Genomic DNA, 57,201 nt, shown 5'->3' on the forward strand with positions numbered 1-57,201 from the left:
GCTGGCCAAGGCCATCGGCCCGAACGCGGCCGCCGGCGTGGCCGGGATCTACCACTACATGGCGGAGGGTGCGGACGAGCGGCTGATGGACGGCGACCCCCGGGAGGCCGAGCAGGCGCTGGGGATCAAGCTCACCTCCATCGCCGACTGGGTGGCGTCGCAGCCCTGGCAGACCTGGTCCAGCCGCCCGCTCTGACCGTCCTCCGGCATATTCACCGACCAGCCGTCCGGCCCCTCCCGTCCTGCGGGGCCGGACGGCTTCTCCAACTCCCCGCAAAGTACGCACCGGTACCCCTTCCCGGGAGCTTTTGACTGCCATCCAATGGGAAGGCTCCCGGCAATGCGGAGTCACTCCATCCCCCTCATGACTCCGCCATTCGCCCGACCCTCCAACCGAGTGAACGCGGACAGGAGCGGCCATGCACGCGAGAACACGTCCACAGGAGCAGATACAAAGAGCGGGAGCACGCAAGGAAGCCGCCCGCCGCGCCGCCGCCCGCCGGCGCAAGCAGCCTCCGGAGCATCCCCCTCCTGTCCACTCCCCAGCGCTCCCAGGTGAGGCAATGATCGGTCGCATCCCCGTCCTCGACGTCCGCCCGCTCGTGGACTGCGGCCGCCGGCCCGCCAAAGCGGTCGCCGGCGAGACCTTCCAGGTCACCGCCACGGTCTTCCGTGAAGGCCATGACGCGGTCGCCGCCAATGTCGTACTGCGCGACCCCAACGGCCGCTCGGGACCCTGGACCCCCATGCGGGAGCTGGCCCCCGGCACCGACCGGTGGGGCGCGGACGTCACCCCGCCGGCGGAAGGCCGCTGGACGTACACGGTGGAGGCCTGGAGCGATCCGGTCACCACCTGGCGGCATGTCGCCGGCATCAAGATCCCGGCCGGGATCGACACCGCCCTGGTCCTCGCCGAGGGCGCCCGGCTGCACGAGCTGGCCGCCGCCGGGGTGCCCAAGAACGACGGCCGGGCCGCCGTGCTGGCCGCCGTCGACGTGCTGCTCGACGAGAACAGGACCGCGGCGGAGCGGCACACCGCGGCCGTGGCCCCCGCGGTCACCGCCGTCCTCGACCGCTTCCCGCTGCGGGAGCTGGTCACCGCCTCCCGTCCGATGCCGCTGCAGGTCGAGCGCCGGCGGGCGCTGTTCGGGTCCTGGTACGAGCTGTTCCCGCGCTCCGAGGGCGCGGTCGTCGAGGCGGGCCGGCCGCCGCGGTCCGGCACCTTCCGCACCGCCGCGGAACGGCTGCCGGCCGTCGCCGCGATGGGCTTCGACGTCCTGTACCTGCCGCCGATCCACCCGATCGGCACCGCCTTCCGCAAGGGCCCGGACAACAGCCTCGTCGCGGGCCCGGACGATGTCGGCTGCCCCTGGGCGATCGGCTCGCCGGAGGGCGGGCACGACGCGATCCACCCCGATCTGGGCACCATCGAGGACTTCGACTTCTTCGTGGCGCAGGCCCGCGAGCTGCGGCTGGAGATCGCCCTCGACTTCGCCCTGCAGTGCTCCCCCGACCACCCCTGGGTCGACAAGCACCCGGAGTGGTTCGCCCACCGGCCGGACGGCAGCATCGCCTACGCCGAGAACCCGCCGAAGAAGTACCAGGACATCTACCCCATCGCCTTCGACGCCGACATGCCCGGCATCGTGCGCGAGACGCTGCGCGTCCTGCGGTACTGGATGGAGCACGGCGTACGGATCTTCCGGGTCGACAACCCGCACACCAAGCCGGTGGTCTTCTGGGAGAAGGTCATCGCCGACATCAACCGCACCGACCCCGACGTGCTCTTCCTGGCCGAGGCGTTCACCCGGCCGGCGATGATGCACACCCTGGCGAAGATCGGCTTCCAGCAGTCGTACACGTACTTCACCTGGCGCACCGCCAAGGAGGAGCTGACCGACTACCTGACGGAGCTGTCCGGGGACGCGGCGAGTTACATGCGGCCGAATTTCTTTGTCAACACGCCGGACATCCTGCACGCGTACCTTCAGCACGGTGGCCGCCCCGCGTTCGAGGTGCGCGCCGTGCTGGCCGCGACGATGTCACCCACCTGGGGGGTCTACGCGGGCTTCGAGCTGTACGAGGGCGACGCCGTACGACACGGCGGCGAGGAATACCTGCACTCCGAGAAGTACGAGCTGCGTCCCCGCGACTGGGCCGCGGCCGAGGCGGAAGGACGCTCGCTGGCCCCGTTCATCACCCGGCTCAACCGGCTGCGGCGCCGCCATCCGGCCCTGCAGCAGCTGCGTGAACTGGCTTTCCACCCCACGGACAACGACGCGGTGCTCGCGTACTCCAAGCGCAGCGGCGAGGACGTCGTACTGGTGGTCGTCAACCTCGACGCCCACCACACCCAGGAGGCCACCGTCTCGTTGAACATGCCGGAACTCGGCCTGACCTGGCACGAGTCCGTCCCGGTGCGCGACGAGCTCACCGGCGAGACCTACCACTGGGGCAGGGAAAACTATGTGCGCCTCGAACCGGGCCGTACGCCCGCGCACATCGTTCATCTGCGACCGTCTCCTTCGATCGGAGGGTCACTCAGTTGATCGTCAACGAACCCGTTCCCGACACCTTCGAGGACACACCGGCAAAGGACCGAGATCCCGACTGGTTCAAACGGGCGGTGTTCTACGAAGTCCTCGTGCGGTCCTTCCAGGACAGCAACGGCGATGGTGTCGGTGACCTGAAGGGCATCACCGCCAAGCTCGACTACCTGCAATGGCTCGGGGTGGACTGCCTGTGGCTGCCGCCCTTCTTCGCCTCTCCGCTGCGCGACGGGGGCTACGACGTCTCCGACTACACCGCGGTGCTCCCGGAATTCGGCGACCTCGCCGACTTCGTGGAGTTCGTGGACGCGGCGCACCAGCGCGGCATGCGCGTGATCATCGACTTCGTCATGAACCACACGAGTGACCAGCACGACTGGTTCCAGCAGTCCCGTTCCGACCCGGACGGCCCGTACGGCGACTACTACACCTGGGCGGACGACGACAAGGAGTTCCAGGACGCGCGGATCATCTTCGTCGACACCGAGACGTCGAACTGGACCTTCGACCCGGTGCGCAAGCAGTACTACTGGCACCGGTTCTTCTCCCACCAGCCGGATCTCAACTATGAGAACCCGCAGGTCCAGGAGGAGATCCTGGCCGCGCTGCGGTTCTGGCTCGATCTGGGGATCGACGGCTTCCGGCTCGACGCGGTGCCCTACCTCTACCAGCAGGAGGGCACCAACTGCGAGAACCTGCCGCAGACCCACCAGTTCCTGAAGCGGGTCCGCGCCGACATCGAACTGCACTACCCGGACACCGTGCTGCTCGCCGAGGCCAACCAGTGGCCCGAGGACGTCGTCGACTACTTCGGCGACTTCCAGAAGGGCGGCGACGAGTGCCACATGGCGTTCCACTTCCCGGTGATGCCGCGCATCTTCATGGCGGTGCGCCGCGAGTCGCGCTACCCCGTCTCGGAAATCCTGGCCAAGACCCCGGCCATCCCGCAGACCTGCCAGTGGGGCATCTTCCTGCGCAACCATGACGAGCTGACCCTCGAAATGGTCACCGACGAAGAGCGCGACTACATGTACGCGGAGTACGCCAAGGACCCGCGGATGCGGGCCAACATCGGCATCCGCCGCCGGCTCGCACCGCTGCTGGACAACGACCGCAACCAGATCGAACTGTTCACGGCACTGCTGCTGTCGCTGCCCGGCTCGCCGATCCTGTACTACGGCGACGAGATCGGCATGGGCGACAACATCTGGCTCGGCGACCGGGACGCGGTCCGCACCCCCATGCAGTGGACGCCCGACCGCAACGCGGGCTTCTCCTCGTGCGACCCCGGCCGACTGTATCTGCCGACCATCATGGATCCGGTCTACGGCTACCAGGTCACCAACGTCGAAGCGGCGATGAGCAGCCCGTCCTCGTTGCTGCACTGGACCCGGCGCATGATCGAGATCCGTAAGCAGAACCCGGCCTTCGGCCTCGGCTCCTACACGGAACTGCCCTCCAGCAACCCCGCTGTGCTGGCGTTCCTGCGGGAATACGGCGACGACCTCGTCCTCTGTGTGCACAACTTCTCCCGCTTCCCCCAGCCCACCGAGCTGGATCTGCGGACGTTCAGCGGCCGGCACCCGGTCGAGCTCATCGGCGGAGTGCGGTTCCCCGCCATCGGCGAACTGCCCTATCTGCTGACCCTCGCCGGTCACGGCTTCTACTGGTTCCGGCTGCGCCGCGACCCGGTGTAACTCCCCCAGCTGACGCTGGGAGGTGCCCCCACGGCTACCGCTGGGGGGTGCCCCAAGCCCTCAGGCCCCCAGGCCCCCGGCCGGGCGGGCCCGCGGGCCCGCCCGGAACACCCTCCGGGCGGGCCCGTACGGCGGTTTCCTGTCACCCGGCCGGGGCAGGCTCCCCGTGTCGCCGGACAGCCACCGCCCGTCATCCGGGAGGCTTACGCGCACTCCCCGCCGCACGCTTCCGGGCAGGGTGCGCGATTCCCCGGGGAAAGGACGTCATGTCGGACAGCTCCTGGACCCGCACCTCTCCTACCACCGGCCGTTCACCGGCCACAGCCCCCGGGCTGCTGCACTCGCTCAGCCCACTGCTGCTGGAATGGCTACCGCAGCAGCGCTGGTTCGCCGGCAAGGGCCGGCCGATCACCGGCTTCGACCTGGTGTCGGCGACCGAACTGCTGCCCATGGGCGGCCGGCTCGGCACCCCGGGCCTGCTCCATCTGCTGCTCGACGTCGAGCAGACCGGCCGCCGCGCCGACTGCTATCAACTGCTGCTCGGCACCCGCACCCTGCTGCCGCCCGCACTCGCGCCCGCCGCCGTCGGCCAGGCCACCGGCGGGCCGCTCGACGGTCTGACGATCTACGAGGGGCTGTACGACCCGCGGCTCACCGCGGTGCTGCTGGAACGTCTCCGCGCCCCCGGCCGCACCGGACGGCTGCGCTTCCTGACCGAGCCCTCGGCCACCGTCCCGGCCGGGCTGGCGCCGCGGCTGTCGACCGCCGAGCAGTCGAACACCTCGGTCATCTACGGCGACGAGTACATCCTCAAGGTGTTCCGCCGGGTCTCCCCCGGCGCCAACCCGGACCTCGAACTCTCCCTCGCCCTGGCCCGTGACGGCTCCCGGCGGGTCGCGGCACCGGCCGCGTGGTTCGAGGCGCTGGAACTGCCGGAGCCGGCCGGCACCCCGGACGGCATCGGCGCGGAACCGGCGACGCTCGGCGTGCTGCAGCGCTATCTGCCCGGTTCGGCCGACGGCTGGGAGCTGGCCCTGCGGGCCATGGACGACGGTACGGAGTTCACCGCCGACGCCCGCGCCCTGGGCGCCGCCACCGCCGAGGTCCATGCCGCGCTGGCCCGCGCGCTGCCCACCGGTTCGCTGGACCGCCGCAGGATCCAGCTGATCGCCGCCACCATGGCGCAGCGGCTGGACACCGCCGCGGCCGAGGTCCCGGAGCTGCGCCCGTACCGCACCCGGCTGCGGGCGGCCTTCCACGACCTGTCGGAACTCGGCGGCACCGGGGCGCGGGTGGCCGCCCAGCGCATCCACGGCGATCTGCACCTCGGCCAAGCGCTGCGCACCGCGGATCACGACTGGCTGCTGATCGACTTCGAGGGCGAGCCCTCGCGCCCGCTGTCGGAGCGCCGGCTGCCCGCGCCACCGGTCCAGGACGTCGCGGGCATGCTGCGCTCCTTCGACTACGCCGCCCGGCACCGCGACCCGGCCGCGCCGACGGCCGGCGCGTGGGCGGAACGGCACCGGGACGCGTTCTGCGCGGGCTACGCCGCGACGTCGGGCACCGACCCGCGCGACCAGCCCGTACTGATACGCGCCTACGAGACCGACAAGGCCGTCTACGAAGTCCTGTACGAGGCCCGGCACCGCCCCGCCTGGCTCCCCATCCCGATGTCAGCCATCGACCGCCTCGCCTCCAACCCCCTCCGAGGAGGATCACACCGTGACCGAGCGCCAGCCGTCTCCCCTCACGCCGGGCGCGCCCGCCGCCGTGCCCACCACCGCCGTACCCCAGGCGGACAAGGCACCGGGCGAGCCGCTCGGCCGGCCGCCGGCTCCCGTGACGCCCGCCGCGCCGGCGCCCGCGCCCACACCCGCGGTGCCTCCGGCGCCCACTCCGGCGCCCGCTCCTGCTCCGACTCCGGCTCCGGCGGTGTCGGAGGCCGCCGCACGGGGATACGAGTCCGGGGTGACCCGACCGCCCGCCTCGGGGAGCGCCCCCCGGCCGACGACGGACGCCGTTCCGCCGTCCCGGGGCGAGACCCGTGACCCCGGCGCCGTCACCACCCCCCGGCCCGGCCCCCCGGCCGCCGCGCCCTCTCCCGTGGCTCCCGCAGCCCCTGTCGTGCCCGCCACACCGGTCCCGCCGCCCGTCGCCCCGGCCCGGGACGCCGCCCCGGCGCGGGTCGCGGTCCGCGGCGTCCGGCCCGCCGATCCGCTGGACGACGCGGACCGCGGCAGGCTGCTGGAGGGGGCGCACCACGATCCGCACGGGCTGCTCGGTGCCCATCCGGTGACCGGCGGCGTGCTGTTCCGGGTGCTGCGGCCGTACGCGCTGGGAGTGGCGGTCACCGCGAAGGGGCTGCGCGCGGAGCTGCTGGACGAGGGCGACGGGCTGTTCGCCGGGGTGCTGCCGCTGCGGGAGATCCCGGAGTACGAACTGCTGGTGCGGTACGCGGACGGCGAGCACCCCGTGCAGGACCCGTACCGGTTCCTGCCCTCGCTCGGCGAGCTGGACCTGCACCTGATCGGTGAGGGCCGCCACGAGCAGCTCTGGGAGGCGCTCGGCGCCCGGCCGATGACCCATCAGGGCGTCACCGGCACCCGGTTCGCCGTCTGGGCGCCCAACGCCCGCGGGGTGCGGGTCGCGGGCGGCTTCAACTTCTGGGACGGCACCGGCTTCCCGATGCGCTCGCTCGGCTCCACCGGTGTGTGGGAGCTGTTCGTGCCGGGTGTCGGCGACGGGACGGCGTACAAGTTCGACATCGCCCGCCCGGACGGCGGCCGCACGCTGAAGGCCGACCCGATGGCCCGCAGCACCGAACTGCCGCCCGCGACGGCGTCGATCGTCACGTCCTCGCACCACACCTGGAACGACGGCGAGTGGATGGCCCGGCGGGCCGCGGTCCCCGTCCACCAGGCGCCGTTCTCGGTCTACGAGGTGCATCTGACGTCCTGGCGGCCGGGCCTGACCTACCGCGAGCTGGCGGAGCAGCTGCCCACGTACGTCGCCGACCTGGGGTTCACCCATGTCGAGCTGATGCCGGTTGCCGAGCACCCGTTCGGCGGCTCCTGGGGCTACCAGGTGACGTCGTACTACGCGCCGACCTCGCGGCTGGGCTCCCCCGACGACTTCAAGTTCCTCGTCGACGCGCTGCACCGGGCGGGCCTCGGCGTGATCATGGACTGGGTGCCCGCGCACTTCCCGAAGGACGACTGGGCGCTGGCGAACTTCGACGGTGTCCCGCTCTACGAGCACGGCGACCCGAACCGCGCCGAGCACCCGGACTGGGGCACCCTGGAGTTCGACCTCGGCCGTACCGAGGTCCGGAACTTCATGGTGGCCAACGCCGTCTACTGGTGCGAGGAGTTCCACATCGACGGCCTGCGGGTCGACGCGGTGGCCTCGATGCTCTACCTGGACTACTCGCGTGAGCACGGCGAATGGACGCCCAACCAGCACGGCGGCCGGGAGAACCTGGACGCGGTGGCGTTCCTGCAGGAGATGAACGCGACCGTCTACCGGCGCTGCCCCGGGGTCGTGACGATCGCCGAGGAGTCCACCGCCTGGGACGGCGTCACCCGCTCCACCGACTCCGGCGGGCTCGGCTTCGGGCTGAAGTGGAACATGGGCTGGATGCACGACTCGCTGGAGTACGTGTCGAAGGAGCCCGTGCACCGCAAGTACCACCACCACGAGATGACGTTCTCGATGGTCTACGCCTACTCCGAGAACTACGTGCTGCCGATCTCCCACGACGAGGTCGTGCACGGCAAGCGCTCGCTGGTCTCGAAGATGCCGGGCGACTGGTGGCAGCAGCGCGCCACCCACCGCGCGTACCTCGGCTTCATGTGGGCGCATCCGGGCAAGCAGCTGCTCTTCATGGGGCAGGAGTTCGCGCAGGGCGCTGAGTGGTCGCACGACCACGGGCCCGACTGGTGGCTGCTGGACGAGACGTACGCGGCGGCCGCCGACCACCGCGGGATCCGCGATCTGGTCCGGGAGCTGAACCGCACCTACAACGCGACACCGGCCCTGTGGCAGCGCGACACCGACCCGGGCGGCTTCGCCTGGATCGACGGCGGCGCGGCCGAGGACAACACCTTCTCGTTCCTCCGCTACGACGCGGAGGGCGAACCGCTGGTGTGCGTCAGCAACTTCTCCCCGGTGGTCCGCGAGAACTACCGGGTCGGCGTTCCGGACCGGGCCTGGCAGGAGGTGCTCAACACCGACGACGCGCGCTACGGCGGCAGCGGCACCGCCACCGGCAGCACCGGGCACCCGCTCAAGGCCGAACCGACGTCCTGGCACGGGCAGGAGCAGAGCCTCCTGCTCACCCTCCCGCCGCTGGCCACGGTCTGGCTGCGACCGGCCTGACCTCCGCACTCGTACGTTCCTCCGAACCGGTGGCGTATTCACGCGCCCCGGTTCGGTGGTCCGCACCATGGGGACCCGGCACCGGCGCCCCTACGCTGACCCCGTGCACCGACCCTCTTCTGATCCGCCCCGGCTGCCGTTCGACGCATCGGCGATCAGACGGCTGCGTGCCCAGCTCGGGATGAACCACTCCCACATCGCCCATGCCATGTGGACCTCCTACGGCACCCCCGTCAGGCCCGAGACCATCGCCGCCTGGGAGCGCGGTGAGCTCGTGCCGCGCGCCTCCGAGCTGCCCGCTCTGGCCGGCGCCCTGTGGTGCGACCCGTCCGATCTCATGAGCACGCCGACGACCCTGCTGGAACACCGCTGGGCCCGCGGTATCGCCCCTTCCGACCTGGCGCGGGCGGTCGGCATGCCGATCTCCGACTACGAGCGCATGGAGGTCCAGGGCCGCTGGACCGGCAACGAGCGGCAGACCGCCGCGCTGGCCGACGTGCTCGGCCTGTCGCTGCCGGAACTCCTGACGGTCACCGGCGGCGACAAGCGGCTGGACGCGCTGCTGCGGGAAGCCGTGGCGACCCGCTGGCAGGCGTACGTCAAACCCGTCACGGCCCTGGTGCCGCTGCCCCGGCACCGGATAGAACCGGTGCTGCGCGGCATGCACTCGGAGTACCAGTCCGTGATGGTCGCGACCCTCAACTGGGGCAACGACGTGCCCGCGTCGGGCGGCGCGGGCGGCCGGGCCTTCCTGGACACCGTCACCGAGCGCTTCTGGGCCGGTCTGCAGAACCCCTAGCCGCCCCGCCGCGCGAGCCGGACGAACCTCTCCGCCCCCGCGCGAGCCGCTAACCGGCCTGCACGGTCTCGTGGTCCCTGGGGGCCGGCATCGGGTCAGGCGTGTCCGCGTCCTTCTTCGGGGCGGCGTCGGCGTGGTCGTCCACCAGCGTGGACTCGTCGAAGGGCAGCTCTCCGGCGAAGACCCGGACGGCGCGTTCCTTGTCGAACTCCTTGGTCCAGGTGCCGACGAGGACGGTCGCGACCGCGTTGCCCGCGAAGTTGGTGAGGGCGCGGGCCTCGCTCATGAAGCGGTCGATGCCGATGATGAGCCCGACCCCGTCGACCAGGGCGGGCTGGTGCGACTGCAGGCCGCCCGCCAGGGTGGCGATGCCCGCGCCGGTGACACCGGCCGCGCCCTTCGAGGCGATGATCATGAACAGCAGCAGCGAGATCTGCTGGCTCACCGACAGCGGGTCGCCCATCGCCTCGGCGATGAACAGCGAGGACATCGTCAGATAGATGGCGGTGCCGTCGAGGTTGAACGAGTAGCCGGTCGGCACGGTGATGCCGACCACCGGGCGGCTGACGCCCAGGTGCTCCATCTTGGCGATCAGCCGCGGCAGGGCCGATTCGGACGACGAGGTCGACAGGATCAGCAGGAACTCGCGGCCGAGGTACTTCAGCAGGTCGAAGAGGTTCACTCCGGCGACCAGCCGCAGCAGCGTGCCGAGCACCACGATCACGAACAGCGCACAGGTGAGATAGAAGCCGATCATGATCACGGCCAGCGACTTCAGCGCGTCCGTGCCGGTCTCGCCGACCACCGCCGCCATCGCGCCGAACGCGCCCACCGGCGCCGCCCACATGATCATCGACAGCACCCGGAAGACGAGCCGCTGGATGTGCCCGATGCCCCGCAGCACCGGCTCCCCGGACTTCCCGAGCGCCTGCACGGCGAAGCCGACCAGCAGCGCGACCAGCAGCGTCTGCAGCACCTGGCCCTCGGTGAAGGACGACACCATCGTCTTGGGGATGATGCCGAGCAGGAAGTCGACGGTCCCCTCGCTGCCGGCCGCCTGCTTGTGCCCGGCCGCCTTCGCCGCCGAGGTCAGGTGCAGGGTGCTGCCGGGGTGCAGCACGTTGCCGACCACCAGGCCGATGGCGAGCGCCACCGTCGACATCACCATGAAGTAGCCGAGCGCGAGCCCGCCCACGGCGCCGACCTTGGCGGCCTTGCGCACCGATCCGATGCCGAGCACGATCGTGCAGAAGATGATCGGCGAGATCATCATCTTGATCAGGTTCACGAAGCCGGTGCCCAGCGGCTTGAACTCCTTGGCCACACCGGGTGCGGCCAGCCCCAGCACGATCCCGGCGACGACCGCCGCGATCACCGCCAGGTAGAGATAGTGCGTGCGGTCCTTCTTGGCGTTCTGCGGTGTCACGTCGCGGCTCTGCGTCGTCACGTCTGCCTCCCGAGGTCTGCGTAGCTTCGGTGACTATGCGCGTGCGCGTGACCGGGGTCACGTTTGCGTTCATTGAGTTCGCGCCGCGGAGTGCACACTGTGGGGCATGCCGATATCCCGGCGCGGCCCCTCGCGTCCCCGCAGCCTCGCCGGCCAGCTGTTCGCCATGCAGGTGGTGATCGTGGCCGTCGTCGTCGCGGGGTGCGCGGTGCTGGCCTACGTCCAGGCGCACAGCCGGGCCGAGGACGCGGCGGACGGCCGGGTGCGGGCGGCGGCCGTGTCGATCGCCGACTCCCCCACCGTCCGGCAGGCCGCCCTCGCGGCGCCCGGCACCGATCCGAGCACGGTGCTCCAGCCGTACGCGCAGCGGGTGGTCGCGGACGCGCGCGTGGACTTCGTGACGATCATGGCCCCGGACGGCATCCGCTGGACCCACCCCGACCCGAAGCGGATCGGCGAGCCGTTCCTCGGCCACACCGCGCGCGCCCTGCGGGGCGAGACCTTCACCGAGACGTACACCGGCACGCTCGGCCCGTCGGTGCGGGTCGTGGCCCCGGTGCTCGACGGGCCCGGCGGCCGGGTCATCGCGCTGGTCAGCGTCGGCATCAAGGTGGACGCGATCAGCCATGAGGTGCGCGGCCAGCTGACCGTGCTGCTCGCCGTCGCGGCCGCCGCGCTCGCGATCGGCGGCCTCGGCACGTACCTGGCCAACGCCCGGCTGCGCCGCCACACGCACGGCATGGCCGCCACCGAGCTGAGCCGGATGTACGACTACCACCAGGCGACGCTGCACGCGGTGCGCGAGGGGCTGATCCTCCTCGGCGCCGACCGCCGGGTGCTGCTCTGCAACGACGCGGCCCGCGAACTGCTCGGCCTCACCGGCGAGGTCGTCGGCGGCTACGTGGACGGCCTGGGGCTGCCCGCCTCCCTCACCGGCGCGCTGCTCGCGGCCGAGCCCCGCGTCGACGAGGTGCATCTGACCGCCGAGCGGGTCGTGGTCGTCAACACCTCGCCGGTGCTCGGCGGGGAGCGCCGCGGCACCGTCGTCACCCTGCGGGACCACACCGATCTGCAGGCGCTGACCGGCGAGCTGGACTCGGTGCGGGGCTTCGCCGAGGCGCTGCGCTCCCAGGCGCACGAGGCCTCCAACCGGCTGCACACCGTGGTCTCGCTGATCGAACTGGGCCGCGCGGACGAGGCGGTGGACTTCGCCACCGCCGAACTGGAGCTGGCGCAGGCGCTCACCGACCAGGTCGTCGGGGCCGTCGGCGAACCGGTGCTCGCCGCGCTGCTGCTGGGCAAGGCGGCCGAGGCCAACGAGCGCGGGGTCGAGCTGACCGTCACCGAGGACAGCCGGATCGACGACGGCGTCCTGCCCGACGGATTCGCGGCGCGCGACCTCGTGACAATCCTGGGCAATCTTGTCGACAATGCCCTGGACGCCGCTGTCGAGGGCGCCGGCCGCCCGAAGGTCGCGGTCACCGCCAGGACCGAAGGGAACGAATTGCTGCTGAAGGTCACCGACACCGGGCGCGGCGTGGACCCCGAGGTGCTGCGCGAGGTGTTCCAGCGCGGCTGGACGACGAAGAGCGAGGGACGCGGGCTCGGGCTGGCGCTGGTCGAGCAGGCGGCGCGGCGCGGCGGCGGCACGGTGGAACTGGGGCAGGACGACCGGGGCGGCGCGGTGTTCACCGTCCGCATGCCGCTGCTGCGGGAGGCACGTACATGAGCGACATCGCGCACACCGGACAGAAGACCGTCCACAGTCCCGGCACCAGCCGGGTGCTGGTGGTCGAGGACGATCCGATCGCCGCCGCGGCGCACGGGCTGTACGTCGAGCGGGTGGCGGGCTTCACGGTCGTCGGCACGGTGCACTCCGGCGGGGACGCGCTCCGCTTCTTCCGGCAGCACCCGGTGGACCTGGTGCTGCTCGACCTCCATCTGCCGGACGGCCACGGTCTGCAGGTCGTGCAGGCGATGCGGGCGGCCGGTCACACCGCCGACGTCATCGCGGTGACGTCCGCCCGCGACCTCGGGGTGGTGCGGCAGGCGGTGTCCGCCGGTGTCGTCCAGTACCTGCTCAAGCCGTTCACGTTCCCCAGCCTGCGCGACCGCCTCGACCGGTGGGCCCGGTTCCGCCGCGAGCTGGCCGGGGGCGAGGCCTCGGGGCAGGACGAGGTGGACCGGGCGCTGGCGGCGCTGCGCAGCCCGGAGGCACCGGTGCTGCCGAAGGGGCTCAGCGCCCCGACGCTGGAGGCCGTCACGGCCGCGTTGCGCGAGGCGGCGAGCGGGATCTCGGCGAACGCGGCGGCCACGGCCGTCGGTGTCTCGCGGATCACCGCCCGGCGCTATCTGGAGCATCTGGTGGACACCGGGCGCGCGGTGCGCAGCCCGCAGTACGGGCAGGTGGGGCGGCCGGAACTCAGCTACCGCTGGTCCCCGGGGCCCGGCCGGGACGGCCGCGGCAGCGGCTGAACGGCTGCCCTTCCTGCGGCAATAGGAAACTTTCCTAACCAATCTCTTGTCGCGGGCATGCGGGACCACTAGCGTTCACGCAGCGTTCCCAGAGCCAACTCCCGTACACGCTAGGAGTTCTCCCCCATGCTCTTCTTCCCGCACTCCCGCCGCGGCCGCATCGCGCTGGCCGCGACCGTAGGGCTCGCCGCGGCGTCCGCGCTCGGCGCGACCGCCCAGGCCACCACCCCCACCGCCGCGAAGGCCGCCCCGCAGGCCGCCGCCGCTCTCCCCAGCGGCATCGCGGCCCCGTATCTGTACCTCGGCTGGGGCACCCCGCCGTCCGCGACGTCCGTCATGTCGGCCACCGGCATCAAGCAGTTCACCATGGCCTTCATGCTCTCCGACGGCGGCTGTAATCCCAAGTGGGACGGGAGCCGCGCGCTCACCGGAGGCACCGACGCGTCGACGATCAACGCGATCCGCAACGCGGGCGGCGACGTCACCATCTCCTTCGGCGGCTGGAGCGGCAACAAGCTCGAAGAGAAGTGCACTTCAGCCTCCGCACTGGCCGGCGCGTACCAGAAGGCGATCAACGCCTACCAGCTGAAGTCCATCGACATCGACATCGAGGCCTCGGCGGTCGAGAACGCCACGGTCCGCAAGCGCACCGTGGACGCCCTGAAGATCATCAAGACCAACAACAGCGACGTGAAGGTCTACCTCACCTTCGGCACCACCCCCACGGGGCCCGACTCCAACGGCAAGGACCTGATCAAGAAGGGCGCCGCGGCCGGGCTGAACGCGGACGGCTGGGCGGTCATGCCGTTCGACTACGACCAGGGTGCCGTCGACATGGCCGCCACCACCAAGTCCGCGGTCGACGGTCTGAAGAACGCCGTCGCCAGCGCCTACGGGCTCTCCTCGGACGCGGCCTACCGCAAGGTCGGCTTCTCCTCGATGAACGGCATCACCGACAGCGCCGGCGAGAAGGTCACCCTCGCCAACTTCAAGTCGATGGTCTCCTACGCGACCAGCCACCACCTGGCCCGCGTCAGCTTCTGGGCCGTCAACCGCGACCGCAAGTGCGGTTCCGGCACCGACGCGGACGCCTGCAGCGGAATCAGCCAGAACAACTGGGACTTCACCAAGGCGCTCGCGGCCTACACCGGCTGAGGCCGGCCGACACCGCACCCGTCGCACGCATGGATTCCGCGCCCCGGCCCGCAGCCCCGAGCTGTCGCCCGGGGCGCGGTCACGCGGTGCCGGAGAACGCTCCGCCGAACCGCCGGCAGCCGCGCGCCACCACGTGCGCGACACCGGCCGCGGCCAGCGCGGGCACGAGCAGCATCGGCAGCCCGGGGCCGCCGGAGAAGAACTGCTCCACGGCACCCTCGGAGGTGAACGCGTCGACGGTGCCCAGCTCCAGCAGGATCACCACCGCGGCGGCCGATGACGGCGCCGTCCCGGGGGCGAACGCCCAGCGCGGCGGCAGACAGACCAGCAGCCCGCCGGCCAGACCGCCCGAGACCGCTCCGAGCACGCCGCCGACGATCGGCCCGAGGGCGAGATAGGTGTACTGCCCGTACTCGGTCAGTTCGAAGAGAGTGCCGCCCAGCACGCCCCCGAGCAGACCCGCGGCCGCCAGACAGCAGAACAGCGTCCACCGCCAGTCGCCGGGTCGGTGGGCTGAGCCGTAGCCGGGCGCCTCGTCCGCCGTCGTCGCCACGCGGGGCACCTTCCTTCATCCGCCTCCGTCGTCGGATGGATCAGACTGCACCGCCGGTGGCCGCCGGATCAAGTACTTGGCGCGTTCGGGGTACTTCTGCGGAATCGTCCGTCAAGCGGCCGCAATGTCCCCGGCGGAACGGGCCAGTGCCGCGGCCTCGCCGCGGGTGTCGACATCGAGCTTGTTCAGGATGTTCGCGACGTGGAACTTCACCGTGGACTCGCTGATGTGCAGGTCCTCGGCGATGGCCCGGTTGCGGTGTCCCCGCACGAGATGCTCGAGGACTTCCAGCTCCCGTGTGCCCAGGGCGGCGAGCGGGTGGGCGGCCGGGGCGGTGACCGGTCCCAGCGGGACGGTGCCGGTGACGGTGGTGCCCCAGCCGGGGACCGCGTCGAGGACCAGCCGGCCGCCGAGCGCCTTGAGCCGGTCGGTGACCCGGTGGACGGTGAGCGCCTCGGAGGCCAGCGAGCCGGGCCCGTCGTCGCGGACGGTGACCCGCAGGATGTCGTCGTCGACCTGCCAGCCGACGTGGATCCGGCTCAGCTCCGCCTGCTCCAGCATCGCCAGCACCACCGCGCGGGTCACGGCGCGGGCGGCGTGCGCGGTGTCGACGGGCAGCGTCCGCCCGGAGTCCGGGGCGCGCAGGTCGAGTTGGACCGGCCCGTAGCGCACCAGCGGGTCGAGTTCGGCGGCGATCCGGGCGAACGCGGCGTCGGCGGGCTCCTCGCTGAGACCCTGTTCGCGGTCGGCCGCCGAGCGCAGTTCGATCATCGCGGAGACGGCCAGGTCGGCGGCGGTGCGGCGGGCGGTGGCGTCGTCCAGGTTCCTGGAGCGCAGGGTGCCGAGCAGACCGGAGAGGACCGCGGCCTGGGCCTCGCCGAGTTCGGCGATGACCCTGGCCCGCTCGCTCGCCGTGGCCCGGGAGCGGGCGGCCATCCCGGGCGGCGCGTCGGCGGCGCGGTGGTCCAGATGGACACAGACCAGGTCCCACAGCCGCTGGACGACCCCGACGGCCGCCTCCGGCAGCGGTTCCACGGGGGTGTCGACGAGGACCAGCAGCGCCCCGTTGCTGCCCGCGGCGGCAGAGGCCGCCGCGAAGACCTGCCGGGTGGCGCCCGCCACGACCGCCTCGCCCTGCCAGGGGCGGCCGACCGGAACGACACCGGCCAGCCGGCTCAGTTCCGCGCTGGTGATCCGCTCGGCGACCTCGGCCGCACCCGAGGTCTTCATCGGGTAGTGCGCGCAGTATCCGGTCAGCTTCGCCGCGGCCCGGTGCGGGATCAGTCCGTCCAGTACCGCGGACAGGGTCGGGAGCGTCTGGCCGAGCGGGGCCCGGACGACTTCCAGGGCCACGGTCAGGGCGTGTTCCGGTTCGTTCCAGGCGCTGGATTCCATAGCGTCAACGGTACTGGGCACGGCTCCGGAACGGCCTGGTCTTTCGGACAGGTGGGACTGTCCGAAAGGCGGGGCGGGTTTCCGGGACGCACGGGCCAGGCTGAGAACACGACGACGAGACCGGGCCGGAACGGTTCGGTCCACCACTTTGAGGAGTGCGTTCCCATGACGAAGGCCATTGCGTTCGCGGCGTACGGCGACGCCGACGTCCTGCAGCCCACCGACATCGAGGTGCCCGCTCCCGGACCGGGCCAGGTGCGGCTGACCGTGCACGCCGCCGGAGTGAACCCGCTCGACTGCAAGATCCGCAGCGGCGCGGTGTCCGCCGTCTTCCCGGTGGAACTGCCGCACGTACCCGGCCTGGAGGCGTCAGGCACCGTGGAGGCGGTCGGCGAGGGCGCCACCGGCCTCGCGGTCGGCGACGAGGTCTTCGGTCCGGTCGCCGGGGCCTACGCCGAGCAGCTGGTGGTCGACGCCGGCCGGCTGGCGGTCAAGCCCGCCTCGCTGTCCTGGGCGGAGGCCGCGGCACTGCCCGTCGCCGCCGAGACCGCCTGGCGCACCCTGGAACTGCTGGACGTGAAAGCGGGCGAGACACTGCTGATCCACGCCGCGGCCGGCGGCGTCGGCACGCTGGCGGTGCAGTTCGCGGTGGCCCGCGGCGTCCGCGTCATCGGCACGGCGAGCGAGGCGAACCACGAGTACCTGCGCTCGCTGGGCGCCGTTCCCGTCACGTACGGCGACGGCCTGGCCGAGCGGGTCCGCGCCGTGTCCGACGGTCCCGTCGACGCCGTCCTGGACGCGGCGGGCCGGGACGTGCTGGGCGTCTCGGTGGAACTGGCCGGCGGCCCCGAGCGGGTGGTGACCATCGCGGACGCGATGCACGCCCCCGCCCACCAGGTGCGCTTCTCCGGCGGTGGCCCCGGCCAGGACCGCACCGAGGCGGCGCTGGCCGGCGCGCTGGCCCTGCACGCGGAGGGTTCGCTGCAGGTGCGCATCGCCCGCACGTACCCGCTGGCGGACGCCGCCGAGGCGCACCGCGCCAGCGAGCACGGCCACCACACCGGGAAGATCGTCCTCAGCATCGGCTGAACCACGGTCCTGGAATGGGCCCCGAGGGCGGGTGCAAGGACCGGCCGGTCAGAACACCGACTCGGCCTCGTCCATCCGCTCGTCCGGGACCCGCTTCAGCTCCACCACCGCGTCCGCGAGCGGCACCATCTCGATCTGGGTGCCGCGCAGCGCGGTCATGTGCCCGAAGGCGCCCTTGTGGACGCCTTCGACCGCGTGCCAGCCGAAGCGGTTGGCCAGCACCCGGTCGTAGGCGGTGGGGACGCCACCGCGCTGGACGTGGCCGAGGATGACGGGACGCGCCTCCTTGCCGAGGCGCTCCTCCAGTTCGACGGCGAGCCGGGTCCCGATGCCGGTGAACCGCTCGTGGCCGAACTTGTCGACCTCGCCGACGCCGTAGTCCATGGTGCCCTCGGCGGGGTGGGCGCCCTCGGCGACGCAGATGACGGCGAACTTCTTGCCGCGGGCGAAGCGCTCCTCGACCATCGCGACCAGGTCGGCGGGGTCGAACGGCCGCTCCGGGATGCAGATGCCGTGCGCGCCGCCCGCCATGCCGGACTCCAGGGCGATCCAGCCGGCGTGCCGGCCCATCACCTCGACGACCATGACGCGCTGGTGGGATTCGGCGGTGGTCTTCAAACGGTCGATGGCCTCGGTGGCGACCATGACGGCGGTGTCGAAGCCGAAGGTGCGGTCGGTGGCCGAGATGTCGTTGTCGATGGTCTTCGGCACGCCGACGACCGGCATTCCGGCGTCCGACAGCATCTTGGCGGCGGTCAGGGTGCCCTCGCCGCCGATCGGGATGAGGGCGTCGATGCCGTACTGGCGGCACAGCTCCTCGGCGTTGTCCGCGGCCTCGCGCAGCCGGCCGCGCTCCAGGCGCGCGGAGCCGAGGATGGTGCCGCCGCGGGCCAGGATGCCGCTGACCGAGTTGAGGCCGAGCGGCCGGTAGCGGCCTTCGAGCAGCCCGACGAAGCCGTCCTCGAAGCCGATGACCTCGTCGCCGTGCCCGGTGAGCGCGCGGTGCACGACCGATCGGATCACGGCGTTGAGGCCGGGGCAGTCGCCGCCTGCGGTGAGGACTCCGATACGCATGGGCTGGTCTCTCCTGGATGGTTTCGGGGCCTGGGGTGTCACGGGGCGGGGGCCGGGCTCGCCGGGCGTTTCGGGACCAGGGTGCCGGCGCCGACCCGGCCGGCCAGGAAGTCGTCGACGTTGCGGACCGTGGCCTCGACGATCTGGTCGAGCGCGTCCACGGTGTAGTACGCCTGGTGCGAGGTGATCAGGACGTTGGAGAAGGTGAGCAGGCGGGCGAGCGTGTCGTCCGTCATGATCTCCAGCGACTTGTCGAAGAAGAAGACGCCGGCCTCCTCCTCGTAGACGTCCAGGCCCACGCCGTCGAGCCGGCCGGCTCGCAGCGTCTCGACCAGGGCCGCGGAGTCGATGAGCCCGCCGCGGCTGGAGTTGATGAGGATCGCGTCGTCCTTCATCCGGGCCAGCGCGTGCGCGCCGACGAGGTGGTGGGTGTCGGGAAGCAGCGGTACATGCAGGGAGATCAGGTCGGACTCGGTGAGCAGCACGTCCAGTTCGACATACTCCATGCCCAGCTCGACACAGGCTGGATCGGGCGCGACGTCCCAGCCCAGCAGCTTCATCCCGAAGCCGTGCGCGATCCTCGTGAACGCCGCGCCGATCTTGCCGGTGCCGACGACGCCGACCGTACGGCCCCGGAAGTCCCGGCCGAGCAGGCCGTCGAGGCGGAAGTCGAAGTCGCGGGTGCGGGTGGCGGCGCGGACGATCCGGCGGTTGAGGGCGGTGGCCAGCGTCCAGGCGAATTCGGCCACCGAGTACGGGGAGTAGTACGCGACGCGGGCGACGGTGAGGCCGAGGCGTTCGGCCGCGTCCAGGTCGATGTTGTTGAATCCGGTGGACCGCTGGGCGATCAGCTTGGTGCCGCCCTCGGCGAGCACCTCCAGGACGTCGGCGTCCAGCTGCGCGTTCACGCTGGTGCTGACGATCTCGTAACCTGCGGCGAGCGGCACGGTGTCGATGGTCAGGAAGGTCTCCAGACACCGCAGCTGGTAGCGGCCGGCGAATTCCCGCTCCAGCAGGGCCCGCTCGTCCTTCTGCACTCCGGTCGCCAGGATCTCCACCGACACTCCTCCCTCATCACCTTATTTCACCCTATGGGAACTGTGCGGAGATGCGTACCACCCACGTCCCCGCGGCCGGCGGGAACCTCCTGCCGAGCGCCTCGTACTTTCCCGCACCGAGCTTGTGGAAGGGCAAAGCGTCCACCCGGGTGACGTCCGGCAGGCTCCCGGTACAGCGCCGGTTCCCAGGACTTGATGTCCAGCAGGACGAGGTCGGTGTCGGCCAGCAGCGCGTCGTGGGCCCGGCCGCCGAGGAAGCCGGAGGTGTCCAGGGCGGTGTGCAGGCCGAGTTCGTGCCGGAAGCGGTGCAGCAGCTCACCGGTGAAGACCGGCTGCAGCAGCGGTTCGCCGCCGCTGGGCCGCGGGCGATCTCCTGCGGGAGCATCCCCAGCACCCGGTGCCAGACCTTCTCGGTACGCTCGGTCGGACCGGCCAGGAAGGAGCCCTCGCCGTCGTGTACTGGAGCTGTTCCGCTGTTGGACTTTTCCAGTCTCCTCCCGGTGTTTTCGCTGGTGAGCAGGCGAATGGCATCTTGGGGAGGGTCGAAGGTCACCTCCGGGCGGGCCCTGTGCCGGCAAGCGACGGCACCAGCGTCGCGTTAGCGTCTTGGAGTAGGTACGAAGCGGAGAGCGGCCGCACCGGGAACGGAGCGCGGCACGAAGAGAGCAGTGGCGGGAAACAGTGGTGAGCCGGCAGCGATGAGCAGCAACCCAGCGCGACGATGGATCGGAGAACGCGCGTGACGCGCAGCGTCTATGTAACGGGGATCGGCCGCGGCGACGGCCGCCAGGTGGTCGAACTGGGGGTGATGGAGCTCCTGACCCGCCAGGTCGACCGGGTGGGGGTGTTCCGGCCGCTGATGCACGACGGGCCCGACCGGCTGTTCGATCTGCTGCGCAGCCGCTACCGGCTGTCCCAGGACCCGTCCACGGTCTACGGCATGGGGTACGCGGAGGCGGCGGCCCTCCAGGCCGAGCAGGGGCGCGACGCGCTGACCGCCCGGCTGGTGGACCGGTTCCACGAGGTCGCCCGGGAGTACGAGGCGGTGCTGATTCTCGGCTCCGACTTCGCGGAAACGAATCTTCCGGCGGAGCTGGGCATCAACGCCCGGCTCGCCAACGAATGCGGCGCCTCCGTGCTGCCGGTGATCGGCGGCATCGACCAGACGGCCGAATCGGTGGTCGCCGAGGTCCGCAACGCCTACCTCGCCTACACCAACCTCGGCTGCGACGTCATCGCCATGGTCGCCAACCGCGTCGGCACGGCAGAGGCGGAGGAGGCCGGCCGCCGGCTCGCCCGCCGGCCCGAGGTGCCCGTCTACGTCATCCCCGAGGAGCCCGCGCTGTCGGCGCCCACCGTGGCGCAGATCGTCGAGGCGCTCGGCGCCGACGTGCTGCTCGGCGACGACGCCGGGCTCTCCCGCGACGCGCTGGACTTCGTCTTCGGCGGCGCGATGCTGCCGGCCTTCCTGCCCGCGCTGACCCCCGGCTGTCTGGTGGTCACCCCCGGGGACCGCGCCGACCTCATCATCGGCTCGCTCGCCGCACACTCGGCCGGCGCCCCGCCGATCGCGGGCGTGCTGCTCACCCTCGACGAGCGGCCGGGCCCGGACATCCTGGCGCTGGCGGCGCGGCTCGCGCCCGGCACCCCCGTGATCGCGGTCGCGGCCGGCAGCTTCCCCACCGCCGCCGAGCTGTTCGCGCTGGACGGCAAGCTCGGCGCGGGCACCCCGCGCAAGGCGGAGACCGCGCTCGGACTGTTCGAAACCCATGTGGACACCGCCGAGTTGACGCAGCGGCTGTCGGTCGCCCGCAGCGAGCGCGTCACCCCGATGATGTTCGAGCACACCCTGATCGAACGGGCCCGCTCCGGGCGCCGCCGCATCGTGCTGCCGGAGGGCGCGGAGGAGCGCATCCTGCGCGCCGCCGAGGTGCTGCTGCGGCGCGGGGTGTGCGACCTGATCCTGCTCGGCGACGAGGACGCGGTCCGCAAGAAGGCCGCCGACCTGGGCATCTCCCTCGACCAGCCGGGCGTCACCGTCGTCGACCCGCAGACCTCACCGCTGCGGGAGCGGTTCGCCGAGCAGTACGCGAAGCTGCGCGCCCACAAGGGCGTCTCCTACGAGCTGGCCTACGACGTCGTCGCCGACGTCTCGTACTTCGGCACCCTGATGGTGCAGGAGGGCCTGGCCGACGGCATGGTGTCGGGCGCGGTGCACTCGACCGCCGCCACCATCCGCCCGGCCTTCGAGATCATCAAGACCGCGCCGGGCGCGGCGATCGTCAGCTCGGTGTTCTTCATGTGCCTGGCCGACAAGGTCCTCGTCTACGGCGACTGCGCCGTCAACCCGGACCCGGACGCCGAGCAGCTGGCGGACATCGCCATCCAGGCGGCGGCCACCGCCGCCCAGTTCGGTGTGCAGCCGCGGATCGCCATGCTGTCGTACTCCACCGGAACCTCGGGCTCCGGCGCGGACGTCGACAAGGTCCGCAGGGCCACCGAGCTGGTCCGCGAGCGCCGCCCCGACCTGGCCGTCGACGGTCCGATCCAGTACGACGCGGCCGTCGAACCGTCGGTCGCGGCCACCAAGATGCCGGACTCGGCGGTGGCGGGCCAGGCCACCGTGCTGGTCTTCCCCGACCTCAACACCGGCAACAACACCTACAAGGCCGTCCAGCGGTCGGCCGGCGCGGTCGCCGTCGGCCCGGTGCTGCAGGGCCTGCGCAAGCCGGTCAACGACCTGTCGCGCGGTGCGCTGGTCCAGGACATCGTGAATACGGTCGCCATCACGGCCATCCAGGCGCAGGGCGAATCCCCGGCGCGGCAGCAGGGCGAAGGAGACACCCAGTGAGCAGCCCCGCCGGCCCGGCCGGCAGCCCCTCCCGCGTGCTCGTCCTCAATTCCGGCTCGTCCTCCGTCAAGTACCAGCTGCTGGACATGGCGGCCGGCCCCGGCACGGACGCCCGGCTCGCCGCCGGGCTGGTCGAGCGGATCGGCGAGGGCGAGGTCGCCGACCACGACGCCGCGCTGCGGATCATCGCCGCCGAGCTGGACGGACAGGGCCTCGGCATGGACTCCCCCGAGCTGGCGGCGGTCGGCCACCGCGTCGTGCACGGCGGCACCCGCTTCACCGAGCCGACGCTGATCACCGACGAGGTCGTCGCGGCGATCGAGAAGCTGGTGCCGCTCGCCCCGCTGCACAACCCGGCGAACATCACCGGCATCAGGGTCGCCCGCGAGCTGCGCCCCGACCTGCCGCAGGTCGCGGTCTTCGACACCGCGTTCCACTCGACGATCCCCGAGCACGCCGCCCGGTACGCGATCGACACCGGGACGGCGGACCGGTACGAGATCCGCCGCTACGGCTTCCACGGCACCTCGCACGCGTTCGTCTCACGCGCCGCCGCGGACCTGCTCGGCAAGGAGTCGTCGCAGGTCAACGTCATCGTGCTGCATCTCGGGAACGGCGCCTCCGCCTCCGCTGTGGCGGGCGGAAGCTGCGTGGAGACCTCGATGGGGCTGACGCCGCTGGAGGGTCTGGTCATGGGCACCCGTTCGGGCGATCTCGACCCGGCGGTAGTCTTCCACCTGGCGCGCGTAGGTGGAATGACGGTGGACGAGATCGACACCCTGCTCAACAAACGCAGTGGCTTGCTCGGCCTGTGCGGTGACAACGACATGCGCGAGATCGGACGCCGCATGGCCGAGGGCGACAAAGCCGCCCGGCTGGCGTTCGACATCTACATCCACCGCCTGCGCAAATACATCGGCGCGTACACCGCCGTACTGGGCCGGGTGGACGCCATTGCCTTCACCGCCGGGGTCGGGGAGAACTCCGCCGCGGTGCGCGAAGCGGCCCTGCGGGGCCTGGAGACCCTCGGCATCGAGGTCGACGCCGTACGCAACGCCGTCCGCGGCCATGCCGCGCGGCTGATCTCCACGGACACCAGCAGAGTCGCGGTGGCCGTGGTGCCCACCGACGAAGAGCTCGAGATCGCCCGTGCCACCTATGCGCTCGCCCAACGCTGACCCCGCTTCATACCCACGACGCCCCAGGAATATTCCGGAGCGGAACAAACCCGATAGGATTGCGCCCATGCGCCGAGCAAAGATCGTTTGCACCCTGGGACCCGCCGTCGACTCCTACGACCAGCTGAAGACGCTGGCCGAGGCCGGCATGAACGTGGCCCGTTTCAACTTCAGCCACGGAACTCACGCCGAGCACGAGGAGCGCTATCAGCGCGTGCGCAAGGTGGCCGAGGAGACCGGCCGTGCGATCGGCGTCCTCGCCGACCTGCAGGGCCCCAAGATCCGGCTGGCCAAGTTCGCCGACGGACCCGTCGAGCTGGTCGCGGGTGACGAGTTCACCATCACCGCCGAGGACGTCCCCGGCGACAAGACCATCTGCGGCACCACGTACAAGGGCCTGCCCGGCGATGTCAGCAAGGGCGACCCGATCCTGATCAACGACGGCAACGTCGCGCTGCGGGTCATCCAGGTCGAGGGCCCCCGGGTGCGGTGTCTGGTCGTCGAGGGCGGAGTGATCTCCGACCACAAGGGCATCAACCTTCCCGGCGCGGCCGTGAACGTCCCGGCGCTGTCCGAGAAGGACATCGAGGACCTGCGCTTCGCACTGGCGATGGGCGTCGACATGGTCGCGCTGTCGTTCGTCCGCGACGCCTCGGACGTCAAGGACGTCCACCGCGTCATGGACGAGGAGGGCCGCCGGGTCCCCGTCATCGCCAAGGTGGAGAAGCCGCAGGCGGTCGAGAACATGGAGGCCGTCGTCATGGCCTTCGACGCGGTCATGGTCGCCCGCGGCGACCTCGCCGTGGAGTACCCGCTGGAGCGGGTGCCGGTCGTCCAGAAGCAGCTCATCGAGCTCTGCCGCCGCAACGCCAAGCCGGTGATCGTCGCGACCCAGATGATGGAGTCGATGATCACCAACTCGCGCCCGACGCGCGCCGAGGCCTCCGACGTCGCCAACGCGATCCTCGACGGCGCGGACGCGGTCATGCTCTCCGCCGAGTCCTCGGTGGGCAAGTACCCGATCGACACGGTCAAGACGATGTCCCGCATCGTCGAGGCCGCCGAGGAGGAGCTGCTCAAGCGCGGCCTGCAGCCGCTGGCGCCCGGCAAGAAGCCGCGCACCCAGGGCGGCGCCGTCGCCCGCGCCGCGGCCGAACTGGCCGACTTCCTGGACGCCAAGACCCTGGTCGCGTTCACCCAGTCCGGCGACACCGCCCGCCGGCTGGCCCGCTACCGCGTCCCGGCCCCGGTGCTGGCGTTCACCACCGACCCCTCGACCCGCAACCAGCTCGCGCTGACCTGGGGCGTCGAGACGTACGTGGTCCCGTACGTCGACAACACCGACGCCATGGTGGACGTCGTCGACACCGAGATGCTCAAGCTCAAGGAGTACAACGCGGGTGACACCGTGATCATCACCGCCGGTTCGCCCCCCGGCGTCCCCGGCAACACCAACATGGTCCGGGTGCACCACCTGGGCGACGACATCCGCAAGTAGCCGCACGCCGGCCTGCCGCACCCGGCCGGCGACGCCATCGCACAAGGCGTCGCGGACCGGCCTCGCGGGCGTCGGAGCGCGAAAGCGCCGAGGGCGCCGACCCCAGTGGGGTTGGCGCCCTCGGCGTTTGTGCGGCTCCCGGACGGGTCTTTACGGGTACGAACCCTCGGTGATGGTCTGGTGCAGGTTGCTGATGTGCAGCGTGCCGCCGAACTGGCCGGCCTGGCGGATCTTCACGTTGGTGAAGACCGCCAGCGGAACGTTGATCGGCGGGGGCGTGTCCGGGCTGAACGTCACCGGGATGAGACCGAAGAGATTGCCCTTCAGCTCCTCGGTGTACATCGTCACCGTGCCGTTCTGGATCGTCGACTTCGTGCCCGGTCCCTGCACGTGGTAGACGTGCCCGTTCGCGCTGACGATCTGGTGCAGGTCCTGGATGTCCAGCGAGCTCGCGGTGAACTTCAGAACCTTCTTCACCACGCCGCCGGCCGTCCTGACCTCGACGATGCCCTTGTAGTCCAGGCCCTTCAGCGTCAGCATGCTGGATTCCAGATACCAGGGCTGGTCCGGTAGCGGCGCGGGGGTCTTCTCGTACTGGGCGTCGGCCAGGGCCTTGGCGTCGTGCTCGGCGCACGGGAACGGGGTCTTGCCGTCCACGGTGCTCGGGGTCGCCGACGGGGTGGCGGTGGCGGTCTTCTCGGCCTCGGCGGCCGCCTTGGCAGCTGTCTTGGTGGCTGCCTTGGTAGCGGCGTCCGCTGCGGCCTTGGCGGTCTTCTCCGCCTCTGCGGCCGGGGACGAGGGCTTAGCCACCGGTGCCTTGCCGGGGGTCGTGCTCGGCGCCTCGGCCGGCGCCGTCGTGGGCGCGGTCGCCGGCGCCGTGGTGGGCGCCGTCGTCGGGGTGGCCGGCTTGTTCAGACCGAGGACGTCCTTGATCGCGTCACCGATACCCAGCGGGTCCAACGGGTTGAAGGACTTCGTCGGGCTCGGCGTCGCCGTCGGAGCCGTGCTCGGCGTGGCCTTGGGCTCGGTCTTCGGCGCCGTCGTGGACAGGGCCTTCGGCAGCGTCTTGACGACGGACTCCGGGTCGACCGCACCAGTGGACGGGCTGGGCGGGGAGCTCGGCTTGGCACTCGGGGCGGAGCTCTCCGTCGCGGAGGGCTTCGTCGCCGAGGGCTTGGTGCTCGGCTTCGTGGCCGAGGCATCCGGAGCCGGCGTGTCGGACTGCGAGACGCAGGGGCCCGGAGCGTACGGGTTCTTCGGCATCTCGTCGGCGAGGGCGAGATGCGGGGTTATGCCCATGCCCATCAGGACCGCCGTGGGCATCGCGGCGATGGCTATCGCCTTGCCCGCGGGCATCTGGAGCTTGGTGAAGAGCGACTTCCTCGGTGCGGCGTGCCGCGGCACCAATCTCGCACGGGGTCCGTCGCCGTGGGCCGGCAGAGCCTCGTCACCCCGCACTACGCCCTCCCATGGTCGTTGGTCGTCTCGTCCGTTCCAGCGCCCGGCGACGCCGTGTGCTGCTCCAGCTGCGGTTCGTACGACTGCTGCTGCGGTACCGCGGAGCCGGCGCCGGCCGACGCACTGTCCGGCAGCTCGGCGGCGCCGTCCGGCTTGGCGGCCACCGGGACGCCGGGAGCCCAGGCGACGGAGAGCGCTCCGCCGAGCAGGCTCAGCAGGAAGCCGATCATGAAGCCGCCGATGTTGGACACCGGGATCGACACCAGTGCCAGCAGGATCGCGGCGACACCCGCGAAGATCCGCACGGCCGGCTGGAACCACATGGTCAGGCCGAGCACCGCGAGGAGCACACCGATGACCAGCGAGCCCGCGCCCGCGGTGGTGGACATCCGCACGGTGAGCTGGCCGAGGGTCATGTTCGCGTACGGGAAGTACGCGATCGGGATACCGCCCAGGAGGGTCAGCAGGCCCGCCCAGAACGGGCGCTGCCCCCGCCAGTTGTGGAACCGTGCGTGGACGGAATGGAAGGCGTTTGGTTGGTGCTCACGCAGCCCTGGCGACTCGGCACTCATGGAACAGCTCCCTGGGACTGACTTTTGCGCAACAAAAGTTGGAGGGCGGCCGGGCAAGGGGCGCAAGGCCCCTCACCCGGCCGGTCAAGCGACTAGTAGCACTCGTGGACGCCGGCCTTGACCGACATGCTCAGGTCCTTGAGCTTGAACGTGCCCGCGCTGGTCGCCCAGGCGGTCTGGCGCACGTTCGAGAGCTTGGCCGTCTCGGCCTCCTGCGCGAACGAGTTCGGCAGCGCCGGCGCACCCTGGCCGGGCGTCGTCGCCGGGCCCTGGGCCTTGTTGGTGGAACCGGCCGCAACACCGATGTTGATGTTGCCGAACTCGGCATCCGCATCGAGCTGGTTCAGGTCGATGTACAGGTTTTCGGCCTCGACCCGACGGGTCGGGTCACTCGCGCCCTTCGTGCCGGCCGAGAGGTTCAGCGACACGTTCCCGAAGATGGGAACGTTCGGGATCACCACGGACTGGCACATGTCGGTGATGTAGGCGTGCTTGAAGCCGGAGACCGCGACGGGCTCAGCACCCGCGCCGCCGGACTTGACATCGATGCCGCCGTACTGAACGAAGCCCGTGCCGTCAAGATACGCGGCCTTGACCTTGAAACTCTGGCCGGACACCGCGAACGACGCCGCGAGCGCGCCCTGGGCGAGCGCCATGCCGATCACTGCCGTGGCAGCAACGCTCGGCACCATGACAACGGCGAACCGCTTCCACTTGGTGCCGCCTCTAACGACCGACTCCATGACTTTCCTCCTGATCGGACGTACACATCCGGCCGGATATGGAGATCCGGGGCCGGGATGGGGAGAAGAGCTACGTCCTCGGGAAAGGGAGCGCCGTCATCGAAGGCCGGTCCGCGGGTATGCGGACGGCGCAGTCCGAATCATCAGCGATCACCCCCGAGCGACAACCACTGGCCACGCTCTCGCGCAACCTGCTGGACAGGCCCTGCTGGGTGGGCAGAGACCCCCCTGTCCGGAAGCGCCGGCAGTTACGCCGTGCACTTCCACTCGGTGGGGACCCTCCCCCGGCTACCGCTGGGGTCGCCCCCAGCCGCACCAGCTGGCTGCCGGATGGTCGGGGGAACAGGACCGAGCTTGGCCGATGGTGGTCCATTCCCAGCCGCTGCACAAGAGGTCTCGTTACCAGCGAGTAACGGAAGGATGTCGAGAGCGCGATCATCAAACGTCGCGATATCACGCAGCGTAGTTGCGGCGAGGGCGTGAATGTCCGACAAAGGGAAAGATTTCCGTAAGAAAAGGGGTCGCTCTCTTACCGGAAGTAACAGCGACCGCACTTCATCACGATTGCGTAAAGTGCGGTCGCCGTATCGATGAATCAGCTGTGGTCAGAACAGCACGCGAGCAAGTGCGACACGCGCTGTCACCACGCGGGGGTCGTCGGCGCCGATGACGTCGAAGAGTTCCAGCAGACGCAGCCGTGCCGCGTCCCGGTCGTCACCGGCCGTACGGCGCACGGTGTCCACGAGCCGCCCGAAGGCGTCCTCGACATGTCCGCCGACGAGGTCGAGATCCGCCGCGGCCAGCTGGGCCGCTACCTCGGCCGGGTTGTCGGCGGCGGCCTTGCGGACCGCCTGCGGGTCGGCGTCCTGCACCCGCTGCAGCAGTTCGGCCTGGGCCAGGCCGAGCTTGGCCTCGGCGTTGGCCGGCTCGTCCGCCAGTACGTTCCGGTACGCCTGGACGGCGCCGCCCAGATCGCCCGCGTCCAGCGCGTCGTGCGCGGCGGACAGCGCCAGCTCCTGCGGAGTGGCGGGCCGGGGCGCGGGGGTGGCGGCGGCGGCCGGAACCGCGCCCGCCTCGACCGGAGTGCCGACGATGCCGAAGCGCTGCTCGCCCACCTGGATCAGCTGGTCCAGCACCTCGCGGATCTGGTCGTCGGCGGCCGCACCCTGGAAGAGCGGCATCGCCTGACCGGCGAGCACCGCGAAGACGGCCGGCACGCCCTGGGCGCCGAACTGCTGGAACAGCAGCTGGTTGGCGTACACATCGGCGCGGGCCAGAAGGAAGCGGCCGGCGTACTCGCCGACCAGCCGTTCCAGCGTCTCGTTGAGCTGCTTGCTCTGCTCGGCCTGTTCGGCCCAGAAGCTGATGACGACCGGGACCTCGGAGGAGCGCTGCAGTACTTCGCTCTCGAAAGTCTCCTCGGTGACATCGATGACGAGCGGGGAGGCGGCGGAAGGGGCGGGGGCGCCGGCGTCCTGCCGTTGCGCCCTGGCCTGCTCGGCCTTCGCCTTGGCCTCACCGGCCGCCTTCAGCGCGGCGAGGTCGACCACGCCGCTCATGGACATGTTCCGTGGCTGCATGAGGTCAATCCTCCCCCCTCGTCGTAAAAAAGTGTGAACGGCCCCCGAACCGTCCGCCGGATCGCGGACAGCCGGGAGCGTTCACCGCTGTTCAAGAGTGTCCTTCTCGGCGTGGGTCCCCACCTGCGCCAGTGGTCATCGCTCTTTCGCTACGAGTCGTAGCGTAACTCCTGATTGTCCGATCCCCGCAAGCTTCAACCGCACGAGGCGGCGTGATCCCGGTCACGGAGCGGTCGCGGGCCACCCGACGTACTGACCGGTATGGTCCCAGCCATGCACAACGGCACCTCAGCGAAGAAGACGGGCCGCCCCCGCAGCGCCGACGCCGACCACGCGATCCTGGAAGCCACCCGGGCCGCCCTGGTCGAACTGGGCTGGGGCGGGCTGACGATGGGCGACGTCGCCACCCGGGCCGGTGTCGCCAAGACCACCCTCTACCGCCGCTGGGCGGGCAAGAACGAGCTGGTCGTCGATGCGGTCGCGGTGCTCTTCGACGAACTGGAGCTGCCCGACCGGGGAAGCCTCCAGGCCGATATCGAGGACGTGGTGCTGCAGTTCGCGGCGCTGCTGGCCCTCCCCGAGGCCAGGACCGCCCTGATGGCCGTCGTCGCCGAGTCCACCCACGACGAAGCCCTGCGGCTGCGGATCCGCGAGGCCATCGTCGACCGGCAGAAGTGCCTCGTGGTCCTCGGCCGCCGGCGCGCCCAGGAGCGCGGCGAACTCCCGCCGGACGGACCGCCGCAGGGCCCCGACGGCACGGACACCGCCACCCAGATCGACCTCATCTTCGACGTCATCGCTGGCGCCGTCGTCCACCGCACCCTGGTCAGCGGCGAACCGGTGGACGCGACCTGGGCCCGCACCTTCACGACGTTGCTCCTGGGCGGCCTGGCCGCCATCCGCTGACCGGGGACCCTAATAGGTGGATGGGGCAGGCTCCTCGCCGTAGGCGTCGAACTCTCCCGCCTTGACGCCCTTCACGAACGCGTCCCATTTGGCAGGAGTGGTGACGACGATGGCTTCCGGGGCATCGCTCTCCCGGATGTGGACCATGCCGTCGTCGCCCACGGTGACTTCCAGGCACTCGTGCCCACCGTCACTCCCCGAGAAGCTGGACTTCTGCCCTGCACGATGCGCCACGAACTGCCTTCCACCACTACAGGTCTGTCGCCACCTGCCTGAGCCACTCAAGCGACGGGGCGGGCCCAAGCGCAGACGCTCTCAGCGCGTCGAACAGCGCCCGGAACCTCTGAACGCCGTCATCGTCCTGCAGGTATACGGCGGACGCAACGTTGTCGACCATGATGACGTCCATGCCGGGAACAGGCATCCCGAAGATGAAGAAGGGGCCGTCGAGCCCACTGTGCGCCACGGCCCTGTACAGCATGACCTGGAGCGTGATCCGGTCACCCCCAACCAGGTCCATCGAATGCCGCAGTTGCCCGCGCATGACGCTTTCCGCCGCCAATTTGGGCACGGATCACCGGCTCATAGAGCACTGCCTAGTACTTGGGTGCCGCTTCTGAGTCCAGCACTTCCTGCCTGGCCACGCGCGCTTCAACACCTCTGTCCATGCCCACGTCGGAGTCCGAGAAGCGCCCATGCCGAAAGAGCGCTCGCATGTAGTCGGGCGTCTGAAGCAGTCAGGCCGATGCCCAACGCCCGCAGAGCGAGCCCCTCGCATGAGAGGCTGCCCTGCGGGCGCAGTTCCGACTCTGGGTTCAGCCGTCTCTAACGGGGCGGCTCGCTCAACGCGTGGTCAGGTCTGTCAGAAAAGCGACATCGACCACATGGAGCGGACCGTAGCCGAACCGCTCGCCCAGCGCTTCGAACCGCTCGTACCAGGCCTGGTCGATGGGGACCCAGTATTCGGCCATGGCCCGGAGGAAGAGCCGGAAGCCGAGATCTGGGCTGACCTGAGTGACGGCCAGCTCTAGCGCGGGGACCACGCCGGAGACCTCGTAGTGCCTACGTGTCATGGCTGACGCCGTCAGCCCGGGTCCCGCCACCAGGAGTTCGTCCAGCACGGCGCCGGTCAGTGAATCGTCGGCCGGTGCCGGGATGGCAACTACATAGGTCGCGTCCTCTATGCGGATCTGCTCAACGCAGATGTCCGCGATCTGACGCAACCAGTCACGTCCATCGATGCCAAGGTGTTCAAGGTCGTAGGTCCGGCCTGTCGCCGCATGCCACAGGGCAGTGAGCGCCCAATTGGGGAGCGGCGACTCCCGCAGCCGGATCACGTCCTCCAGGATCGCGTGTGCGGCCTTCGCGCCGCCGTCAACGCCGGCGTGGTCGACGACGACGTCGGCTGCAGTCTGCTCCCGCGCCCATTCCTGATGGAACCGGCTGGTGAGGCGGGTGAGACCGAAGTCAAGCTCCGAGTAACGCTCGACCATACCTGCTCCTCAGTTGGGGAAGGTCGAATAGACAATGTACCCGCGCGGATGTCCCGGCATCTTCTTCAGCAGCAAAGTGAATTTATTACCCGCTGGATAGGAAGAACCGTCGGCTACATACGTGGTGCCGAGCGAATTTTCGCCGAATTCGCCCGATATCGTGAATAGCGAGGTATCGGTTTTGGTGCGCATCCAGAGAGCGAATTTGTCTCTGGCCTTCTTGCTTTTGGCCAGGTAGCCAGCGAGGCCGTAGTCGGCCGCCTGCTGTGCGAGCTGCGCGTCGGTCCAGACGCTGTTGATGCCCAGTCTTGTTCCTATCGTCTTCGAGATGGCCAATCTGATGGATTCCGCCACCGTGGGGTTGACATGCTCTTTCAGTGTGTGGGCGGCGTCAGGGAACTTCGCCTCATCAGCGACCAGTTCGGTGCAGTTGTGGACCAGCAGATCCTGCCGCTGGGTGCCGCTCGTACGTACATAGAAGGTATGCAGCCCATCGACCGTCAGGTCGTAGACCATTTGTGGGGCGAGGCCAGCATTCTCGCGCACCGAACTGACTGCGTGGACAGACCCGTCCGCTGCCCGCAACAGGTCACCAACGTGCAGTTCCGAGGCGAAGATCCAGCCGCGCTCGACCACATACACCCGGTGCCCTGCAGTGCTGGTCAGGCTGCTTCCGCCGGAGAGGGCGACGTCGACCAGCCGCTCCGTGTTGTGTACGAAGGAGGCGGTTACCAGCTCCGGGCGCAGACCCCCGGTTGCCGGATCGGTCGCCATCAACCAGTCACCAGCGTGGACCGAGCTGATCGCCCGGTGTGAACCGTCAGCCATGAGGACTTGTGTGCCGCCCGGGAAGCTGTTCCTCGTACAAGCTGCGAAGGCGTCCTCGACAAGGTGAACTTCCTCATCGATCGCGGCCATCACTTTGGCGTCCAGGCTCAGGGTCCTGAGAGCCTTGTACGCGTCGGCGATACCGATGCCTGTGTGCAGTGCTGCGTCGAGCGCGCGAAGAAAGTCGGCGGCTTGGAGGACTTTTGTCTCCGGGACGAACCAGCTTGCTGTCCAGAGGCAATCCGAGACGCTGCCCTTTGCGCATTCCGTAATGTCCTGCACGAGCATAATCAAGAGGGCCTTGAAGATGTCCGGTTCGAGGAGCCAGAGCCCGTTCAGGAGCTCCTCGTCAGCGACGGAGACTATGTCCCACGTACTGAAGTGCTTGGTGACAACTTTGGTGGCCTCTTTGGTCGTACTACTGAGCCAGGTGCTGCTGCCGGCTGGGCAGGTAGCAGCAGTGACGTCGATAGGGGCCCCCGGATCGTCACAAAGGTAGAAGTCGATGGTCAGGTTGAAGTGCACCTTGTAGCTGACGTCACAGCCGCTGTTGCCCATCCCGAGGACACAGTCGTTCTGGGGTTTCGGATCCTCCAGGAACACGATCTTCTGTGTGGTGAACATGTTCGCGACGCCGGTAGCTCCGCCACGGCCGAGGTTGGCTTGGGACTGTGCGGTTTCGGCCCGGATCGCAGCCTGCTGTGCCTGTTCAGCGGCCTCGCGGGCGTTGGCCGCAGCCGTCTCGGCGGTCGTGGCGTCGCGTTCGGCTTGATCGGCGATTCCGCGTGCAGTGCTCGCGTCGCCTTCCGCTGCGGTGGCGGCGCTACGGGCGGAGGCGGCGTCGCTTTCGGCCGCGTCGGCTGAGTTGCGGGCCTGGCTGGCATATCCGCTTGCCGTATCGGACGCCGTCGCCGCTGCGGCCGCGTCGTCGGTGGCCTGTTGGTCGTACGCGACCGTGTGGGTTTCCGCTGTCACGGCGGCTTTCGCGGCGGCCGAGGCCTCTGCTGCGGAACTGCGTGCTTGCGTGAGGGATGTTGCCGCCCTGGAGGCGGAGGCGGCTGCTTCGGCTGCCGCGGTGGCGGCGGCCTTGGCGTCGGCGGAAGCGGCTGCTGCCAGGGCTGCGGCTTCGGTGGCGGCCTTCGCGGCCTGGCCGGCCTTGGCCTGGGCGAGTGCCTCTTGTTGCTGGGCTGCGGTCTTGGCGGCCTGGCCGCTGAGGACGGCCAAGCCGGCGGAGGCGTCAGTTTCCTTGTAGGGGGAGCCGAGTTCGATCGCGTCGTTGGCGGGTCTAATGACCTGTGTCGCCGAGTCGCGGGCGGCCAAGGCTGCTTGGGCAGTGGAGTATGCGAAGCCGGCGGTGCGTACCGCGTCGGCCGCTGCGGCGTTGGCCTCCAGTCGGGCGATGGCGGCATCGGCCTTCGCCGTGGTGGCCTGCGACTTCGCAGTATCGGCGTAGATCTTCGCCAATCGCACATTCTCAGCGGCGGCCGCAGATGCTGCGATCGCGTCCGCTGCGGCCGCATGCGCCTTCCTCACCGCGGCGTTGGTAATCGCCACGTCGCGCTGGGCAGCATCAGAGGCCGCCTTGGCGCGGGACGCTGCAGCCGTGGCGCGAGTGGCTGCTTCGCGCGCGTTGGAGGCGGCTGTCGTTGCTTCATCGGCAGCCGACCGAGCGTTGGTCGCAGCGGCGGTGGCATCATTCGCGGCGGTCCGCGCCTGGGTGGCGGCGGTCCTGGCTCCTGTGGCGGCGTCGGTGCCTTCTGCTGCGTCGGCGTACGCCTCCAATGCGTATGCTTTGGCCTCTGCACTGTCTCGATTGCCTTCGGCATCCACGGCGTGGTTGCGCGCCGTAATCGCCCTGCTCTCCGCCGCCACGGCCGCGTTCATCTTCTCGGTGGCCGTCGATCCTGCGGCCTGTGCGGTGCTCAGCGCGGTCGCCGCGACCTGGCGTTCGGACTGCGCTCGGGTATCAGCCGCAGTGGCCTTCGCCCGCTCGCTCTCGGCCAGTTCCTTCTGTGTTTTGGCGTTGTCACGCTCGGCCTCAGCGGTCAGCCGCTTCGCGTGCGCGTCGGCAGCCGCGTCTTTCGCGGTCTGCTCGGCGGCTTCGGCCTTGGCCTTGGCGGCCTTGGCCTTGACCGCGTTCGCGGCGGCCTTGGTGGCCTGCACCGCGGCACCGTCTGCGGCCGCCTTGGCCTGGGCCGCGGCCTCCTGGGCGGCGATCCGACGGAAGTCGGCCTGCGAGGCGTGCGCCTGCGTCTGGGCGAGAGCCATCAGCGTCTTGCTGTCAGCGGCAGATGCGAGGGTGGCGTTCGAGGCGGTCTCTGTTGCCTTGGCCACCGCCGTCGCGGCGGCGGCCGAGGCGCGGCTGACCTGGACAGCCTGCTGTCCATACATGAGTCCGCGCCCGCGGGGCAGCCCGGCTGCATCCGCGATGTTGTAAGCGGTCTGCTGAGCGGCTACAGCCGCGGCGGCTTGGATCTGCGCAGATCGTGCGGCCCGTGAGGCGACGTGGACGCGGCCCAGCGCCATGGCCTGCGCCTTGACGATGTCGGTCTTGACCTTGGCGAAGACCGCTGCGGCCGGGTACTGCAGGCCCGCACTGGCAGGGGTCTGCTTGAGCCAGTAGGCCTGCCAGTCCGCCAACCTGCTCGCGATGATCGACTGACCGAGGGCCTCGCCCATCGCTTGCGTGGCCACCTGCAGATCTGCTGAGGCCTGGGATTCCGCGCCCAGGATCGTGTCGCGCGGGACCCTTTGGCCGGCGAGCTCGTTCTGCCATTCGGTCGATGCCTGTGCCACCTCCGCGCCCAGCACCTGGTGCGGGTCAAAGGGGTTGGTGCTGGCGCAGGACGCAAAGCGGGCCTTCAGGCCCTCGACGTCGATCCGGAACTCCATCGAAGCCGGATCGGGCGCCGTGGCGGGGAAGCCGCCGTATTGCAGGAAGAGCCGGGCGTCGTCGGCGTACAGGTTCTTGGACGGCGCATCCGCCAGATCTTTCCAGGCCCGCCGGTCCTCGTAGGAGGCGGAACCGTCCCAGTCGTACTCGGCGTTGCCCAGGGCCCGAACTGCGTCTGCCGACTCCTTCCCGGCCTGCGGCATCAGATCCTCATGGAACAGGTCGTACTCGCTCTGCCAGAACCGGTCGGCGATCCAGCCCGACAGCCCGGTGGTGTTGAACGGATTGTCTTTCCACTCGATCCACTGGAACCCGGTGAAGGTGTAGCCATCTGGGGGCGGAGCGTTGAGGGACTTGTTCCACTCGTTGTAGCGGTAGTAGAGCTCGTCCACCTTGGCCGAGGCCCACACCTGATCCTTGTTGAAGGCAGTGTCCAGCGGCACCCCGTTGGAATAGTCGGTCCTGGCCGCCTGCAGGAGCTCTTCGTCTGTGCCCTTCAATCCACCACGGGCAACGTTCTTGAGCTCTTGGCCGCCCTTGCGCTGCACGAGATTGAGCGTGCACTGGGCTGCACGTACCTCTGCGGCATGGGCTGCGTTGAAAGCGGGCGCGTCCTCGGCGGCTCCGACCGGAGCAGTGCGAGCAAGCGGTTGGAGTTGGCCGCCGGTGAACGTCACCGCGGCGACGGTGGCCAGGGCCGTGGTGGTGATGAGCCTGCCCAACAGGCGTCTGGGCAGGCGGGGGAAGGGTGGCGCGTTGGTGCGCATGGGTGTGGGTCAGCCGATCTGCTGATGCTGCCCCGGGCGGTCGTCGGAGGACCAGGCCACAAGGCAGAGAAGTTTTGTGGGCCCGGACGTCAGAACAGGGTGTTGAAGGAGCTCCAACCGGAGGAGCCGATCTGCACCCGGGCGGCGAACGGGGCTGCGGAGTCACCCGTGCCCTTGAACAGCCACAGCGCCCCTGCGGCGTCGCTGGCGATCAGGTCGGCCTTGCCGTCACCGTCTTGGTCACCAGTGGAGATCAGGACGTTGTAGGTGTTCCATCCCGCGCTGACCGTCAGCCGGCCCGTGCACACCGCGTCGGTGACGGCGTTGCCGGAACCAGGGAAGAGAAACAACGTCCCGCCCGTGGAGCGGGTGATGAGGTCGGCTTTGCCGTCACCGGTGAAGTCCGCCCGCCCGATGATCCGGTCCATACCTTGGAAGCCGGTACCCAGTCGGACCTTCGCGGCCAGCACGCCGTCAGCCCCGGCCTGGTACAGCCACAGCACTCCCGAGGGCTCCCTGGCGATCAGGTCCGGCTGCGCGGCTCCGCCGAAGTTTCCTCCAGCGGCCAGCAGGTCGTACTGGTCCCACCCGCTGCCGAGCAGCTTGGTCTCCGTACCGCGCTCAGCGGTGTAATACAGCGCCCCGCCCATCCGGAAGTACAGGTCGCTCGCCCCTGCAGCGGAGACATTGTTCTGGACGATCGCGGTGGCGTTGCCGAACCCGCCGCCCAGATCCACCGCCGACCGGAAGCCTCCCGTCCCTGCGGGTTCGTAGTCGTACAGGTGCCCGTCAGCCCTGCGGCCGAACGCAGGAAACATCGGGGTGGTGGAAGTAGCGGCCTGAGCGGCAGGCCCTGCAGCCTGCGCGGACCCCCGGACGGCGGCCGGCGAAGACGCCGATGCCGCAACGGCCATGACGAGTACGGCGGCTGAAGCCAGACCGGAAGCACGGATCACCGCCCGGCGGATCGGGCGTTTGACGAAATTGAGCATGCGGACGAACGTCCTCACAAGCGGCACGAGAGCGGACATGCGCGCAGGCGCAGGCGCGACAGATCCGCCTGGCCACCCCCCACGGATGAACACACGCCAGGTCCACGACCATGGCCAACGCACACTATGGGAACTTGTGTTCGCTTGTGAAGACCGTGTGAGGGTGGCTTGCGACCGCTTGAGCCACTGCGTCCTGATTCGGCCCTGTCGCGCGCCCTACACCTGGTAGCGGTCCGCCGCGAAGAGGGTCAGGTTCTCCGCGACCCACTCCGAGGTGCGGCGCAGTCCCTCCTCCAGGGACACCCGCGGCTCCCATCCCGCCCACTGGCGCGCCCGGGAGTTGTCCGACAGCAGGCGCTGGACCTCGCTGCCCGAGGGGCGCAGGCGGGCCGGGTCGACGACGATCTCCGCTGTGCGGCCGGAGGCGGCGATCAAGGAGCGGGCGAGGTCGCCGATGGAGACCTCGCGGCCGGTGCCGAGGTTGACCACCTCGCCGAGGGCCCGGTCGCAGCCGGCCAGTGCCAGGAAGCCGGCGGCGGTGTCGGTGGCGTAGGTGAAGTCGCGGGTCGGCGCGAGGGATCCGAGGCGGATCTGCTCGGCGCCGGAGTGCAGTTGGGCCAGGATCGCCGGGATGACGGCACGCGCGGACTGCCGGGGGCCGTAGGTGTTGAAGGGCCGGACGACGGTGACGGGCAGCTCGAAGGAGTGGAAGTACGACAGCGCCGTCATGTCCGCGCCGATCTTCGAGGCGGAGTACGGGGACTGCGGCTGCAGCGGGTGGCTCTCGCTGATCGGCACGGTGAGCGCGCTGCCGTAGACCTCGCTGGTGGAGGTGTGGACGAGCCGGCGCACTCCGTGCCGCAGACAGGCCCCGGCGACGTTCTGGGTGCCGGCCACGTTCGTCTGCACATAGGCCTCGGGGGCCTGGTAGCTGTACGGGATGCCGATCAGCGCCGCGAGGTGGAAGACGGTGTCGCAGCCGTCGACGGCGTCCATGACGCGGCCCGCGTCGCGTACATCGCCGGCGAGCATCTCGACGGGGCTGTCCGGCCGCAGATAGCGGGCGAGGTGGCCGCGTTCGCCGTAGGGCTTGTAGTGCACCAGGGCGCGGACGTTCGCGCCGCGCTCGACCAGCAGGTCGACCAGGGTGCTGCCGATGAAGCCCTCGGCGCCGGTCACCAGGACGGTACGGCCGGTCCAGTCGACAGGGTTCAACGATGTGGTCACGGTCATGCGGCGTTCCTCAGTTCGAGAGTCTTGGCGGCGAGCAGGTCGGCCGCCCGGGCGTGGGTGCCGGGGTCGGCGGCGCCGCTCATCGCGGCGAGCCGGCGGGGGTCGCGCAGCAGCGGCTCGACGAGCGCGGCCAGCCGGTCGGCGGTCGCGTCGGCGTCGGGGAGCAGCACGGCGGCGCCGGCGTCGGACAGGACGCGGGCGTTGTGCGTCTGGTGGTCGCCGGGCGCGTGCGGATAGGGGACGAGCACGGCGGGCACCCCGGTCGTGGCCAGCTCGGCGATGGTCGCCGACCCGGCGCGGCAGATCACCAGGTCGGCCGCCGCGTAGGCGAGGTCCATCCGGTCCAGGTACGCGACGGCCTCGGCGACCGGGTTCCCGGCCAGCCGGGTCGTGGCCTCGGCCAGCGCGGCGGGGCCGGTCTTGATGAGCATCCGTACGTCGTTCCGGTCCCGCCAGCGCGCGGCGAGTCCGATGGCCGCCTCGGTCAGCCGGGTGGCGCCCAGGCTGCCGCCGTTGACGAGGACCAGCCGGGCCCCGGCCGGCACGCCCAGTTCGGCGCGGGCCCGGCCGCGCAGGGCGGCCCGGTCCAGGGTGGCCAGCGGCCCGGACAGCGGCATGCCCACGGTCTCCGCGGTAATGCCGGACGGCAGGTGCGCGCGGCTGCGGTCGAAGGCCAGCGCGATGTGCGGGGTGAGCCGGGCCGCGAACTGGTTGGCGCGGCCCGGCACCGCGTTGGACTCGTGGACCAGGCTCGGCAGCCCGGCCAGCCGCGCCCCGAGGATCACCGGCGCGCTGGGGTAGCCGCCCATTCCCACCGCGATCTGCGCGCCCTGCTCGCGCAGGATCGTCCGGCAGCGCACCGCCGAGCTCAGCAGCGCGGCGGGCAGCAGATAGCGGCGGGCGCCGAGCGACCGGTCGAACGGGATCATGTTGACCGTGTGCAGCCGGTAGCCGGCTTCCGGTATCAGCCGGGTCTCCAGCCCGCGTTCGGTGCCGACGAAGGTGACGACCGCCCGTGGATCGGCCCGGCGCAGTGCGTCGGCGAGCGCCAGTCCTGGATAGATGTGCCCACCGGTGCCGCCCGCCCCGATGACCACTGACAGTGGGATGTCCTGTGAGGTCCGCATGGCCGCAACGCTGACGGGACGGTCTAAGAGGGTTCTAAGAGCCCGGTTTGGGACCCTTGGGCCCATGGACACTGCACCACCGCCCGCCCGCATCCTCGTCGTGGACGACGAACCCGAGGTACGCGCCGCCGTCGAGGACGGCCTCACCGTCGAGGGCTACGCGGTGCGCGGGGCCGCCGACGGGCTCGCCGCGCTGTCGGAGGTGGCGGCCTGGCAGCCGGACGCGATCGTGCTGGACGTGATGATGCCGGTGCTCGACGGGCTGGCGGTCTGCCGGCGGCTGCGCGGGCTGGGCGACCGTACGCCCGTCCTCGTCCTCACGGCGCTCGACTCGGTGAGCGAGCGGGTCGACGGCCTGGACGCGGGCGCCGACGACTACCTCGTCAAGCCCTTCGCCCTGGACGAACTGCTGGCCCGGCTAAGGGCGTTGCTGCGCCGGGCAGCATCGGGAGGCGGCGAGGAACCGGAACTGTCGTACGCGGACCTGGTCGTCCAGCCCGTCACCCGCACCGGCAGCAGGGGCGGCCGCCCGCTGGAGTTCAGCCGTACCGAGTTCGCGCTGCTGGAGCTGCTGATGCGGCATCCGGGGCAGGCACTGCCGCGCGAGGTGATCCTGGAGCGGGTCTGGGGCCATGACTTCGGCCCGGACTCCAACTCGCTGGCCGTCTACATCGGTTATCTGCGGCGGAAGCTGGAGGCGGGCGGCGAGCCGCGGCTGGTGCAGACCGTGCACGGTGTCGGCTACCGGCTGGACCTCGGATGACGGGGACCCGCGGGATGGCGCGCTGGCGCCGGCACCGGCCGCTGCGCACCCGGCTGGCGGTCGCGGCGTCCGCCGCCGTCGCCCTGGTCGCGGTCGGGGTCTGCGCGGCGGCGTTCTTCGTCATCCGCTACGAACTCGTCCACCAACTGGATCTGCATCTCACCCAGTCGGCGACGCTGGTCAAGCAGCAGCACCGCGGCGAGAGTCCGCAGGTGGTGGCCGGGGAGTGCGTGTTCCTGTCGGCGCCCGCCTGCTCGCAGATCGTCCCGGCGGACCCGGCGGCCGACCCGCGGGAGCCGTACCCACTGCCGGTCTCGGCGCCGGTGCGGGAGGTCGCGGCCGGCGACCGTCCGGCGTACTTCAGCAACGTCACGCTGTCCGGGCATCCGGCGCGGATGTTCACCAGCGGCTTCGGCGGTGGCCGGGCGCTGCAGGTGGCGGTGCGGTCCGACACCGTCGAGCAGGGCGTCCGGCAGGCCGCCTGGCTGCTGGCGGGCGTCGGCGGCACGGGGGTGCTGCTCGCCGCCCTCCTCGGCTACTGGGTCTCCCGGACGGGACTGGCGCCGGTCGCCCGGCTGACGGCCACGGCGGAACGGATCGCCGCCACCCGGGACGCCCGGCACCGGATCGAGATCCCGGCCGGTCCCGAACACCGCCAGGACGAGGTCACCCGGCTCGCCACCGCCTTCAACACCATGCTCGGCGAGCTGGAGCAGTCCGTCGCGGCGCAGCGCCGGCTGGTAGCCGACGCCTCGCACGAGTTGCGCACACCGCTCACCGCACTGCGCACCAACGCCGACCTGCTGGCGCGCGCCGACCGGCTCACCGACACCCAGCGGGACCGCGCCTCCGGCGCCCTGCAGCGGCAGCTGCGCGAGGTCACCCAGCTCGTCAACGACCTGATCGAGCTGGCACGGGACGAGGAACCGCTGCCGCTGGTCGAGGACGTGGGCCTCGCCGACCTGGCGGGCCATGCCGTACGGGCCGCCCGCGGCCACTGGCCCGACGTCCCCTTCACCCTGGCCACGGACCCGGCCGCCGCCCCGGCGCACGTGCCCGGCGTCCCGGCCCGGCTCAGCCGGCTGCTGACCAACCTCCTGGACAACGCGGCCAAGTTCAGCCCGCCGGGAGCCCCGGTCGAGGTCGCTCTGACCCGGACCGGTTCCGGCCCACGTCGCGATGAGATGGTGGAGCTGACCGTCCGCGACCACGGGCCGGGGATCGCCCCGCAGGACGCCCCGTACGTCTTCGACCGCTTCTACCGCGCGGACTCCGCCCGCGCGCTGCCCGGCTCCGGCCTCGGTCTCGCCATGGCCCGGCAGATCGCCCACGCCCACGGCGCCACCATCACCGCGGAACCGGCACCGGGCGGCGGCGCCCTGTTCCGGGTGAGCTTCCAGGACCACCCATCGGGTAAGTCCTAGAGAGTGTCGGAGGCGGAGGTTCCGTCCGGCTCCTCCGCGAACGCGTCGAACTCCCCCGCCTTGACGCCCTTCACGAACGCCTCCCACTTGGCGGGGCTGGTGACGGCCACGATCTCCGGCTCGTCCGTCTCGCGGATGTAGATCATCCCGTCGTCGCCGACGGTCGCCTCAAGTGCCACGGGCTGCGCCTTTCGGTGGTGCGGTGCGGTGCGGTGTGATGCGGTGCGCTGCGTGATGCGGTGCGCTGCATGATGCGGTGCGCTGCGAAGCGTCATCGTCACCCGCCCACCCGGGCGCACGCAACGGCGCGGAGCCGTCGCGTGCGCCACCGGTTCGGGAACCGGTCCCGGAACCGGCCTCAGAAGCGGGCCGGCTCGGTGTACGTGCCCCACTCCTCGCGCAGGACACCGCAGATCTCGCCGAGGGTGGCCTCGGCGCGGGCCGCCGCGAGCATCGGGACGATCATGTTCGAGCCGTCCCGGGCCGCGGCGAGCATGGCGGCGAGGGCGTCCTGGACGGCGCTGTCGTCGCGGGCCGCCTTGCGGGCGGCCAGCACGCGCACCTGCTCGCGCTCGACCTCGTGGCTGACCCGGAGGATCTCCAGGTCGCCGGTGACCGAGCCGTGGTGGCAGTTGACGCCGACGACGCGCTTCTCGCCCTTCTCCAGGGCGCGCTGGTACTGGAAGGCCGACTCGGCGGTCTCGCCGGTGAAGTAGCCGTCCTCGATACCGCGCAGGATGCCGCTGGTGATCGGGCCGACGGAGTGCTTACCGCTGGGGACCGCCTTCGCGCCGAGCGCCCTGATCTTGTCGAAGATCTTCTCGGCGTCGGCCTCGATCCGGTCGGTGAGGGCCTCGACGTACCAGGAGCCGCCCAGCGGGTCGGCCACGTTCGCGACGCCGGTCTCCTCCATCAGGACCTGCTGGGTGCGCAGCGCGATCTCCGCGGCCTGCTCGCTCGGCAGCGCGAGGGTCTCGTCGAGGGCGTTGGTGTGCAGGGAGTTGGTGCCGCCCAGGACGGCGGCCAGCGCCTCCACGGCGGTGCGTACGACGTTGTTGTAGGGCTGCTGGGCGGTGAGCGAGACGCCCGCGGTCTGGGTGTGGAACCGCAGCCACTGCGCCTTGTCGGTCTTGGCGCCGTACTCGTCGCGCATCCAGCGCGCCCAGATGCGGCGGGCGGCGCGGAACTTGGCGATCTCCTCGAAGAAGTCGAGGTGCGCGTCGAAGAAGAACGACAGGCCGGGGGCGAACGCGTCGACGTCCATTCCGCGCGACAGCCCCAGCTCGACGTACCCGAAGCCGTCGGCGAGGGTGTACGCGAGCTCCTGCGCGGCCGTGGAGCCGGCCTCGCGGATGTGGTAGCCGGAGACGGAGAGCGGCTTGTACGCGGGGATGCCCGTCGCGCAGTGCTCCATGAGGTCGCCGATGAGGCGCAGATGGGGCTCGGGAGAGAAGAGCCACTCCTTCTGCGCGATGTACTCCTTGAAGATGTCGGTCTGCAGCGTGCCGTTGAGCAGGGCCGGGTCGACGCCCTGCCGCTCGGCGGCGACCAGGTACATGCAGAAGACCGGGACGGCCGGGCCGGAGATCGTCATCGAGGTGGTGACGTCGCCGAGCGGGATGCCCGCGAAGAGCACCTCCATGTCGGCGGCCGAGTCGATGGCGACACCGCAGTGGCCGACCTCGCCCAGCGCCATGCCGTCGTCGGAGTCGCGGCCCATCAGGGTCGGCATGTCGAAGGCGACGGAGAGACCGCCACCGCCGGCCTCCAGGATCATCTTGTAGCGCTCGTTGGTCTGCTCGGCGTTGCCGAAGCCGGCGAACTGCCGGATCGTCCACGTACGGCCCCGGTACCCGGTCGGGTGCAGACCGCGGGTGAACGGGTACTCGCCGGGCCATCCGATCCGCTCGAAGCCGTCCACGGTGTCGCCGGGGGCGGGCCCGTACACGGGCTCGACCGGATCCCCGGAGAGCGTGGTGAAGTCCGCGTCCCGCTTACGAGCCGCGTCGTACCGGGCCTGCCAGCGCTGGCGGCCCTCTTCGATGCCTTCGGCGTCCATACCCTCGAATTTACTAGGACGTCCTAGTAAATGTCGATGGCAAACCGCCCACCCCTTGTGGGAAGGGCGGTGCGATGCGTCACGTGCGATGCGTCACACACCGTGCGTCACCCCTCAGGTCACCCTGTGGGCCACCCCTGAGGCAGCCACTGTGCGTCACGTCCAAGGTGTCACACGACGGGCGTCAGGCCTGCGCGGGCTCGCCGTTCGCGGTGACGACCAGCGGGGCCACCTCGCGCGTCACGTTGCGCTCGACGAAGAAGGCGGCGGTCGGGATCGTGCCCGCCAGCAGCACCCAGGCCAGCTTGCCCAGCGGCCACTTCGCCTTGGAGCCCAGGTCGAAGGCGAACACCACGTAGACCACGTAGAGCCAGCCGTGGGCGATCCCGACGGCGGTGACGAAGCCGGCCGCCCCGTTCATGTCGAGGAGGTACTTCGCGATCACGCCCAGCGTGAGGAGGACCAGCAGGACGCCGGTCACATAGGCCATCACGCGGTAGCGGGTCAGCGTCCCTTGTTTCATGGCATTGAGCGTAACCGGTGCGATTCCGGCGCCTTCACGCCCCTCCTCGAACGCCGGCCCGCTTCAGTGCCCGTCCTCGAACGCCGGCCCGCTTCAGTGCCCGTCCTCGAAGTCGCCAGCGGCTATCCGCAGCGGGCGCAGCGACGCGAAGATCTCGCCGCACTCCTCGGCGTCGTAGACACCGAGGCCGAAGTCCATCGCCATCAGGTCCCGGGTGGCCGCGTCGACGACCTCGCGGCCCTTGTCGGTGATGGAGGCGAGGGTGCCGCGTCCGTCGTTCGGGTTGGGCCGCTTGGCGACCAGGCCGGAGCCGACGAGGCGGTCCACGGTGTTGGTGACCGACGTGGGGTGCACCATCAGCCGCTCGCCGATCTTCGACATCGGCAGTTCGCCGGCCTTGCTGAAGGTGAGCAGCACCAGCGCCTCGTACCGGGCGAAGGTCAGCCCGTACGGCTTGACGACGGCGTCCACCTGGCCCAGCAGGATCTGCTGGGCCCGCATGATCGAGGTGATGGCGCCCATCGACGGGACGCGTCCCCAGCGCTGGGTCCACAGCTCGTCGGCGCGGGCGATGGGGTCGAAGGGCAGGCTCAGGGGCTTCGGCACGCCGATGAGCCTACCCGTCGGTCACATAGTGGGAGGGGCTGTCTCGTCCATCGGAACCGGAGACACCCGGGCCGGTTCGGGAACGGGTTCGAGCACAGGCTCGGTGACCGGTTCGGGAACGGGCCCGGGGACGGATTCCGGGGCGGGTCAGGACAGGGCGCTCAGCTTGGCCCACGCCTCGGCGGTGAGGTTCCAGTCGCCGTAGCCGTTGCCCTTGTCGACGGTGGCGCGGGTCGATCCGGCGACCTCGACGACATCACCGCGGACGGCCTTGTCGAAGAACCACTTGGCGTCCGCGTCCGACATCCCGACGCAGCCGTGGCTGGTGTTCGCCTTGCCCATGTTGGCGTCGTTCCACGGAGCGGCGTGGACGAAGGTGCCCGAAGTGGTCAGGTGCACCGCCATCTTGACGTCCTTGTCGTAGAAGTCCGCGGCGTCCTTGTTGGTGGCGATGCCGACGGACGCCGACGTCATCTTGATCGTGGACTCCTTGCTGAGCACGACCATGCGGCCGTTCCAGGTCGGGAAGTCGCTCTTGCCCGCCGAGACGTTGATGACCTTGATGGTCTTGCCGTCCTCGGTGACCGTCATCTTCTTGGCGCCGATGTCGACCTTGGAGACCCGGGCGGTGCCGATGGTGAAGGTGGAGGTGACATCGCGGCGCAGGTAGCGGCCGCCGCCGGTGTCGAGGCCGCTGAGCTTGGCCGTCATCGTGACCTTGGTGCCCTTGGCCCAGTAGGCGGCCGGGCGCCAGTCGGCGCGCTGGGTGCCGGTCAGCGGGTCGGTGATCCAGCCCCAGCTGCCCTGCACGGCGGGCGTCGTCGTCACGGACAGCTGCTTCTCGACGGCCGCGCGGTTGGTGACCGGCTTGTCGAAGGCGATGGAGACCGGCTGGCCCACGCCGACCACCGCGTTGCCCACCGGGGTGACGGTGACGCCGTTGGTCTTGGCCGCGGCCAGCGTGGTGAAGGTGCTGGTCTGTTCCTTCTGCGCGCCGGACTTGTCGGCCGCGGTGACCTTCACCGTGTAGGCGGTGCCGGGGGTCATCGTGCGGTCGGACTGCCAGCTGTGCTTGGCGGCGTCCAGCTTGCCGGTGACCGCCACGGCCTCTACGCCGTCGTTGCTCTTGGCCGCGGCGGTGACGGTCACCGCGCCGATGGTGCCCTCGGTCAGCGACACCTTCACCGGGCTGCCGGGGTCGACCCCGGTCTTGCCGTTGGCGGGCGACACGGTGACCGGCACGGCCGCCGGAGCGCCGGCGCCGCCCTTGTCGCTGCCGCCCTTGGCGTTGTCACCGCCACCGCCGCCGCCACAGGCGGTGAGCGCGACGGCCAGCAGGGCCGGCACGGCCAGGGCACGTATACGGGAGAAGGGAATGCGGGACGTTCGTATGGGTGTCACGGGAAATGTCCTCATCAGCAGCGGTCAGGAGAAGTCGAAGGGAAGTAGCCCGGCGGGAACTTCGCATCGGGTGGCGGGTCCGCCGGGACCCCGCCCCCGGTCGCCTGGTCGACGCCGCCGCCGACCGAGCCCCCGGCGAATGCGGAAGACGGAGAAGTACTGGGGGTGCCGGGGGTGGCCGGGGTGGAAGGAGTGGACGGGGGAGCGAGCCGCTCGAGGGACCGCGCCATGCACTGCACCGGCGCCCCGTCGAAGTACGGCGTATTCGGGCCCTTGCTCACCGGCATGACCACCTGGAGCACCGACACGTACCGGCCCCGGTTCGCCAGCCACACCTGGTTCATCTGGCCGCCCTGCTTCGTTGCCGCGTAGACGCGGAACACGGTCTCCATGGTTCCCCTCTCCTTCCCAGTGTAGGCAGCAACAAGTCCGCATTTGCCCAATTCGTCACGCATGCGGTTCAGTTCGGCAGCGGCCTTGGCCTCGTTGCTGAGAGCGTGGATCGCGTACCGCGCGCTGCTGTTCTCGTTCCCCTGAAAGAAACGGACACTCGCCGAGGCCGGATCGTACAGCGCCGCTCCGCAGTGCATGAGCGGGATCTTCGCCGAGACATCCCCCGCGACGGTGCGCCAGTGCCAGTAGGAGTCCCCGGGCAGCGCGGTCGGCGGGAGCAGTTCACCGGTCAGCAGGTCGGTCGGCAGCGGGTCCGGCGAGGAGGAGCCACCGACCGCCGGGGTCTGCGCGCCGTTCTCCAGCCGCGGCAGGACCGCCCAACTGCCGACGGCCAGCGCGGCCGCGGCCACCACGGCCACCGCGCCCACCCGGCGCCGGGCACGGCGGCGCTCCCCCCGCCTGCGGACATCGGCGGGACGGGCGAGGACGATCAGCGGCTCGGTGTCGCGAGCCAGGTCCCGGAGGCGGTCGTCGAGCGGGTCAGCCATGGAGGGGCACCTCCTCTTCCTCGGTCAGCCGGTCGCCCAGCGCCTTGCGTGCGCGGCTGAGCCGGGTTCGTACCGCCGCGTTGGACACTCCGGTCTCCCGGGCGACCTCCTCGATCGGCAGGTCCATCAAATGGTGCAGCACGACGGCCGTGCGCTGCTCCGCGCCGAGCTCGCGCAGAGCGGCGATCAGAGCCACCCGGTCGGGTGCCAGTGCGGGCGCGTCCGACGGAACCCCGTACCTGAAGTGTGCCCGTACCCGGTTGCGGGTCTTGCGCCACGTGCTCACCGCCAGCCGCAGAGCCACCGTCCGCACCCACGGCGTCGGGTCCCCCTCGGCCGTGAGCTTCGCCCACCGCTGCCACGCGCGGGCATACGCCTCCTGCACGGCGTCCTCGGCCTCGCCGAGATCGCCGGTCACCGCGTACACCGCGGCCACCAGGCGTTTCGCGGTGACGGCGTAGAACTCGTCGAAGTCGTTCTGCGGCGTCGCGCCCGGGCTCACACCCACCCCGGAGGCGCGTGTGTCGTACGGATGTTCAATGTCCCTCCCGCTACGTACACGCACGGCGGGCCCGAAAGGTGACAACGAAATCAGGAAAACTTTTCAGCGACCGGGCAGCCGCCGCAGGAGCGGGGCGGCCAGCGACCGCACTTCGGTCAGCCGCAACGGGCCCGCCAGGGCCAGGACGGAGCAGCCGAGCGCGACGCCGCCGAGCAGCAGTCCGGCGCTGTCCCCGGCGAAGCCGGTGCCGAGCAGCCGCCCGCTGCCCTGGGCGATCCCGTACGCGGCGGCCGCGCCCGGCAGGCACGCGACGGCCAGCCGGACATGCGTGCCCAGGACGGCGGGCCGCCAGTTCAGCCGCCGGCGCAGCACCCAGGTCGTGCACGCCAGTCCGGCGCAGCAGGCGATCGCGTATCCGCCCGCCATGCCGGCCACGGCCCAGCGGGCGGGCAGCAGGGTGTACGAGGCGACGGCGAGCCCGGCGTTGACGGCGGCGATGACGACGTTGAGGAAGAAGGGCGTACGGGTGTCGCCGAGCGCGTAGAAGCCGCGGGCCAGCAGGTACTGGCCGGCGAAGGCCGGCAGGCCGAGGGCGAACGCCATCAGGATCCAGGCGATGGCCTGGGCGTCCGCGTCGGTGGTGCGGCCGTGCTGGAAGACGACCCCGGTGATCTGCGGGCCGAGCGCCAGGAAGGCCAGCACCGCCGGCACGATCGCGGCGGCCGAACCGCGCAGCCCGTACGACAGGTCGGCGCCGATCCGCGCGTGGTCGCCCTCGGTGGCGGCCCGGCTCATCCGCGGCAGCAGGGCGGTGACGAGGGAGACGGTGATGATCCCCTGGGGCACGACCCACAGCAGATAGGCGTTGCTGTAGGCGGCGAAGCCGACACCCACCGGACTGCCGCCGGCCAGCGCGTGGGCACCGGCCGAGGTGGCGAGCCGGGTGACGACCCAGTACGCGATCTGGTTGACGAAGACCAGCAGCAGCGTCCACCCGGCGGCCCGCATGGGCTGCATGAGCCCGGAGCCGCGCCAGTCGAAACGGGGCCGCCAGCGGAATCCGGCGCGGCGCAGGGCCGGGATCAGCGCCAGGGCCTGCACGGCGATGCCCGCGGTGGAGCCGAGCCCGAGGAGCAGCGCGTTGGCGTCGCTCATGGTGCCGGCGGCGGTCGTGTCGTGCGCGACCGCGAGGTACAGGCCGAACACCGCGATGACGACGACGTTGTTGAGGACCGGCGACCACATCATGGCGCCGAACCGGTCGCGGGCGGTGAGGATCTGGCCGAGCAGGGTGAAGACGCCGTAGAAGAGGATCTGCGGCAGGCAGTACCGGGCGAGCGCGATCGTCAGGTCGCGCTGGCCGCTGGTGAAGTCCGGCCCGTACGCGCTGACCAGCCAGGGGGCGGCGAGCGCCGCCCCGGCCGTGATCACCAGCAGCGCGGCCAGGCAGACGGTGAGCAGCCGGTCGGTGTAGGCGGCGCCGCCGTCGGCGTGCTCCTTGGCGGCGCGCACCAGCTGCGGGACGAACACCGAGTTCAGCGCCCCGCCGATGAGCATGATGTACAGGATGTTCGGGACGGTGTTCGCGACGCTGAACGCGTCACCGAGCAGGGTGGTGCCGAGGGCGGCGGTGATGATGCCGCTGCGCACGAAACCGGTGGCGCGCGAGGCGAGCGAGCCCAGCGCCATGACGCTGCCGCTGCGTTTCAGCGAGGCGGCGGTGTCGGTCGTGGTGGAAGCGGCGGCGGGTTCCGTGGGAGCGGGAGGGGCCGCGGCCTCCGGCGGGCAGGGACCGCCGAAGGGGGCGCCGCGCACCGCGTCCTGACCGCCGGGATCGCCGGTCCCCGCGTCACTGCCCACTGCTGATGTCACCCGTTGTGCTCCCCGGCCGGTCGCGGCCGTCGGCCGCGCAGACGCCGAAGTCTGCCCGTCCTGGGGCCGCTTGGGAAACCGGTGCGCGCTGTCGCGAACATCTCTGTCACATAGCGGTCCCGTCGGGCGTGAGACAGGTGAGCGGGCCATCAGGCCCACCGCACCGCGGAGGACGAGCCTTGACGATGACCACCCACCAGGACGCCGCCCGCAACGCCTTCCCCGGCCCGGCGGCACGGCTGCGACTGCGTCCCGTCACGGAGGACGAGCACCTGGAGTTCGTGCGGCGGCGCGGCCCGCGCGCGGTCAGTTTCCTGCAGAGCCCCTCCTGGGCCCGGGTCAAACCGGGCTGGTCGGCCGAGAGTCTGGGCTGGTTCGACGACACCGGGGCGATGGTCGGCTCTGCGCTGGTGCTGTACCGGCAGCTGCCCGGCACCCGGAGATCGTTCGCGTACCTCCCGGAGGGCCCGGTGCTGGACTGGTCCGCGCCGGACCTGGACCGCTGGCTGGAGCCGCTGCTGGACCATCTGCGGGGCACCGGGGCCTTCGCCGTACGGATGGGGCCGCCGCTGCCGTACCGGCGGTGGTCGGCGCGCACCCTCAAGGACGCGGTGGCGCCCGGCCGCCGGATGGGCGACGTCCTGCCGGACCTGGTGGACCCGCTGGGGGCGGCGGTCGCGGACCGGCTGCGCGAGGCGGGCTGGCGGCGCGGCGGCGAGGACGGCGCCAACGGGGACGCCCAGCCCCGGCTGATCTTCGAGATACCGCTGGCGGGCCGCGGCCTGGACGACCTGTGGACCGGGCTGAACCAGGAGTGGCGGCGGAACGTCAAGAAGGCCGCCAAGGCGGGGGTGGAGACCGCGGTCGGGGGCCTGGAGGAGCTGGCGGCCTTCCATGAGCTGCTGGGCGTCACCGAGCAGCGCGACGGCTTCCGGCTGGGGCGCGATCTGGCCTACTACCGGCGCCAGTACGAGGTGCTGAACGCGGAACGGCCGGGCGCCATGCGGCTCTACACCGCCCGCCACGGCGGCGAGATCCTCGCCGCGCACACCCTGCTCGTCTCACCGGACGGGTCCCGGGTCTGGTACCAGACGGGTGCCTCCGCCGATCACCGCCGCGAGGTGCGGCCGAGCAACGCGCTGCAGTGGCGGATGCTCTGCGACGCGCACGTGCTGGGCGCGTCCGTGTACGACATGCGGGGCGTACCGGACAGCCTGGACCCGGAGGCGCGCTCGTTCGGCCTGTTGCGCTGGAAGCTCGGTACGGGCGGCGAGGCGGTGGAGACGCTCGGCGAGTGGGAGCTGCCGCTCCAGGGCGCGGTCAACAAGACCTTGCACCGGGCGATGAACGCGTACCTGGCGCGGCGCTGAACGTGTACCTGGGCGCCGCTGAACCGTACGGCGCCGCGGCCGGGTGCCGCCCCCAGGACGGGGCCGCAGCGCGCCGCCGGCCGGCCCGGAACCGGCCGCTGCCCGCCCGGTGTTACGCGCGTCGACCAGCGGCAAAGGGGAGTCCGTCCTCAGACCGCCTCCACCACGCCGCGGCCGGTCGCCGCCACGGAGCGCAGCACCAGCAGCGTGCTCACCAGACCGAGCATCCCGGCCCCGGCGATCACGGCGTACGGCGGGGCCACCTCGGCGATCGCGCCGCCGATCGTCATGCCCAGGCCCTGGAGCGTCATCATGCCCGCGCCCAGCAACGACATCGCCTGGCCGCGCATCTCCTCCGGCACCGCCTCGACGAACCACTTGTCCATACCGAGCGCGTAGGCGGAACACAGCCCCACCACCAGCATGATGCCGATCGCCACCGGCAGCGGCGGGTGGAAGGCGAACAGCGCCATCGGCACCAGGGCCAGACCGGCGAGCGGCATCGCGATCCAGGTGCGCGCGGCCGGCGAGAGCAGCGTGCCGGCCGCCAGCTCGCTGACCACCGTTCCGGCCGGCATCGCCGCCAGCAGCAGCCCGACCCCGGCGGAACCGGCGCCGGCCGCGGCGGCGAACGGTGTCGCCAGCCCCTCGGCCACCGCGAAGAACATCGGCGGCACCCACCACCACAGCAGCAGCGCCCGGATCCTGCGGTGGCTCAGCAGCTGGCGGGCGCCGAGCAGCGACTGCCGCATCATCGAGCCGCTGCCGGTGACCCGTGCGGGACGGTTCAGGGTGCCGAGGCGCAGCAGCGCGGCCGAGCAGAGGAAGGTCCCGACGGCCACGGTGAGCGCGGCGCGCGGTGACAGCACCACCAGCACCAGGCCGCCGATCCCGAACCCGACGATCTGCGCGCTCTGCGAGACGATCCGCAGCAGGGAACGGCCCAGGACGTACGCATCGCCCTCCAGGATGTCCGCGAGGCTCGCGGCCCGCGTCCCCTGGAAGAGCGGCGTGATCATCGCGAGGACCGCCCGCAGCAGGAACAGCAGCGCCAGCGGGGTGAACGGCAGCGCCAGGACTCCGACGCAGGCCGCGCAGAGCAGGTCGCACGTCACGAGCACCCGGCGGGCCGGATACCGGTCGGAGACCCCCGAGAGCAGCACCCCGCTGAGCGCGTACGGCAGCATGCCGAGCGCGAAGATCAGAGACGTCAGCAACGGGGACCCGGTGCGCTGGAACACCAGCACCGCCAGTGCGACCTCGGCGAAGAAACTGCCGAACATGGACAGTACGTGTGCGGCGAAGATCGGCCGGAACTCACGGACCGCGAACACCGTGCGATATCCGACGGGCTGCGGCTCGACGGGATCGGCCGTCGTCCCCGCTGTCCCGTCGCACGTCGGCTCGTCACTTTTCTGAAGTCCCGAGTCTGAGTTTTCCGTTGTCATGGACGCAGCCTGGCGGACATCGGGACATGGCTTCTACAGTTTCGGCTGAAAACGAAACTTGGGAGAGATCATGCCGTTCCACATGCACTTCACGGCCGACGATCTGCTGTCCTCCCGGTTCGCGATCTCACCGCTCTGGGAGACCCAGGAGGCGATCCGCACCCTCCGGACACCGGCGCGCCAGGGGTACCACCTGCCGTGGCTGCGACAGGTCCGGTCGGTGGCCCGCGGGCTCGACCTCAGCCCGTTCGAGCTGGTGATGCCGCGGCGCGGCCACAACCCGGATTTCCTGTGCCCGCCGCCCGACGGGGTCTTCGCCACGATCGACGAGGAGCTGGCCCGGGTCCGCGGCACCGACCCCGCCGTGGCCCACGCGGACCTGGCCGGGGCGCTGGCGGCGGCTCCGGGCGCCGACGACGACGAGCGGGTCCGGGCGCTGCTCGACGACCCGGCGCGCACGGTGGACGAGCTCGCGGAACTGATGGCCCGGGTCTGGGACACGCTCCTCGCCCCGTTCTGGCCCCGGATGCGCGCCGTACTGGAGGCCGATGTGGCCTTCCACTCCCGCCGGCTGGCCGACGGCGGCCCGGAGCGGCTCTTCGCCGATCTGCACCCGAAGGTGAGCTGGTCGGACGGCACGCTCACGGTGGACCAGCGGGCCGAGCACGTCAGGACGCTGGGCGGCGAGGGTCTGCTGCTGGTGCCGAGCGTCTTCGTCCGGCCGGACGTGGTGAGCGGCTTCGACCCGCCCTGGCAGGCCACGATGGTCTACCCGGCGCGCGGCACCGCCACCCTGTGGACCGTGCCGGGCCCCGCGCCCGCCGAGCCGCTGATCCGGCTGCTGGGCCCCAACCGGGCGGCGATCCTCACCAACCTCGACGCGCCCGCGACCACCAGCGGGCTCGCCCGCCGCCACGACCTGGCGCTGTCGTCCGTCTCGGCCCATCTGTCGGTACTGCGCGACGCGGGCCTGCTCACCTCGCACCGCGACGGCCACCGGGTGCTGTACGAAAGGACCCCGCTCGGCCTCACCCTGGCCACGGGCGGGGGGTAGCGGCGCCCCTCAGCTCCCAGCGTCCCTCAGCTCCCGGCGGCGGGGTCCGTGCCGGGATCCGCGGCGGAGTCCGCAGCGGGGGCGAGGTACCGCTCGACGGTCTCGACCTTCGACGTCATCCCGTCCGTCACGCCGGGCCGGATGTCGGCCTTCAGCACGAGGGAGACGCGCGGCGCACGGGCCTCGACGGCGGCGACGGCGCGCTTGACGACGTCCATCACCTCGTCCCACTCGCCCTCGATGGAGGTGAACATCGCATCGGTGCGGTTCGGGAGACCGGACTCCCGGACGACGCGGACGGCGTCGGCGACGTACTCGCCCACGTCCTCGCCGACGCCCAGCGGGGAGACCGAGAAGGCGACGATCACGCGACGACGCCTTCCTGGCGGGCACGGGCGGCGATGATCTCCGACTCGGCCTCGCGGCGCAGCATGCGCTCGGCGAAGAAACCGCCGGTGGGGAGCACGGACAGCACCGCGTAGAGCGCGCCGCGGCCCAGCGTCCACTTGGCCCGGTACCAGGCCAGGGCCCACAGGACGACATAGAGGACGAACAGCACTCCGTGGACCATGCCCATGACCGGGACGGCGTTGAAGTCGGTGGTGCGCTTCAGGATCGAGCAGAGCAGCAGCAGGAGGAAGGAGACCGCCTCGGGGGCGGAGACCAGGCGGAGCCGGCGCAGGGCGGAGGCGGTCTTGATGTCCACGGATTCCTCATCATCGACGGGGGCGGTTCTTGTGAACGTGATCACAAAGCCCGTCCATTATCGCCGCCTCCTCCCCCGGACCCCGCCCCGGGGGTCGAGAACCGCACGGAGGGCGATAGCGTCCCCCTCCACGTAGAACACGTGAATGACACCGACGGACGACAACAAACGGGGGAACGGGACCCATGAAGTTCGACTGGGACCGGCGCCACTGCTCGCGCCGGGGCCACATCACCTACGCGCCGGACGAACGCCATCTGCGCGAGCGGCTGCACGCCACCACGTCCGTCGGCGAGGTCTGGCGCTGTCTGCGCTGCGGTGACTTCGCGCTGGGCGAGCCGCACGGCTCGGGGCCGGCCGACCAGGCGCCCGAGGTACCGCGCGGGCGGGCGCTGCGCGATCTGTTCATCCTGCGGTTCCTGGCGGTCGAGCGGCTGGTTCGCGGTGTCTTCATCGTGCTCGCCGCGTGGGCGGTGTGGAGGTTCAGCAACTCCCAGGACTCCGTCCGCAAGCTCTTCGAGGACCAGCTCTCGGTCTTCGGCCCGGTCGCCAAGCACTTCCACTACGACCTGGACCACTCCCCGGTCGTCGACACCATCCGCAAGACCTTCGACTACAAGCACTCGACGCTGGTGATCGTCGCCGTCGCGCTGCTCGTGTACGCGCTGATCGAGATCGTCGAGGCGTTCGGGCTCTGGTGGGGCAAGCGCTGGGCGGAGTACCTGACGGTCGTCGCCACCGCCGCGTTCCTGCCGCTGGAGGTCTACGAGCTGACCGAGAAGGTCAGCTGGGTCAAGATCGCGACGCTGACGCTCAACGTGCTGGCGGTGCTGTGGATCGCGCTGTCGAAGCGGCTGTTCGGGCTGCGCGGCGGCGTCGAGGCGTTCGAGGCCGAGCGCCGTGGCGCTTCGCTGCTGGAGGTCGAGGTCGCCGCCGGGGAAGAGCCTGTTCGCCCGATTCCGGTGACGGCTCCCGCACGGACGGATAGCGTCTGACCGTGGCCATGTTCCGATTGCAGGGCAGCAAAGTACTCGCCGTGGAGATGACCGGCGACGCCGTCAAGGCGAAGAACGGCGCGATGGTGGCCTACGACGGCCAGATGGCGTTCAAGAAGATGTCCGGGGGCGGTGAGGGGATCCGCGGCATGGTGACCCGCCGGCTGACCGGCGAATCCATGGAGGTCATGGAGGTGAAGGGGCACGGCACGTGCTACTTCGCCGACCGTGCGAGCGAGATCAACCTGGTGCGGCTGAACGGCGAGAAGCTCTACGTCGAGGCCAGCAACCTGCTGGCGACCGACCCCGGGCTGCGCACCGGCACCACCTTCACCGGGCTGCGCGGCGCGAGCCAGGGCAACGGCCTGTTCACCACGACCGTCGAGGGCGTCGGCCAGGCCGCGATCACCTCGGACGGTCCGGCGATCGTGCTGCGGGTCTCGGCGGGCATGCCGCTGCAGGTCGACCCGGGCGCCTACGTGGCGCACACCGGCAATCTGCAGCAGCACTTCCAGACCGGCATCAGCTGGCGGACGGTGATGGGCGAGGGGTCCGGGGAGAGCTTCCAGATCCGTTTCGAGGGCGAGGGGCTGGTCTACGTGCAGCCCAGCGAGCGCAACACGATCGGGGGACAGCTCTAGTGCCGTTCACCAAGATCAATTCCAAGATGGTCGAGGCGCAGATCCTGCCCGGCCAGCGGCTGTTCAGCCAGCGCGGCGCGATGCTCGCGTACCGCGGCGAGGTGTCGTTCACGCCGAACATCCAGGGCGGCCAGGGTGGCATCGCCTCGATGATCGGCCGGCGGGTCGCCAACGAGGCGACACCGCTGATGACCGTCGAGGGCCAGGGCTCGGTGATGTTCGGGCACGGCGGCCACCACATCCACACCATCGACCTGAGCGGCGAGACGCTCTACGTCGAGGCGGACCGGCTGCTGGCCTTCGACGGCACGCTGCAGCAGTCCACGATGTTCATGGGCTCGCAGGGCGGCGTCATGGGCGTGATCCGCGGCCAGGTCACCGGCCAGGGACTGTTCACCACCACGCTGCAGGGCAAGGGCTCGGTCGCCGTCATGGCACACGGCGGCGTCATCGAGCTGCCGATCACCCACCAGGGCCCGGTGCACGTCGACCCGCAGGCGTACGTCGCGCACCGCGGCGACGTGCGCAACAAGCTGTCCACGGCGCTGGGCTGGCGGGACATGGTCGGGCGGGGCTCGGGCGAGGCGTTCCAGCTGGAACTGTCGGGCCAGGGCACGGTGTACGTACAGGCGTCGGAGGACAAGCTGTGACCGCGATGGCCGGTGGGCCCGTCATTCACGATCCGCACACGCTGCCGGTCGACGACAACGTCAACCCGTACGCGTTCAGCGTCGAGCTCAAGGGACAGTGGTTCCTGCAAAAGGGGAAGATGATCGCCTATTACGGGCAGATCGACTTCCACGGCATCGGCAACGGCCGGCTCGACCGGCTGGTCGCCGCCAACTTCCACTCCCCCATGCACGCGTCGGACTGGGTGGTCGCCGAGGGCCAGGGCAAGCTGCTGCTCGCGGACCGGGCGTACGACGTCAACTCGTTCGACCTGGAGAACGGCAACCTGACCATCCGGTCGGGCAACCTGCTGGCCTTCCAGCCGGGCCTGGCGCTCAAGCAGTCGATCATCCCCGGCTTCCTCACCCTGATCGGGACCGGCAAGTTCGTCGCCGCCTCGAACGGGGCGGTGCACTTCGTGGAGCCGCCGATCCGGGTGG

General features: G+C 70.8%; 49 protein-coding genes and 2 pseudogenes (2 of these 51 cut by a window edge). 22 read left to right on the top strand and 29 right to left on the bottom strand.

Annotated features, from left to right (window positions below; all coding sequences use genetic code 11):
• From LNW73_RS09285 to LNW73_RS09310, 6 genes and pseudogenes are all read left to right on the top strand, one after another.
• Positions 1 to 196, top strand: partial view of an NmrA family NAD(P)-binding protein gene (locus LNW73_RS09285; protein ID WP_250989606.1) — the 3' end only. The gene continues 722 nt to the left of window position 1, outside the view; the window shows 196 of its 918 coding nt (coding positions 723–918); the start codon falls outside the window, past its left edge; it ends in the stop codon at positions 194 to 196.
• A 367-nt stretch (positions 197 to 563) separates the two neighbouring features.
• Positions 564 to 2,549 carry an alpha-1,4-glucan--maltose-1-phosphate maltosyltransferase gene (locus LNW73_RS09290; protein WP_250989607.1) on the top strand — a complete coding sequence of 662 codons (1,986 nt, stop codon included), beginning with the start codon at positions 564 to 566 and terminating at the stop codon, positions 2,547 to 2,549.
• Complete coding sequence (treS, locus tag LNW73_RS09295) at positions 2,546 to 4,246, top strand: maltose alpha-D-glucosyltransferase (RefSeq protein ID WP_250977812.1); 1,701 nt, start codon at positions 2,546 to 2,548, stop codon at positions 4,244 to 4,246. Before LNW73_RS09290 ends, treS begins: the two co-directional genes overlap by 4 nt.
• Before the next feature lie 266 nt (positions 4,247 to 4,512).
• Positions 4,513 to 5,943, top strand: a pseudogene (locus LNW73_RS09300) (maltokinase N-terminal cap-like domain-containing protein); the annotation flags it as partial.
• Positions 5,944 to 6,178: 235 nt separating this feature from the next.
• Entirely contained in the window at positions 6,179 to 8,623 is a 2,445-nt protein-coding gene (gene glgB / locus LNW73_RS09305) for a 1,4-alpha-glucan branching enzyme (protein ID WP_441349476.1), read from the top strand.
• A gap of 103 nt (positions 8,624 to 8,726) precedes the next feature.
• A complete protein-coding gene (locus LNW73_RS09310; RefSeq protein WP_250977809.1) occupies positions 8,727 to 9,422 on the top strand; it encodes a helix-turn-helix domain-containing protein in 696 nt (231 codons plus the stop codon).
• A gap of 49 nt (positions 9,423 to 9,471) precedes the next feature.
• On the opposite strand, the gene LNW73_RS09315 is transcribed toward LNW73_RS09310, so the two are convergent.
• Entirely contained in the window at positions 9,472 to 10,869 is a 1,398-nt protein-coding gene (locus LNW73_RS09315) for a cation:dicarboxylate symporter family transporter (RefSeq protein WP_374118060.1), read from the bottom strand.
• A gap of 106 nt (positions 10,870 to 10,975) precedes the next feature.
• On the opposite strand from LNW73_RS09315, the gene LNW73_RS09320 reads away from it, so the two are divergent.
• The 3 genes from LNW73_RS09320 to LNW73_RS09330 all read left to right on the top strand — a co-directional run bounded on the left by LNW73_RS09320 (position 10,976) and on the right by LNW73_RS09330 (position 14,499).
• Positions 10,976 to 12,598, top strand: coding sequence for a sensor histidine kinase (locus tag LNW73_RS09320; RefSeq protein ID WP_250989609.1), 1,623 nt, complete (start codon positions 10,976 to 10,978; stop codon positions 12,596 to 12,598).
• Complete coding sequence (locus LNW73_RS09325) at positions 12,595 to 13,344, top strand: response regulator (protein ID WP_250989610.1); 750 nt, start codon at positions 12,595 to 12,597, stop codon at positions 13,342 to 13,344. Before LNW73_RS09320 ends, LNW73_RS09325 begins: the two co-directional genes overlap by 4 nt.
• 126 nt (positions 13,345 to 13,470) lie before the next feature.
• The gene (locus LNW73_RS09330) at positions 13,471 to 14,499 is read left to right on the top strand and encodes a chitinase (protein ID WP_250989611.1); all 1,029 of its coding nucleotides are present in this window, start codon (positions 13,471 to 13,473) and stop codon (positions 14,497 to 14,499) included.
• 79 nt (positions 14,500 to 14,578) lie between these two features.
• Here the strand turns inward: LNW73_RS09330 and LNW73_RS09335 are convergent, their stop codons facing one another.
• Positions 14,579 to 15,052, bottom strand: a complete 474-nt coding sequence (locus LNW73_RS09335) for a hypothetical protein (RefSeq protein WP_250989612.1) — start codon at positions 15,050 to 15,052, stop codon at positions 14,579 to 14,581.
• Between the two features lie 111 nt (positions 15,053 to 15,163).
• On the bottom strand, positions 15,164 to 16,447 hold the full coding sequence (locus tag LNW73_RS09340; protein WP_250989613.1) for a helix-turn-helix transcriptional regulator: 1,284 nt from the start codon (positions 16,445 to 16,447) through the stop codon (positions 15,164 to 15,166).
• A gap of 165 nt (positions 16,448 to 16,612) precedes the next feature.
• On the opposite strand from LNW73_RS09340, the gene LNW73_RS09345 reads away from it, so the two are divergent.
• Positions 16,613 to 17,536: an NADP-dependent oxidoreductase gene (locus tag LNW73_RS09345; RefSeq protein WP_250989614.1), complete on the top strand. Its 924-nt coding sequence runs from the start codon at positions 16,613 to 16,615 to the stop codon at positions 17,534 to 17,536.
• Between the two features lie 48 nt (positions 17,537 to 17,584).
• Here the strand turns inward: LNW73_RS09345 and LNW73_RS09350 are convergent, their stop codons facing one another.
• The 3 genes and pseudogenes from LNW73_RS09350 to LNW73_RS09360 form a co-directional block, all read right to left on the bottom strand.
• On the bottom strand, positions 17,585 to 18,610 hold the full coding sequence (locus LNW73_RS09350) for an ATP-dependent 6-phosphofructokinase (protein ID WP_250977802.1): 1,026 nt from the start codon (positions 18,608 to 18,610) through the stop codon (positions 17,585 to 17,587).
• A 38-nt stretch (positions 18,611 to 18,648) separates the two neighbouring features.
• Complete coding sequence (locus LNW73_RS09355; protein ID WP_250989615.1) at positions 18,649 to 19,668, bottom strand: 2-hydroxyacid dehydrogenase; 1,020 nt, start codon at positions 19,666 to 19,668, stop codon at positions 18,649 to 18,651.
• Between the two features lie 31 nt (positions 19,669 to 19,699).
• Positions 19,700 to 20,045: pseudogene (locus LNW73_RS09360) on the bottom strand (pyruvate formate-lyase-activating protein); the annotation flags it as partial.
• 362 nt (positions 20,046 to 20,407) lie between these two features.
• Here LNW73_RS09360 and pta point away from each other — a divergent pair.
• The 3 genes from pta (at position 20,408) to pyk (ending at position 25,195) form a co-directional block, all read left to right on the top strand.
• Positions 20,408 to 22,519 (top strand): phosphate acetyltransferase, encoded by a 2,112-nt coding sequence (gene pta, locus LNW73_RS09365; protein WP_250989616.1) that lies wholly within the window; start codon positions 20,408 to 20,410, stop codon positions 22,517 to 22,519.
• Complete coding sequence (locus LNW73_RS09370; protein WP_308407650.1) at positions 22,516 to 23,697, top strand: acetate kinase; 1,182 nt, start codon at positions 22,516 to 22,518, stop codon at positions 23,695 to 23,697. Before pta ends, LNW73_RS09370 begins: the two co-directional genes overlap by 4 nt.
• A 67-nt stretch (positions 23,698 to 23,764) precedes the next feature.
• The gene (pyk, locus tag LNW73_RS09375; RefSeq protein WP_250977799.1) at positions 23,765 to 25,195 is read left to right on the top strand and encodes a pyruvate kinase; all 1,431 of its coding nucleotides are present in this window, start codon (positions 23,765 to 23,767) and stop codon (positions 25,193 to 25,195) included.
• Positions 25,196 to 25,345: 150 nt separating this feature from the next.
• Here the strand turns inward: pyk and LNW73_RS09380 are convergent, their stop codons facing one another.
• The 4 genes from LNW73_RS09380 to LNW73_RS09395 form a co-directional block, all read right to left on the bottom strand.
• Positions 25,346 to 26,599 (bottom strand): hydrogenase expression protein HypF, encoded by a 1,254-nt coding sequence (locus LNW73_RS09380; protein ID WP_250989617.1) that lies wholly within the window; start codon positions 26,597 to 26,599, stop codon positions 25,346 to 25,348.
• A gap of 53 nt (positions 26,600 to 26,652) precedes the next feature.
• The gene (locus tag LNW73_RS09385; protein WP_250989618.1) at positions 26,653 to 27,225 is read right to left on the bottom strand and encodes a DUF6114 domain-containing protein; all 573 of its coding nucleotides are present in this window, start codon (positions 27,223 to 27,225) and stop codon (positions 26,653 to 26,655) included.
• 92 nt (positions 27,226 to 27,317) lie between these two features.
• The gene (locus tag LNW73_RS09390; protein WP_250989619.1) at positions 27,318 to 27,968 is read right to left on the bottom strand and encodes a DUF6230 family protein; all 651 of its coding nucleotides are present in this window, start codon (positions 27,966 to 27,968) and stop codon (positions 27,318 to 27,320) included.
• Positions 27,969 to 28,573: 605 nt separating this feature from the next.
• Positions 28,574 to 29,548, bottom strand: a complete 975-nt coding sequence (locus LNW73_RS09395; RefSeq protein WP_250989620.1) for a tetratricopeptide repeat protein — start codon at positions 29,546 to 29,548, stop codon at positions 28,574 to 28,576.
• 273 nt (positions 29,549 to 29,821) lie between these two features.
• Between LNW73_RS09395 and LNW73_RS09400 the strand changes: the two genes are divergently transcribed.
• The gene (locus LNW73_RS09400; protein ID WP_250989621.1) at positions 29,822 to 30,454 is read left to right on the top strand and encodes a TetR/AcrR family transcriptional regulator; all 633 of its coding nucleotides are present in this window, start codon (positions 29,822 to 29,824) and stop codon (positions 30,452 to 30,454) included.
• Positions 30,455 to 30,463: 9 nt separating this feature from the next.
• On the opposite strand, the gene LNW73_RS09405 is transcribed toward LNW73_RS09400, so the two are convergent.
• The 8 genes from LNW73_RS09405 to LNW73_RS09435 all read right to left on the bottom strand — a co-directional run bounded on the left by LNW73_RS09405 (position 30,464) and on the right by LNW73_RS09435 (position 39,787).
• Positions 30,464 to 30,688 carry a DUF397 domain-containing protein gene (locus LNW73_RS09405; RefSeq protein WP_250989622.1) on the bottom strand — a complete coding sequence of 75 codons (225 nt, stop codon included), beginning with the start codon at positions 30,686 to 30,688 and terminating at the stop codon, positions 30,464 to 30,466.
• Between the two features lie 16 nt (positions 30,689 to 30,704).
• On the bottom strand, positions 30,705 to 31,025 hold the full coding sequence (locus LNW73_RS09410; RefSeq protein WP_250989623.1) for a Scr1 family TA system antitoxin-like transcriptional regulator: 321 nt from the start codon (positions 31,023 to 31,025) through the stop codon (positions 30,705 to 30,707).
• Between the two features lie 25 nt (positions 31,026 to 31,050).
• Entirely contained in the window at positions 31,051 to 31,191 is a 141-nt protein-coding gene (locus tag LNW73_RS36655) for a Scr1 family TA system antitoxin-like transcriptional regulator (protein ID WP_374118263.1), read from the bottom strand.
• 105 nt (positions 31,192 to 31,296) lie between these two features.
• Positions 31,297 to 31,947: a hypothetical protein gene (locus LNW73_RS09415; protein ID WP_250989624.1), complete on the bottom strand. Its 651-nt coding sequence runs from the start codon at positions 31,945 to 31,947 to the stop codon at positions 31,297 to 31,299.
• Between the two features lie 9 nt (positions 31,948 to 31,956).
• Positions 31,957 to 36,435: a polymorphic toxin-type HINT domain-containing protein gene (locus LNW73_RS35910; RefSeq protein WP_285390867.1), complete on the bottom strand. Its 4,479-nt coding sequence runs from the start codon at positions 36,433 to 36,435 to the stop codon at positions 31,957 to 31,959.
• Between the two features lie 89 nt (positions 36,436 to 36,524).
• Entirely contained in the window at positions 36,525 to 37,253 is a 729-nt protein-coding gene (locus tag LNW73_RS09425; RefSeq protein ID WP_250989625.1) for an FG-GAP-like repeat-containing protein, read from the bottom strand.
• A gap of 390 nt (positions 37,254 to 37,643) precedes the next feature.
• Positions 37,644 to 38,660 (bottom strand): SDR family NAD(P)-dependent oxidoreductase, encoded by a 1,017-nt coding sequence (locus LNW73_RS09430; RefSeq protein ID WP_250989626.1) that lies wholly within the window; start codon positions 38,658 to 38,660, stop codon positions 37,644 to 37,646.
• On the bottom strand, positions 38,657 to 39,787 hold the full coding sequence (locus LNW73_RS09435) for a UDP-N-acetylglucosamine--N-acetylmuramyl-(pentapeptide) pyrophosphoryl-undecaprenol N-acetylglucosamine transferase (RefSeq protein ID WP_250989627.1): 1,131 nt from the start codon (positions 39,785 to 39,787) through the stop codon (positions 38,657 to 38,659). Before LNW73_RS09435 ends, LNW73_RS09430 begins: the two co-directional genes overlap by 4 nt.
• Before the next feature lie 64 nt (positions 39,788 to 39,851).
• On the opposite strand from LNW73_RS09435, the gene LNW73_RS09440 reads away from it, so the two are divergent.
• Complete coding sequence (locus LNW73_RS09440; protein WP_138357126.1) at positions 39,852 to 40,550, top strand: response regulator transcription factor; 699 nt, start codon at positions 39,852 to 39,854, stop codon at positions 40,548 to 40,550.
• Positions 40,547 to 41,974 (top strand): sensor histidine kinase, encoded by a 1,428-nt coding sequence (locus tag LNW73_RS09445; protein ID WP_250989628.1) that lies wholly within the window; start codon positions 40,547 to 40,549, stop codon positions 41,972 to 41,974. Before LNW73_RS09440 ends, LNW73_RS09445 begins: the two co-directional genes overlap by 4 nt.
• Here LNW73_RS09445 and LNW73_RS09450 read toward each other — a convergent pair.
• The 8 genes from LNW73_RS09450 to murJ form a co-directional block, all read right to left on the bottom strand.
• Positions 41,971 to 42,153: a DUF397 domain-containing protein gene (locus LNW73_RS09450; RefSeq protein WP_250989629.1), complete on the bottom strand. Its 183-nt coding sequence runs from the start codon at positions 42,151 to 42,153 to the stop codon at positions 41,971 to 41,973. The two genes, LNW73_RS09445 and LNW73_RS09450, sit on opposite strands and share 4 nt — an antisense overlap.
• 179 nt (positions 42,154 to 42,332) lie before the next feature.
• Positions 42,333 to 44,033, bottom strand: coding sequence for an acyl-CoA mutase large subunit family protein (locus LNW73_RS09455; RefSeq protein WP_250977787.1), 1,701 nt, complete (start codon positions 44,031 to 44,033; stop codon positions 42,333 to 42,335).
• 184 nt (positions 44,034 to 44,217) lie between these two features.
• Positions 44,218 to 44,556: a DUF3817 domain-containing protein gene (locus LNW73_RS09460; RefSeq protein ID WP_250977786.1), complete on the bottom strand. Its 339-nt coding sequence runs from the start codon at positions 44,554 to 44,556 to the stop codon at positions 44,218 to 44,220.
• A 93-nt stretch (positions 44,557 to 44,649) separates the two neighbouring features.
• Complete coding sequence (locus tag LNW73_RS09465; RefSeq protein WP_250977785.1) at positions 44,650 to 45,162, bottom strand: MarR family winged helix-turn-helix transcriptional regulator; 513 nt, start codon at positions 45,160 to 45,162, stop codon at positions 44,650 to 44,652.
• 147 nt (positions 45,163 to 45,309) lie between these two features.
• Entirely contained in the window at positions 45,310 to 46,563 is a 1,254-nt protein-coding gene (locus LNW73_RS09470; protein WP_250989630.1) for a L,D-transpeptidase, read from the bottom strand.
• A 14-nt stretch (positions 46,564 to 46,577) separates the two neighbouring features.
• Positions 46,578 to 47,504, bottom strand: a complete 927-nt coding sequence (locus tag LNW73_RS09475) for a hypothetical protein (RefSeq protein ID WP_250989631.1) — start codon at positions 47,502 to 47,504, stop codon at positions 46,578 to 46,580.
• Positions 47,497 to 48,006, bottom strand: coding sequence for a SigE family RNA polymerase sigma factor (locus LNW73_RS09480; RefSeq protein ID WP_250977782.1), 510 nt, complete (start codon positions 48,004 to 48,006; stop codon positions 47,497 to 47,499). The genes LNW73_RS09475 and LNW73_RS09480 overlap by 8 nt, the downstream gene beginning before the upstream one ends.
• 102 nt (positions 48,007 to 48,108) lie before the next feature.
• On the bottom strand, positions 48,109 to 49,695 hold the full coding sequence (gene murJ / locus LNW73_RS09485) for a murein biosynthesis integral membrane protein MurJ (RefSeq protein ID WP_250992862.1): 1,587 nt from the start codon (positions 49,693 to 49,695) through the stop codon (positions 48,109 to 48,111).
• A 368-nt stretch (positions 49,696 to 50,063) separates the two neighbouring features.
• Here murJ and LNW73_RS09490 point away from each other — a divergent pair, with 368 nt between their 5' ends.
• Positions 50,064 to 51,248 carry a lipid II:glycine glycyltransferase FemX gene (locus LNW73_RS09490; protein ID WP_250989632.1) on the top strand — a complete coding sequence of 395 codons (1,185 nt, stop codon included), beginning with the start codon at positions 50,064 to 50,066 and terminating at the stop codon, positions 51,246 to 51,248.
• A gap of 149 nt (positions 51,249 to 51,397) precedes the next feature.
• Here the strand turns inward: LNW73_RS09490 and LNW73_RS09495 are convergent, their stop codons facing one another.
• A complete protein-coding gene (locus LNW73_RS09495) occupies positions 51,398 to 52,582 on the bottom strand; it encodes an MFS transporter (protein ID WP_250989633.1) in 1,185 nt (394 codons plus the stop codon).
• Between the two features lie 184 nt (positions 52,583 to 52,766).
• On the opposite strand from LNW73_RS09495, the gene LNW73_RS09500 reads away from it, so the two are divergent.
• A complete protein-coding gene (locus LNW73_RS09500) occupies positions 52,767 to 53,750 on the top strand; it encodes an ArsR/SmtB family transcription factor (protein WP_250989634.1) in 984 nt (327 codons plus the stop codon).
• A gap of 26 nt (positions 53,751 to 53,776) precedes the next feature.
• Here LNW73_RS09500 and LNW73_RS09505 read toward each other — a convergent pair whose 3' ends face one another.
• Both LNW73_RS09505 and LNW73_RS09510 read right to left on the bottom strand, forming a co-directional pair.
• Complete coding sequence (locus LNW73_RS09505; protein ID WP_250989635.1) at positions 53,777 to 54,118, bottom strand: MTH1187 family thiamine-binding protein; 342 nt, start codon at positions 54,116 to 54,118, stop codon at positions 53,777 to 53,779.
• On the bottom strand, positions 54,115 to 54,456 hold the full coding sequence (locus LNW73_RS09510; RefSeq protein ID WP_138357140.1) for a DUF3817 domain-containing protein: 342 nt from the start codon (positions 54,454 to 54,456) through the stop codon (positions 54,115 to 54,117). Before LNW73_RS09510 ends, LNW73_RS09505 begins: the two co-directional genes overlap by 4 nt.
• 185 nt (positions 54,457 to 54,641) lie before the next feature.
• Here LNW73_RS09510 and LNW73_RS09515 point away from each other — a divergent pair, with 185 nt between their 5' ends.
• The 4 genes in view from LNW73_RS09515 to LNW73_RS09530 are tightly spaced (at most 5 nt apart) and all read left to right on the top strand, a layout consistent with a single transcriptional unit that may run on beyond the window.
• Complete coding sequence (locus LNW73_RS09515) at positions 54,642 to 55,451, top strand: DUF2127 domain-containing protein (RefSeq protein WP_250989636.1); 810 nt, start codon at positions 54,642 to 54,644, stop codon at positions 55,449 to 55,451.
• Between the two features lie 2 nt (positions 55,452 to 55,453).
• Positions 55,454 to 56,092 (top strand): AIM24 family protein, encoded by a 639-nt coding sequence (locus LNW73_RS09520; protein WP_138357143.1) that lies wholly within the window; start codon positions 55,454 to 55,456, stop codon positions 56,090 to 56,092.
• Entirely contained in the window at positions 56,092 to 56,742 is a 651-nt protein-coding gene (locus LNW73_RS09525; protein ID WP_138357144.1) for an AIM24 family protein, read from the top strand. Before LNW73_RS09520 ends, LNW73_RS09525 begins: the two co-directional genes overlap by 1 nt.
• Before the next feature lie 5 nt (positions 56,743 to 56,747).
• Positions 56,748 to 57,201 carry the 5' portion of an AIM24 family protein gene (locus LNW73_RS09530; RefSeq protein WP_250992863.1) on the top strand. 335 nt of this gene lie beyond the right edge of the window, so 454 of the gene's 789 nt are visible here — the first part of the coding sequence; its start codon is at positions 56,748 to 56,750; the stop codon falls past the right edge of the window.

Source organism: Streptomyces sp. RKAG337, assembly GCF_023701715.1.
Lineage (GTDB): Bacteria > Actinomycetota > Actinomycetes > Streptomycetales > Streptomycetaceae > Actinacidiphila.

Bases quoted from the DNA above. Each gene is read 5' to 3' on its own strand.
- LNW73_RS09320 (WP_250989609.1), top strand. From the start codon at position 10,976: ATGCCGATATCCCGGCGCGGCCCCTCGCGTCCCCGCAGCCTCGCCGGC.
- LNW73_RS35910 (WP_285390867.1), bottom strand. From the start codon at position 36,435: ATGCGCACCAACGCGCCACCCTTCCCCCGCCTGCCCAGACGCCTGTTG.
- murJ (WP_250992862.1), bottom strand. From the start codon at position 49,695: ATGGCGCTGGGCTCGCTCGCCTCGCGCGCCACCGGTTTCGTGCGCAGC.
- LNW73_RS09490 (WP_250989632.1), top strand. From the start codon at position 50,064: ATGACCACCCACCAGGACGCCGCCCGCAACGCCTTCCCCGGCCCGGCG.
- LNW73_RS09350 (WP_250977802.1), bottom strand. From the start codon at position 18,610: ATGCGTATCGGAGTCCTCACCGCAGGCGGCGACTGCCCCGGCCTCAAC.
- pyk (WP_250977799.1), top strand. From the start codon at position 23,765: ATGCGCCGAGCAAAGATCGTTTGCACCCTGGGACCCGCCGTCGACTCC.
- LNW73_RS09390 (WP_250989619.1), bottom strand. From the start codon at position 27,968: ATGGAGTCGGTCGTTAGAGGCGGCACCAAGTGGAAGCGGTTCGCCGTT.
- LNW73_RS09440 (WP_138357126.1), top strand. From the start codon at position 39,852: ATGGACACTGCACCACCGCCCGCCCGCATCCTCGTCGTGGACGACGAA.
- LNW73_RS09515 (WP_250989636.1), top strand. From the start codon at position 54,642: ATGAAGTTCGACTGGGACCGGCGCCACTGCTCGCGCCGGGGCCACATC.
- LNW73_RS09290 (WP_250989607.1), top strand. From the start codon at position 564: ATGATCGGTCGCATCCCCGTCCTCGACGTCCGCCCGCTCGTGGACTGC.
- LNW73_RS09400 (WP_250989621.1), top strand. From the start codon at position 29,822: ATGCACAACGGCACCTCAGCGAAGAAGACGGGCCGCCCCCGCAGCGCC.
- LNW73_RS09500 (WP_250989634.1), top strand. From the start codon at position 52,767: ATGCCGTTCCACATGCACTTCACGGCCGACGATCTGCTGTCCTCCCGG.
- LNW73_RS09455 (WP_250977787.1), bottom strand. From the start codon at position 44,033: ATGGACGCCGAAGGCATCGAAGAGGGCCGCCAGCGCTGGCAGGCCCGG.
- LNW73_RS09425 (WP_250989625.1), bottom strand. From the start codon at position 37,253: ATGTTTCCTGCGTTCGGCCGCAGGGCTGACGGGCACCTGTACGACTAC.
- LNW73_RS09460 (WP_250977786.1), bottom strand. From the start codon at position 44,556: ATGAAACAAGGGACGCTGACCCGCTACCGCGTGATGGCCTATGTGACC.
- LNW73_RS09325 (WP_250989610.1), top strand. From the start codon at position 12,595: ATGAGCGACATCGCGCACACCGGACAGAAGACCGTCCACAGTCCCGGC.
- LNW73_RS09395 (WP_250989620.1), bottom strand. From the start codon at position 29,548: ATGCAGCCACGGAACATGTCCATGAGCGGCGTGGTCGACCTCGCCGCG.
- LNW73_RS09430 (WP_250989626.1), bottom strand. From the start codon at position 38,660: ATGACCGTGACCACATCGTTGAACCCTGTCGACTGGACCGGCCGTACC.
- LNW73_RS09345 (WP_250989614.1), top strand. From the start codon at position 16,613: ATGACGAAGGCCATTGCGTTCGCGGCGTACGGCGACGCCGACGTCCTG.
- LNW73_RS09385 (WP_250989618.1), bottom strand. From the start codon at position 27,225: ATGAGTGCCGAGTCGCCAGGGCTGCGTGAGCACCAACCAAACGCCTTC.
- LNW73_RS09340 (WP_250989613.1), bottom strand. From the start codon at position 16,447: ATGGAATCCAGCGCCTGGAACGAACCGGAACACGCCCTGACCGTGGCC.
- LNW73_RS09415 (WP_250989624.1), bottom strand. From the start codon at position 31,947: ATGGTCGAGCGTTACTCGGAGCTTGACTTCGGTCTCACCCGCCTCACC.
- LNW73_RS09475 (WP_250989631.1), bottom strand. From the start codon at position 47,504: ATGGCTGACCCGCTCGACGACCGCCTCCGGGACCTGGCTCGCGACACC.
- LNW73_RS09445 (WP_250989628.1), top strand. From the start codon at position 40,547: ATGACGGGGACCCGCGGGATGGCGCGCTGGCGCCGGCACCGGCCGCTG.
- LNW73_RS09330 (WP_250989611.1), top strand. From the start codon at position 13,471: ATGCTCTTCTTCCCGCACTCCCGCCGCGGCCGCATCGCGCTGGCCGCG.
- LNW73_RS09435 (WP_250989627.1), bottom strand. From the start codon at position 39,787: ATGCGGACCTCACAGGACATCCCACTGTCAGTGGTCATCGGGGCGGGC.